General features: G+C 60.2%; 52 protein-coding genes and 4 pseudogenes (2 of these 56 cut by a window edge). 22 read left to right on the top strand and 34 right to left on the bottom strand.

Annotated features, from left to right (window positions below):
- Positions 1 to 731, bottom strand: partial view of a shikimate 5-dehydrogenase gene (locus tag AC30D9_RS18125; RefSeq protein WP_490144516.1) — the 5' portion only. It extends 91 nt beyond the left edge of the window; 731 of the gene's 822 nt are visible here — the first part of the coding sequence; the start codon lies at positions 729 to 731; its stop codon lies off the left edge, out of view.
- A gap of 260 nt (positions 732 to 991) precedes the next feature.
- On the opposite strand from AC30D9_RS18125, the gene AC30D9_RS18120 reads away from it, so the two are divergent.
- Positions 992 to 1342, top strand: a complete 351-nt coding sequence (locus tag AC30D9_RS18120) for a hypothetical protein (protein WP_109751626.1) — start codon at positions 992 to 994, stop codon at positions 1340 to 1342.
- A 179-nt stretch (positions 1343 to 1521) separates the two neighbouring features.
- Here AC30D9_RS18120 and AC30D9_RS18115 read toward each other — a convergent pair whose 3' ends face one another.
- The 6 genes and pseudogenes from AC30D9_RS18115 to AC30D9_RS18090 all read right to left on the bottom strand — a co-directional run bounded on the left by AC30D9_RS18115 (position 1522) and on the right by AC30D9_RS18090 (position 10194).
- Entirely contained in the window at positions 1522 to 3042 is a 1521-nt protein-coding gene (locus tag AC30D9_RS18115) for a nucleobase:cation symporter-2 family protein (RefSeq protein WP_490144515.1), read from the bottom strand.
- 123 nt (positions 3043 to 3165) lie between these two features.
- Positions 3166 to 3990 (bottom strand): arylamine N-acetyltransferase family protein, encoded by an 825-nt coding sequence (locus tag AC30D9_RS18110; protein WP_307571307.1) that lies wholly within the window; start codon positions 3988 to 3990, stop codon positions 3166 to 3168.
- A gap of 113 nt (positions 3991 to 4103) precedes the next feature.
- Positions 4104 to 4898, bottom strand: a complete 795-nt coding sequence (gene xth, locus AC30D9_RS18105; RefSeq protein WP_134923591.1) for an exodeoxyribonuclease III — start codon at positions 4896 to 4898, stop codon at positions 4104 to 4106.
- A gap of 69 nt (positions 4899 to 4967) precedes the next feature.
- Positions 4968 to 7545 (bottom strand): annotated as a pseudogene (locus AC30D9_RS18100) (bifunctional diguanylate cyclase/phosphodiesterase).
- Positions 7546 to 7752: 207 nt separating this feature from the next.
- The gene (locus AC30D9_RS18095; protein ID WP_490144514.1) at positions 7753 to 9324 is read right to left on the bottom strand and encodes a sensor domain-containing diguanylate cyclase; all 1572 of its coding nucleotides are present in this window, start codon (positions 9322 to 9324) and stop codon (positions 7753 to 7755) included.
- A gap of 210 nt (positions 9325 to 9534) precedes the next feature.
- Complete coding sequence (locus tag AC30D9_RS18090) at positions 9535 to 10194, bottom strand: ribonuclease T2 family protein (RefSeq protein WP_307571310.1); 660 nt, start codon at positions 10192 to 10194, stop codon at positions 9535 to 9537.
- Positions 10195 to 10372: 178 nt separating this feature from the next.
- On the opposite strand from AC30D9_RS18090, the gene chrA reads away from it, so the two are divergent.
- On the top strand, positions 10373 to 11731 hold the full coding sequence (gene chrA / locus AC30D9_RS18085) for a chromate efflux transporter (RefSeq protein WP_490144513.1): 1359 nt from the start codon (positions 10373 to 10375) through the stop codon (positions 11729 to 11731).
- Here the strand turns inward: chrA and arsN2 are convergent.
- Positions 11728 to 12159, bottom strand: coding sequence for an arsenic resistance N-acetyltransferase ArsN2 (gene arsN2 / locus AC30D9_RS18080; protein ID WP_490144512.1), 432 nt, complete (start codon positions 12157 to 12159; stop codon positions 11728 to 11730). The genes chrA and arsN2 overlap by 4 nt on opposite strands.
- Positions 12160 to 12292: 133 nt before the next feature.
- On the opposite strand from arsN2, the gene AC30D9_RS18075 reads away from it, so the two are divergent.
- The gene (locus tag AC30D9_RS18075; protein WP_490144511.1) at positions 12293 to 12778 is read left to right on the top strand and encodes a hypothetical protein; all 486 of its coding nucleotides are present in this window, start codon (positions 12293 to 12295) and stop codon (positions 12776 to 12778) included.
- 142 nt (positions 12779 to 12920) lie between these two features.
- Positions 12921 to 13037 (top strand): annotated as a pseudogene (locus tag AC30D9_RS18070) (AraC family transcriptional regulator); the annotation flags it as partial.
- Here the strand turns inward: AC30D9_RS18070 and AC30D9_RS18065 are convergent.
- From AC30D9_RS18065 to AC30D9_RS18040, 6 genes and pseudogenes are all read right to left on the bottom strand, one after another.
- Positions 12997 to 13386 (bottom strand): annotated as a pseudogene (locus AC30D9_RS18065) (aspartate/glutamate racemase family protein); the annotation flags it as partial. The pseudogenes AC30D9_RS18070 and AC30D9_RS18065 sit on opposite strands and share 41 nt — an antisense overlap.
- A gap of 15 nt (positions 13387 to 13401) precedes the next feature.
- Entirely contained in the window at positions 13402 to 14238 is an 837-nt protein-coding gene (locus AC30D9_RS18060; RefSeq protein WP_307571314.1) for a nickel/cobalt efflux protein RcnA, read from the bottom strand.
- A gap of 7 nt (positions 14239 to 14245) precedes the next feature.
- Positions 14246 to 14533, bottom strand: a complete 288-nt coding sequence (locus tag AC30D9_RS18055; protein WP_307571315.1) for a metal-sensing transcriptional repressor — start codon at positions 14531 to 14533, stop codon at positions 14246 to 14248.
- 383 nt (positions 14534 to 14916) lie between these two features.
- Positions 14917 to 15192, bottom strand: a complete 276-nt coding sequence (locus AC30D9_RS18050; protein WP_103308880.1) for a hypothetical protein — start codon at positions 15190 to 15192, stop codon at positions 14917 to 14919.
- A 520-nt stretch (positions 15193 to 15712) separates the two neighbouring features.
- Positions 15713 to 16558: a TIGR03915 family putative DNA repair protein gene (locus AC30D9_RS18045; protein ID WP_490144510.1), complete on the bottom strand. Its 846-nt coding sequence runs from the start codon at positions 16556 to 16558 to the stop codon at positions 15713 to 15715.
- Positions 16558 to 17796 carry a putative DNA modification/repair radical SAM protein gene (locus tag AC30D9_RS18040; protein WP_490144509.1) on the bottom strand — a complete coding sequence of 413 codons (1239 nt, stop codon included), beginning with the start codon at positions 17794 to 17796 and terminating at the stop codon, positions 16558 to 16560. The genes AC30D9_RS18045 and AC30D9_RS18040 overlap by 1 nt, the downstream gene beginning before the upstream one ends.
- Positions 17797 to 17961: 165 nt before the next feature.
- Here AC30D9_RS18040 and AC30D9_RS18035 point away from each other — a divergent pair, with 165 nt between their 5' ends.
- The 4 genes and pseudogenes from AC30D9_RS18035 to AC30D9_RS18020 form a co-directional block, all read left to right on the top strand.
- Entirely contained in the window at positions 17962 to 18132 is a 171-nt protein-coding gene (locus tag AC30D9_RS18035) for a YhfG family protein (protein ID WP_307571319.1), read from the top strand.
- Positions 18132 to 18731, top strand: coding sequence for a putative adenosine monophosphate-protein transferase Fic (locus tag AC30D9_RS18030; protein WP_490144508.1), 600 nt, complete (start codon positions 18132 to 18134; stop codon positions 18729 to 18731). Before AC30D9_RS18035 ends, AC30D9_RS18030 begins: the two co-directional genes overlap by 1 nt.
- 86 nt (positions 18732 to 18817) lie before the next feature.
- Positions 18818 to 19540, top strand: a complete 723-nt coding sequence (locus AC30D9_RS18025) for a metallophosphoesterase (RefSeq protein ID WP_490144507.1) — start codon at positions 18818 to 18820, stop codon at positions 19538 to 19540.
- A gap of 158 nt (positions 19541 to 19698) precedes the next feature.
- A pseudogene (locus tag AC30D9_RS18020) lies at positions 19699 to 20058 on the top strand (tRNA-dihydrouridine synthase); the annotation flags it as partial.
- Between the two features lie 199 nt (positions 20059 to 20257).
- On the opposite strand, the gene AC30D9_RS18015 reads toward AC30D9_RS18020, so the two are convergent.
- Together AC30D9_RS18015 and AC30D9_RS18010 are read right to left on the bottom strand one after the other, a co-directional pair.
- Positions 20258 to 20566 (bottom strand): BrnA antitoxin family protein, encoded by a 309-nt coding sequence (locus tag AC30D9_RS18015; RefSeq protein ID WP_490144506.1) that lies wholly within the window; start codon positions 20564 to 20566, stop codon positions 20258 to 20260.
- The gene (locus AC30D9_RS18010; protein WP_490144505.1) at positions 20544 to 20819 is read right to left on the bottom strand and encodes a BrnT family toxin; all 276 of its coding nucleotides are present in this window, start codon (positions 20817 to 20819) and stop codon (positions 20544 to 20546) included. The genes AC30D9_RS18015 and AC30D9_RS18010 overlap by 23 nt, the downstream gene beginning before the upstream one ends.
- Before the next feature lie 177 nt (positions 20820 to 20996).
- Here AC30D9_RS18010 and dusA point away from each other — a divergent pair, with 177 nt between their 5' ends.
- Positions 20997 to 21983, top strand: a complete 987-nt coding sequence (gene dusA / locus AC30D9_RS18005; RefSeq protein WP_490144504.1) for a tRNA dihydrouridine(20/20a) synthase DusA — start codon at positions 20997 to 20999, stop codon at positions 21981 to 21983.
- 177 nt (positions 21984 to 22160) lie between these two features.
- Positions 22161 to 23087 carry a transaldolase gene (gene tal, locus AC30D9_RS18000; RefSeq protein WP_109751601.1) on the top strand — a complete coding sequence of 309 codons (927 nt, stop codon included), beginning with the start codon at positions 22161 to 22163 and terminating at the stop codon, positions 23085 to 23087.
- Positions 23088 to 23324: 237 nt separating this feature from the next.
- Here the strand turns inward: tal and rssC are convergent, their stop codons facing one another.
- The 3 genes from rssC to AC30D9_RS17985 all read right to left on the bottom strand — a co-directional run bounded on the left by rssC (position 23325) and on the right by AC30D9_RS17985 (position 26017).
- Positions 23325 to 23807 carry an anti-sigma factor antagonist RssC gene (gene rssC, locus AC30D9_RS17995; RefSeq protein WP_134923527.1) on the bottom strand — a complete coding sequence of 161 codons (483 nt, stop codon included), beginning with the start codon at positions 23805 to 23807 and terminating at the stop codon, positions 23325 to 23327.
- Complete coding sequence (gene rssB / locus AC30D9_RS17990) at positions 23807 to 24988, bottom strand: two-component system response regulator RssB (protein ID WP_014339338.1); 1182 nt, start codon at positions 24986 to 24988, stop codon at positions 23807 to 23809. The genes rssC and rssB overlap by 1 nt, the downstream gene beginning before the upstream one ends.
- A gap of 339 nt (positions 24989 to 25327) precedes the next feature.
- Positions 25328 to 26017, bottom strand: coding sequence for an MlaA family lipoprotein (locus AC30D9_RS17985; RefSeq protein ID WP_134923526.1), 690 nt, complete (start codon positions 26015 to 26017; stop codon positions 25328 to 25330).
- 200 nt (positions 26018 to 26217) lie between these two features.
- On the opposite strand from AC30D9_RS17985, the gene pcrP reads away from it, so the two are divergent.
- Together pcrP and AC30D9_RS17975 are read left to right on the top strand one after the other, a co-directional pair.
- Positions 26218 to 26838 (top strand): HAD superfamily inactivated hydrolase PcrP, encoded by a 621-nt coding sequence (gene pcrP / locus AC30D9_RS17980; protein WP_134923525.1) that lies wholly within the window; start codon positions 26218 to 26220, stop codon positions 26836 to 26838.
- 109 nt (positions 26839 to 26947) lie between these two features.
- Positions 26948 to 27211 (top strand): DUF4404 family protein, encoded by a 264-nt coding sequence (locus AC30D9_RS17975; protein ID WP_134923524.1) that lies wholly within the window; start codon positions 26948 to 26950, stop codon positions 27209 to 27211.
- 170 nt (positions 27212 to 27381) lie between these two features.
- Here AC30D9_RS17975 and queF read toward each other — a convergent pair whose 3' ends face one another.
- Positions 27382 to 28212, bottom strand: coding sequence for an NADPH-dependent 7-cyano-7-deazaguanine reductase QueF (queF, locus tag AC30D9_RS17970; RefSeq protein ID WP_134923523.1), 831 nt, complete (start codon positions 28210 to 28212; stop codon positions 27382 to 27384).
- Between the two features lie 61 nt (positions 28213 to 28273).
- The gene (gene copI / locus AC30D9_RS17965) at positions 28274 to 28795 is read right to left on the bottom strand and encodes a copper-resistant cuproprotein CopI (protein WP_134923522.1); all 522 of its coding nucleotides are present in this window, start codon (positions 28793 to 28795) and stop codon (positions 28274 to 28276) included.
- Between the two features lie 152 nt (positions 28796 to 28947).
- Between copI and AC30D9_RS17960 the strand changes: the two genes are divergently transcribed.
- Both AC30D9_RS17960 and AC30D9_RS17955 read left to right on the top strand, forming a co-directional pair.
- Positions 28948 to 29628: a heavy metal response regulator transcription factor gene (locus tag AC30D9_RS17960; protein WP_134923521.1), complete on the top strand. Its 681-nt coding sequence runs from the start codon at positions 28948 to 28950 to the stop codon at positions 29626 to 29628.
- Positions 29625 to 30977, top strand: coding sequence for a heavy metal sensor histidine kinase (locus tag AC30D9_RS17955; RefSeq protein ID WP_490144503.1), 1353 nt, complete (start codon positions 29625 to 29627; stop codon positions 30975 to 30977). Before AC30D9_RS17960 ends, AC30D9_RS17955 begins: the two co-directional genes overlap by 4 nt.
- 173 nt (positions 30978 to 31150) lie before the next feature.
- Here the strand turns inward: AC30D9_RS17955 and AC30D9_RS17950 are convergent, their stop codons facing one another.
- From AC30D9_RS17950 to AC30D9_RS17940, 3 genes are all read right to left on the bottom strand, one after another.
- The gene (locus tag AC30D9_RS17950; protein WP_490144502.1) at positions 31151 to 32395 is read right to left on the bottom strand and encodes a lipoprotein-releasing ABC transporter permease subunit; all 1245 of its coding nucleotides are present in this window, start codon (positions 32393 to 32395) and stop codon (positions 31151 to 31153) included.
- Between the two features lie 63 nt (positions 32396 to 32458).
- Positions 32459 to 33142 (bottom strand): lipoprotein-releasing ABC transporter ATP-binding protein LolD, encoded by a 684-nt coding sequence (lolD, locus tag AC30D9_RS17945; RefSeq protein WP_162843734.1) that lies wholly within the window; start codon positions 33140 to 33142, stop codon positions 32459 to 32461.
- 7 nt (positions 33143 to 33149) lie between these two features.
- Positions 33150 to 34400 carry a lipoprotein-releasing ABC transporter permease subunit gene (locus AC30D9_RS17940; protein ID WP_134923518.1) on the bottom strand — a complete coding sequence of 417 codons (1251 nt, stop codon included), beginning with the start codon at positions 34398 to 34400 and terminating at the stop codon, positions 33150 to 33152.
- Between the two features lie 94 nt (positions 34401 to 34494).
- Between AC30D9_RS17940 and AC30D9_RS17935 the strand changes: the two genes are divergently transcribed.
- Both AC30D9_RS17935 and AC30D9_RS17930 read left to right on the top strand, forming a co-directional pair.
- A complete protein-coding gene (locus AC30D9_RS17935; protein ID WP_134923517.1) occupies positions 34495 to 35091 on the top strand; it encodes a PilZ domain-containing protein in 597 nt (198 codons plus the stop codon).
- Positions 35088 to 35810, top strand: coding sequence for a glycerophosphodiester phosphodiesterase (locus AC30D9_RS17930; RefSeq protein WP_134923516.1), 723 nt, complete (start codon positions 35088 to 35090; stop codon positions 35808 to 35810). Before AC30D9_RS17935 ends, AC30D9_RS17930 begins: the two co-directional genes overlap by 4 nt.
- 42 nt (positions 35811 to 35852) lie before the next feature.
- On the opposite strand, the gene sthA is transcribed toward AC30D9_RS17930, so the two are convergent.
- Together sthA and AC30D9_RS17920 are read right to left on the bottom strand one after the other, a co-directional pair.
- Positions 35853 to 37247 (bottom strand): Si-specific NAD(P)(+) transhydrogenase, encoded by a 1395-nt coding sequence (gene sthA / locus AC30D9_RS17925; protein WP_003183399.1) that lies wholly within the window; start codon positions 37245 to 37247, stop codon positions 35853 to 35855.
- A gap of 211 nt (positions 37248 to 37458) precedes the next feature.
- Positions 37459 to 38448 carry an FAD:protein FMN transferase gene (locus AC30D9_RS17920; RefSeq protein WP_490144501.1) on the bottom strand — a complete coding sequence of 330 codons (990 nt, stop codon included), beginning with the start codon at positions 38446 to 38448 and terminating at the stop codon, positions 37459 to 37461.
- Positions 38449 to 38713: 265 nt separating this feature from the next.
- On the opposite strand from AC30D9_RS17920, the gene AC30D9_RS17915 reads away from it, so the two are divergent.
- On the top strand, positions 38714 to 40012 hold the full coding sequence (locus tag AC30D9_RS17915) for an MFS transporter (protein WP_490144500.1): 1299 nt from the start codon (positions 38714 to 38716) through the stop codon (positions 40010 to 40012).
- A 155-nt stretch (positions 40013 to 40167) separates the two neighbouring features.
- On the opposite strand, the gene AC30D9_RS17910 is transcribed toward AC30D9_RS17915, so the two are convergent.
- Positions 40168 to 41631: a glyceraldehyde-3-phosphate dehydrogenase gene (locus tag AC30D9_RS17910; protein WP_109751586.1), complete on the bottom strand. Its 1464-nt coding sequence runs from the start codon at positions 41629 to 41631 to the stop codon at positions 40168 to 40170.
- Between the two features lie 168 nt (positions 41632 to 41799).
- On the opposite strand from AC30D9_RS17910, the gene mfd reads away from it, so the two are divergent.
- Genes mfd through AC30D9_RS17895 form a run of 3 tightly spaced genes read left to right on the top strand, consistent with a single transcriptional unit; the run spans position 41800 to position 48531 of the window.
- Complete coding sequence (gene mfd, locus AC30D9_RS17905; protein WP_490144499.1) at positions 41800 to 45249, top strand: transcription-repair coupling factor; 3450 nt, start codon at positions 41800 to 41802, stop codon at positions 45247 to 45249.
- A 10-nt stretch (positions 45250 to 45259) separates the two neighbouring features.
- A complete protein-coding gene (locus AC30D9_RS17900) occupies positions 45260 to 45826 on the top strand; it encodes a CsiV family protein (RefSeq protein WP_307571361.1) in 567 nt (188 codons plus the stop codon).
- An 11-nt stretch (positions 45827 to 45837) separates the two neighbouring features.
- On the top strand, positions 45838 to 48531 hold the full coding sequence (locus AC30D9_RS17895) for an SNF2-related protein (protein WP_490144498.1): 2694 nt from the start codon (positions 45838 to 45840) through the stop codon (positions 48529 to 48531).
- Positions 48532 to 48558: 27 nt separating this feature from the next.
- Here the strand turns inward: AC30D9_RS17895 and nagZ are convergent, their stop codons facing one another.
- Both nagZ and AC30D9_RS17885 read right to left on the bottom strand, forming a co-directional pair.
- Complete coding sequence (gene nagZ, locus AC30D9_RS17890) at positions 48559 to 49557, bottom strand: beta-N-acetylhexosaminidase (protein ID WP_205419932.1); 999 nt, start codon at positions 49555 to 49557, stop codon at positions 48559 to 48561.
- Between the two features lie 174 nt (positions 49558 to 49731).
- A complete protein-coding gene (locus AC30D9_RS17885) occupies positions 49732 to 50445 on the bottom strand; it encodes a TetR/AcrR family transcriptional regulator (protein WP_109751581.1) in 714 nt (237 codons plus the stop codon).
- 241 nt (positions 50446 to 50686) lie between these two features.
- Here AC30D9_RS17885 and lexA point away from each other — a divergent pair, with 241 nt between their 5' ends.
- A complete protein-coding gene (gene lexA, locus AC30D9_RS17880; RefSeq protein ID WP_003199651.1) occupies positions 50687 to 51295 on the top strand; it encodes a transcriptional repressor LexA in 609 nt (202 codons plus the stop codon).
- A 10-nt stretch (positions 51296 to 51305) separates the two neighbouring features.
- Positions 51306 to 51779 carry an SOS-induced cell division inhibitor SulA gene (gene sulA, locus AC30D9_RS17875; RefSeq protein ID WP_134923511.1) on the top strand — a complete coding sequence of 158 codons (474 nt, stop codon included), beginning with the start codon at positions 51306 to 51308 and terminating at the stop codon, positions 51777 to 51779.
- A 70-nt stretch (positions 51780 to 51849) separates the two neighbouring features.
- Here the strand turns inward: sulA and AC30D9_RS17870 are convergent, their stop codons facing one another.
- The 5 genes from AC30D9_RS17870 to fadA all read right to left on the bottom strand — a co-directional run.
- On the bottom strand, positions 51850 to 52083 hold the full coding sequence (locus AC30D9_RS17870) for a hypothetical protein (protein ID WP_003183419.1): 234 nt from the start codon (positions 52081 to 52083) through the stop codon (positions 51850 to 51852).
- Positions 52084 to 52189: 106 nt separating this feature from the next.
- On the bottom strand, positions 52190 to 52714 hold the full coding sequence (locus AC30D9_RS17865; protein WP_307571362.1) for a DUF6586 family protein: 525 nt from the start codon (positions 52712 to 52714) through the stop codon (positions 52190 to 52192).
- Between the two features lie 140 nt (positions 52715 to 52854).
- The gene (gene topA, locus AC30D9_RS17860) at positions 52855 to 55467 is read right to left on the bottom strand and encodes a type I DNA topoisomerase (protein ID WP_134923509.1); all 2613 of its coding nucleotides are present in this window, start codon (positions 55465 to 55467) and stop codon (positions 52855 to 52857) included.
- A 115-nt stretch (positions 55468 to 55582) separates the two neighbouring features.
- A complete protein-coding gene (locus tag AC30D9_RS17855) occupies positions 55583 to 55819 on the bottom strand; it encodes a DUF1653 domain-containing protein (protein ID WP_025212748.1) in 237 nt (78 codons plus the stop codon).
- 109 nt (positions 55820 to 55928) lie between these two features.
- Positions 55929 to 56037, bottom strand: the end of a protein-coding gene (gene fadA / locus AC30D9_RS17850) for an acetyl-CoA C-acyltransferase FadA (protein ID WP_024618393.1). It continues 1067 nt past the right edge of the window; only the last 109 of its 1176 coding nucleotides appear in the window; its start codon lies off the right edge, out of view; its stop codon occupies positions 55929 to 55931.

Raw genomic sequence — 56037 nt, 5'->3', positions numbered from 1 at the left:
ATCGCAATGACTTCCAGCCCGGTGATGACCCGTTTGCCTTCGGCCCGGGCGCGCACGATCAGTGGCGTTTCCGACGGGATCGCCACGACATCGAACACGGTCTCGGCCGCGGCGATGGTCTCGGGCTCGAACGCCAATTGGTCGGCCTCCGGGCCACCGGTCATGCCGATCGGCGTGACGTTGATCAGCATCTGCGGCCGTCGGCTACCCAGTTCAGCTTGCCATTCATACCCCAGGGACTCGGCCAAGGCTCGCCCGGCGGTTTCATTGCGGGCAACGATCAGCCCGTTCTTGTAGCCCCCATCACGCAAGGCACTGGCCACAGCCTTGGCCATGCCGCCGCTGCCGCGCAGGGCAAAGGTCGAGTCCTTGGGCACGGCGTGGCTTTGCAGCAACTGGGCGATGGCGATGTAATCCGTGTTGTAGGCCTTCAGATGGCCGTTGGTATTGACGATGGTGTTGATGGATTGGATCGCGGCGGCGGAAGGATCCAGCTCGTCCACCAGGGCGATGCAGGCTTCCTTGAACGGCATCGACACGCCGCAGCCGCGAATGCCCAGGGCGCGGATACCGCCCACCGCTCCAGGCAGGTCCTGGCTGCTGAACGCCTTGTAATAGAAGTTCAGGCCCAATTGTTCATACAAATGATTATGAAAGCGCAGGCCGAAGTTTCCGGGACGCCCCGAGAGCGACATGCACAGTTGGGTGTCTTTGTCGGGATTGATCTGCATGCGTGTCTCCTTGCGTTCACTTTCGGACAGACGGAAATACCGTCGCGAAAGGTTTATTCGATGATGATACCGTCCGGCACGGCCCGATCTCAGGCCGCTGGATGGCGCGGCGCGGTAAAGAAAAGCGCTACAGACCTTACACAATATTTACCCAACGGCGTCGCAAATCTTGAGAAAATCGCTGTCATAGCAAGTAACCCCGCGACCCTCATCGGGTCTGTTGCAGACCACAGGCGCCGGGGCCGAAACGAGGAACAGCCATGAATCGTAAACTTCCCATCATCGCCCTGCTCATGGGGGCACTCGCGGTCACCGGCCAGGCATCCGCCCACGGTCGTGGTGGTTGGGAGGGGCCCGCAGTGTTTGGCGCAATCGTCGGTTCGGCCATCGTCGGCTCGGCCATCATCAACCGTGATCGGCCGGTGTATGTGCAGCAACCGGTCTACGTCCAGCCGCAGCCGGTCTACTACCAGCCGCCACCACCGGTCTATTACCAGCCACAACCGGTGTATGTAGAGCAACCGATCTACTATCGCCCGGCACCGGTGTATTACGGGCCACCACGGGGCTACTACTACGGCCCACCACGGGGCCATTACGGCCGCTGGTAATCAGCTCTTTCGAGCGGCACAAAAAAGCCTGTGATCCTTGATCACAGGCTTTTTCATGTCCGCTGGGGCGCGAAGCGGCCCTGAATGCCGACAACCCAGTGTGTCAGGCGGTTAAGTTGACTGCTTAGGGGCTGCTGCGCAGCCCAGCGGGGATAAATCCCCTCGCCACAGTGTAATGGTCAGACGTGCTCGCTGCTTTTCAGGCGGATCGGCCCATGCCCCGCCGGCTCGTGAACAGACTCCGCCACCACGGGAATCTCGTTACCGTCGCAATCATGCAGCTTGCCGTCGCTGAAGTAATCGCCTTCGCGCAGCGCCGCCAGGTCCTGGTAACGCAACACCCGCTCGGTGCCGGCAGCGAAAACCGACTGTTGGTCGGAGTTACCCGCAGTGAGGTGGTTGAACGCCAGGTTCAGCACGATCGCCATGATTGCCGAAGAACTGATGCCCGAATGAAAGATGGTCGCGAACCAGCTTGGGAAATGATCGTAGAAGTTCGGTGCGGCAATAGGGATCATGCCAAAACCGATGGAGGTGGCGACGATGATCAGGTTGACGTTGTTGCGGTAATCGACTTTCGACAGCGTGCGGATGCCACTGGCAGCCACTGTGCCGAACAGCACGATACCGGCACCGCCCAGCACCGAGGTCGGCACCGCCGCGATCACCCGCCCCATGAACGGCAGCAGGCCGAGCACCACCAGAAACACCCCGCCGGTCGCCACCACGAAACGGCTCTTGATCCCGGTCACCGCCACCAGCCCGACGTTCTGGGCAAAGGCGCTCTGGGTGAAAGAACCGAAGATCGGCGCGATCATGCTCGACAGCATATCGGCCCGCAAGCCGTTGCCCAGGCGTCTCGAGTCGACTTTGGTGTCGATGATCTCACCCACGGCCAGAATGTCGGCGGAAGTTTCCACCAGGGTCACCATGATCACAATGCACATCGACAGGATCGCGGCGATGTGGAAGGTCGGCATGCCGAAATGGAACGGTGTCGGGAAGCCGAACATCGGGCCTTGGCTGACCGATGAAAAATCGGCCATGCCGAGGAACACCGCGATGACAGTGCCAAGGACCATCGCCAACAGAATCGATAACCGGGAGATGGTGGCGCTGCCCATTTTGCTCAGTAACAGCACCAGTACCAGCGTCACCGCGGCCAGGCCGATGTTGGCCATGCTGCCGAAATCAGCGGCGTGACTGTTGCCGCCCATCGCCCAACGCGCCGCCACCGGCATCAGGGTCAGGCCGATAGTGGTGATCACGATGCCAGTGACCAAGGGCGGAAAGAATCGGGTGATGCGCGAAAACACCGGGGTAATCAGCAAACCAATCAGCGACGCTGCGATCACCGCACCAAGGATGGCTTGAAAGCCGCCCTCCCCGCCGCTGCCGACAATCGCCACCATGGTTGCGACGCCCGAGAACGATACGCCTTGCACCAAGGGCAACTGGCAGCCGAAAAACGGCAAGCCAAGGGTTTGCAGCAACGTCGCCAAGCCCCCTGCGAACAATGACGCGGCAATCAACAGACCGATATCAGCCGGCGAAAGCCCGGCTGCCTGGCCGATGATCAACGGCACGGCGACGATGCCGCCGTACATGGTCAACACATGTTGCAGGCCGTAAGCCATATTCGCGCCGACGCCAAGGTTTTCGTCCTCGGGCCGTGGGAGTGAAACATGGGGCGTTTTCATGGTTCGGGAATTCCCTGTTTTTTGTTATGGGCACACTGTATTCAAAACTCAGGACAAATGTCCATAGAGTTGTATACAACTTGTTACCCTACCCAGGAACAGGATTTCTGCCCACCAGCCTTTTTATGGCTGGAGCAAGCCCACGACTGCTGGTCGCAGCAGCTCGCGAGGCGGTACGCGCAGGTCGAACTCCTGTTCCAGCACGTCGATCAATTCGTCGGCATCGGTGAGCGATCGTCGTTCACTCTCCTGCCCTATCCGGTGCACGGCATAGCTGTTGCCGTTCAGGGTCTTGCGCAGCCCATCACCGGTGCGCGCGACCATCAACCGGCCCATGAACGGCGACTCAGGATGGCTGCAGACATACCAATTGCCCAGGGTGTAGTCGATGTCTTCCTGGCGTTGCAGATCGAACAGGTACATCGGTCGCCATTCATCGGCCACGTTGGCGCGCAACAGGTAACCGTCCGCATGGGTCTCGATACGGTACGGCTCATGGGGCGTGACTTGTGCATCACGGCTGTCCAGCAGCAGCGGCGCAGTTGGCACCATGCCACCGAAGCCGACGTCGGTGATGTAGCGCACACCGTCGAGCGTCACCAGGCTCAGCCTATGGGTGCGGGCAGCCCAAGTGCCTTCAGGCGCATTCATCACCACGCGGCCGGTGATGCCCCGGGCCTCGAAACCCAGCGCCTGCAACAACGCCAGGAACAATTGGTTGAGTTCATAGCAATAGCCTCCGCGCCCTTGTTCAAACACTTTTCGTTCGACCGATTCAAGGTCGATGGGCACGGGTTGGCGCAGCAACGTCGAGAGGGTTTCAAAGGGGAATTCGGCGGTATGGCGCCATTGCAGTTGACGCAACGTGTCGAGGGTTGGCGCCGGGGGTGCATCGAAGCCCAGGCGCCGTAGATAGCGGGCCGTGTCGCTCAGTTGGGGATGACTCATGAGGGTGTCCTTTTCCGGGGTCGCGCAGCGCACACGACATACGCACTGCCATTGGGCGCCAGGTATAAGACATTCCCCTCACAGAGACAACAAGCGACCGGGGCGCTGCCTGCTCACCGCCGCTTGCGTGAAGCCAGCCGGATCCAGGTGGGCGCGTGGTCGCTGGGGTGAGGTTGATTGCGGACCCAGGCGTCGACGCCGGCATCGCTCAGGTAGGCGCTGGCCGCCGGGTTGAGCAGTAGGTGATCGATGCGCAGTCCGGAGTTTTTCTGCCAGTGCTGGCGAAAATAATCCCAGAAGGTGTAGATCCGCTCGTCCGGATACAGGTGGCGCAACGAATCGGTCCAGCCCTGGTCCAGCAGCCGCTGATAGCACGCGCGGCTTTCAGGCTGCAACAGCGCATCCTTGAGCCAGGAACGCGGGTTGTAGATGTCCATGTCGGTGGGCACTACATTATAGTCACCGGCCAGCACCACCGGATGATCACTGGCCTGCAACCCTTGGGCATAGTCGATCAGCCGTTCGAACCACGCCAGCTTGTAGTCGAACTTCGGACCCGGTTGCGGGTTGCCGTTGGGCAGGTAAAGGCAGCCCACCAGCACACCATGGACCGCCGCCTCCAGATAGCGACTATGGCTGTCGTCGTCTGCGCCGGGCAGGCCTCGCCGGCTCTCCAGCGGCTGCGCGTCACGGGCCAGGATCGCAACACCGTTCCAGGACGCCTGCCCGTGCCAGATCGCCCCATACCCCACCGACTCCAACTCCGCCGCCGGGAAGTCCTTGTCCACGGCCTTGAGCTCCTGCAAACAGACGATGTCGGGGCTCTCCCGCTCTAGCCATTCCAGCAGGTTGGGCAGCCGGGCGCGGATGCCATTAATGTTGAAGGTCGCGATCCGAAGGTTTTTCAAAGGTCCAGAACCCGAAATGCCAAGTCACAGTTGTGACCGACAACCGGACGCAGTGGTTGCAACAGATCTTCAGGAGCCCGTTTTCGACAAGGGCTGACCATTCGCCAACAACTGTGCAAAGGCTTGCCTGTCGATCGGCCGGCTGAGGAAATAACCCTGTACTTCGTGGCATTGGTCCGTACCCAATGACCCGAGCTGGGCCAGGGTTTCCACCCCCTCGGCAGTGACCGTCAAGCCCATGGCCTTGCCCAGGTTGATGATTGCCTGCACCACGGCGCGATCGTTGCTGCTGTTGCTCATGGAAGCAATAAAACGCTTGTCGATCTTGATGCCATCAAATGGATAGGTGCGCAGGTAGCCGAGAGACGAGTAACCGGTACCGAAATCGTCCATGTTCAAGCGCACGCCCAGTTCCTTCAGGGCGTTCATGACCTGCAGGGCGCCATCAACATCGTTGAGCATCACGTTTTCAGTGATCTCGAGTTCCAGGCGACTCGCCGGAAAACGGGTTTCGATCAATATCTGCCGTACATCCTCCACCACATCGCTACGCTCGAACTGCGCCGGTGACAGGTTGACCGAGACCATCAAATTCCCCAGGCCAGGTCAGCGCGGTTTCGCAGGCCTCACGCAATACCCAGCGCGAAAGCGGGACAATCAGGTCGGTTTGCTCGGCCAAGGGAATGAAGGCATCGGGGCTCAACAAGCCTTGGGTCGGATGCTGCCAGCGAACCAACGCCTCGACCGCTACGATCTCCCGCCCATCGACGGTGTAGCGCGGCTGGAAATGCAGGACGAATTCGTTTTTCTTCACGGCCTGGCGCAAGTCGCTTTCCAGTTGGCGACGATGCTGGATCTGATCGTTCATCTGCGAAGCGAAATAGCACCAGGTTTTCTTGCCCTCGGACTTGGCCTGGTACAAGGCGATGTCGGCACAGCGGATCAGTTCACCCGGTACGTAACCCTGGCGGCGGCTGACGGCAATGCCAATGCTGGCGCCGATGTGCAACGAATGGGTTTCATAGAGAATCGGTTGCTGCAGGCTGTCGATCAGTCGCGCACAGAATCGGTCGATCTCAGTGGTGTTCTCCATCCCGGTGAGCACCACCACGAACTCATCGCCCCCCAGGCGTGCCACCAGGTCCTGCTCGCGGGTGCAATCGCGCAGTCGCTGGGCCACTTCCAGCAATACCGCATCACCGGCCGGGTGGCCGAGGGAGTCGTTGATCGGCTTGAAGTTATCCAGGTCGACCATCAGCAACGTCAGGGGGACGGAATGCTCCTTGGCCACCAGCGCATCATCCAGGTGCCGCGCCAGCTTGTTGCGGTTCGGCAGGCCGGTCAGCGCATCGTGCATCGACAGATGCTGGACCTGGGCATGGGCCGCCACTTCATCGGTGATGTCGCTGGCGGTGCCGCGATAACCCACCACCTCGGCCTTGTCGTAGATCGGGCGGGCCGACACTCGGCAGAAGCGCAGTTGCCCGGAATAATCGCGATAGGAACAGCGCAAGTTGTTGGCGTTATGCTCCTGTGTCAATTTGCCCAACCAGAGGGCAATCGGCGTGGTGTCGCAATACAGCAGTTGCTCGATATCCTGCCCCAGCCATTGCTGATCGGAAAACCCGGTGACCGTATTGAAACGCCCCGATAAATAGGTGATGCGTTGTTGCCCGTCGATTTCCCAAATCCAGTCGGAAGCCGCCTCGGCCACGGCCCGGAAGCGCTCCTCGCTGGCCTCCAGGGCATGGGCCGACTGTTCCAGGCTGTCGTAACTGGCGTCCACATGCCGAGCCGTGCGTAACGCATAGCGAAAAAAGTAAGCGGTCAGCAGGGCCAGGATCAGCAACGCGCCACCCAGCGGCGGCACCAGGGACCAGAGCAATTGCTGGCCCGGTCGCTCCAGCCGGGACACCAGGCTGTAGCCGGTACTGTCCAGCGGTACGGCTGGCTGGCCGGGCTCAAGTTCGGTGTCTTTCTTGAGATTCAAGTCGGTGAGGCCATAACTCTTGCCCAGCTTGCGCAGCTTGACGGGCGTCAGTTGGTCGACGAACAGCAGGACCGAAGTGCCTTTGGACTCGACTTGGGGTCGTTCGTCGTTGGGCAGAATCACCGAAGCGGTGACGATGGCCGGCCACCCCTCGAACAATGTGTAGCGGATCGTAGACATCGTCAGATCGGGCTGCGCCTGGAGCTGGTCCACCAGATCCGTCAGCGGCATACTCACATGAGCTGCGGCGTCCTCCTGAACATTACGCCCACGCACCACGGCATATTTCGTGCGTTGCCGATCAACGACAAACACACCCTCGTATTCGTCATTGGTGAACAAGGTCTTGCCCATGTTCTGTTCGGCGTAGGCCCATTGCACGTCGACTTCGCCGTTGAGGTGATCGTAGGCAGTGGTCCAATAGGCATAACTGGCGATGTAGTTTTTCGAGGCGGTGATGCGATTCTCGAGGGCGCGCTCGGTATAGAAATGCGTCTTGCGCTCATCCTCCGCATCCAGCTTTTGCGCAATATTGAACAGCGCGGCAATCGCCACCAGGACGCCCAGGACAAACAGCGCCCCGACCGCCACGACCAGGCGACGGGTAATCGGGGTATGACGCGCGGTGTTTGAAGAGGTATCGGCAGCGGAATCCATTGACCTGCTCCTGTCCTGTCAACGCTGGCTTGAATGTCGAGGACGGCGAAGATCCGAGGCCAGTCGTGTTCCCAACCTTAGCACCCACTGCCTGATCGGTTGGCGAGCCCACGGTTCTTTGCGAAAGGGCCTACACACTTCTTGTACGTCGCCAGCGTAGCGTCTGAACAATGGACCGTGACACGTCGCCGATGATTCCAACCGATCTCAACGATCCGAGCGCGCCAGCGTATCGAACCCACCTTCCGTCGATAACACCGCCACACGGTTGCGGCCGCTGTGCTTGGCCTGGTACAGCGCCGCATCGGCCCGCTGGATGAAGATTTCGATGCTGTCCAGGCTGCTGGGGACGAAGGCATAGCAGCCCAGGCTTACCGTGAGGTAGCCGGTCGGGGAGCCGGAATGGGTGATGTGCTTGTCGATGACGCTGCGGCGGATCTGCTCGGCCAGCGCCATGGCCCCCGAGAGATTGGTGTCGGGCAACAGCACCGCAAACTCTTCGCCACCATAACGTACCGCCAGATCGGCCTTGCGATGGCAACTGCTCTTGAGCACCTTGGCTACTTCCGCCAGGCAATGATCCCCGGCCACGTGTCCATAGGCGTCGTTGTAGCGTTTGAAAAAATCGATATCGAGCATGATCAGGCTCAAGGGGCTGCGCTGACGGGCGCCCCGGCCGAACTCGATGTCCAGGGCCCGCTCGAACAGGCGACGGTTCGCCAGCCCGGTGAGGCTGTCGTGCGTGGCAATCAGCTCCAACGCTTCCTGGGCCTTGCGCAAGTCCGCTTCGATCCGTTCGCTATTACGGACCTGGCGCACAAATACCCAGCCGAACAAGCAAATGCCCAGCACCACCAGACCGACAATGAGACTGGATTGGAAAGCCCTGTCGTACCAGCCCGCCAGGATCGCCTCCTCGGACATCGCCGCGGTGACCACCAGCGGATAGGCCTGTAGATGTTGATGCCCATACAGCCTGACGACACCATCGATGGCGGAACGGATGAGTGCATCGCCAGCCATGCCGCTGGCCAGGGCATGGTTGTAGATATGCTCCTCGGACAGCGGATGACCGATCCGCCCCTCATCGAAGGGGCGACGGGCCAGGAGTGTCCCGTCCGACAAAGCCAGGGCCATCTCGCCTTGATCATCCAGGCTGAAGCTTTTGAAGAACCGATCGAAATACGACATTTTGACGCCGGCCATCAACACGCCCAGGAAGTTGCCATCCTGATCATTCAGGCGCCGGGAAACCGGGATGATCCAGTCGCCGTTTTGCCGACTGCGGACTGCCGGGCCGATATGGGCGATCAGGGAGGCGTTCTGTTGGTGGAAAGCGAAGTACTCCCGATCCGCCACCCCTGGCCCCCTGTGCAAGTTGTCAAAGGAGGTCACTATCCAGTGACCGTGCTTGTCGAACAGGAACAGGCCATGCAATTGCTCAAGCGACTGCACGCGTCGGGCAAAGGTCTGCTGCAAGCGTGGCTGTACCGCGGGACCATAGCCGTCGACCTGGATCCAATCCGCCAGGCTGGCCAATACCAGATCGGCCTGGAGAAAGGTGTCCTGGGCCTGCTGTGCCATGGCTCGGGTAAGGGTGGTCGAGGCGATGCGGGCCGATTCCAAGTCATGGCTGCGGGACTGCTCCAGTTGCAGGTAAAGCAAACCGCACAGGCACAGGCACACCGCCGCGATAAACGTAACCGCTGCCTTGAGCAACGGCAGGCGTTTCAAGGCACTGGCAGGGACATGGAAAGGATCGAAAATAGGGATAGGCAAGCGAATTCCTGAAGAGGACAAAACATGAGCGAATTCGCTCAAAGCCCCCAATATTCGTGAGCTTAGCCTACCGCTTGTGAGGCGGCAATTTGCCTCTGCAGCGGAGCCGATGGGTGGCTTGAGTGGATCCAAAAACCAGCCCGCCAGCGATAAAAATGCCCTCTCCAGGACCAAGAATTTCCCGCGCCACAGGTCAGTGGTTCGGGGTGCTCACCGCACAGGCGGCACTCGGATTTCCCCGGCCCGGCATTGTGTCCTGACACCTTTGCCGCACGCGGCGAACGCCAGGTCCTTGTCCATGCACACCCGAACTTCCGACAGCTGCGGTCCACTGCAAATCACCGTAATGCCATCAGGCGCGATGCCTGGATTGCTTTGGCGGAACAGCCGGATGATCTCCTTGGCTTCAAAATAGTACGAGGAATTGAACGGTTGCAGCTGCGGTGGGATTTTCACTGCCCCCAAGGCTCTATCGGCAACCTCCAGGTAGCCCATGGCGCCGAGGCCGCTGCAGGTACCGTGCTTGGACCACTCATGCGCCATCAACTTGCGGGTAGGGAACAAGGTCAGGCCCTTCTTCTGCTCCTGCGTCGTCAATGGAGCCTGAGGCGCACAGAATTGCGGCCAACCGCCTTTGGTGTATTGCGGCCAGAGGCCATGGAGTACAAAGCCGTAGCCTTTACCGGAGCACTGCGCGTCATTCTGGTGAGTCAGGCAGAACGTCGGTGACCAGGACAGCGCCAGCAAGTAGTAATCGAACACTCCGGCCACGGGTTGCGCCCGTGCATTGCCAGATTCGCGGGCATTGCCCACTCCCATGTAGCCCAGTGTCAATACGATCAGCACGGCCATGGCAAAACGTTGTTTCATTGACCCACTCCTTGGGGCGATTGTGCGAAAGCGGGATGATCCGGCGATGACTGTTTCAATTTGGTGTTTCAACTCTCTGAAGGGTTGTTTTTTTACAAGCAAACCTCGCCGGGGGCTATCTAAATTGCGTAACGCCCCATAACGTAGATCGCCTTTGACTTTTAAGTGCCCGTCGCCCATGAGCAAACCGATCCGCCCCCATGACGAACAGCCCCTGAGCAGACCCGACACCGTCAGCCTGCGCGAGGCCTTCTGGTTCTGGCTCAAGCTGGGCTTCATCAGTTTCGGCGGCCCGGCGGGGCAGATCTCGATCATGCACCAGGAGTTGGTGGAGCGCCGGCGCTGGATTTCCGAACGACGATTCCTGCATGCCCTTAATTACTGCATGCTGCTGCCCGGACCAGAGGCCCAGCAACTGGCGACCTACCTGGGCTGGTTGATGCACCGAAGCTGGGGCGGGGTGATTGCCGGGGCGCTGTTCGTGCTGCCTTCACTGTTCATCCTCATCGCGTTGTCCTGGCTGTACGTCGCCTTTGGCGAGGTGCCGATAGTGGCGGGCATTTTCTATGGCATCAAGCCGGCCGTGACAGCAATCGTGGCGCATGCAGCCCACCGGATCGGCTCCCGCGCACTGAAGAACAATTGGTTGTGGGCAATCGCCGCGGCATCGTTCACCGCGATATTCGCCTTTAATCTCCCCTTCCCTCTGATCGTGCTGGGTGCCGCTGTCATCGGTTATTTCGGTGGCCGCTGGGCACCGGGGAAATTCAGCCTGGGCGGTCACGATTCCCGGCACAAATCCTTCGGCCCCGCATTGATCGACGACGATACGCCGCCCCCGGAGCACACTCGCTTCAGCGCCGCCAGGCTGACCCGACTGGCCGTCATCGGTGCCCTGCTGTGGCTATTGCCGATGGGCCTGCTGACCGCCGTGTTTGGCTGGGGCGGCACGTTTACGCAAATGGCCTGGTTCTTCACCAAGGCCGCATTGCTGACCTTCGGCGGTGCCTATGCGGTTTTGCCCTACGTGTACCAGGGCGCCGTCGGACACTTCGGCTGGCTGACGCCGACACAAATGATCGATGGCCTGGCCCTGGGCGAAACCACCCCCGGACCGCTGATCATGGTCGTGGCTTTTGTCGGTTTCGTCGGCGGCTATGTGATGCAGGTATTCGGTCCCGAACAGGCCTTTCTCGCCGGGGCCGTCGCGGCCACGCTGGTGACCTGGTTCACTTTCCTGCCTTCGTTCCTGTTCATCCTGGCCGGCGGCCCGCTGGTGGAGTCGACGCACAACACGCTGAAATTTACCGCGCCGCTGACCGCGATTACCGCAGCGGTGGTCGGGGTGATCCTCAACCTGGCGTGCTTCTTCGGTTACCACGTGCTCTGGCCCAACGGCTTTGCAGGTGCCCTGGACTGGCCGTCGGCAATCATCGCCCTCTTGGCGGCCATTGCGCTGTTTCGCTACAAGCGCGGGGTGATCCAGGTGTTACTGGCGTGCGGCCTGGCCGGGCTGGCGGTGCATTTGCTGCGCTAGACCAGACGTTTGCTCAGGTACGTCGCCGAAGCCGGGCACAAGGTCTTGAACTGGGCCGTCGCCCTGATCGGAGCAGGCGCCGACGAGCGATCCTGCGCCTGATAGCCCTGGCCGGTAAAAAACGCGGCGGCACTGTCGGTCAACAGGTGCAGCCGCTCTACTCCCTCACGTTTCGCAAACGCTTCGATAGCGACCAGCACCGCCGCGCCAGTGCCTTTTCTCCGTTGCCCATCAAGGACAACCAGCGAACGCAGCAACCGGTCAGCCCCCTCCCCCTCGATGCCACCAAACGCCACATCAACACCTTGTTGGCTGAAGCTGAAGAACTGTCGACCGGGATACGTCAGGTCGTCCACGGGGAGACCGGCCATGGTGAGCGCATCGCGCAATGGTCCCAGGTCGTTATAGCTCAGCGTTCTCATGTGCATGACTTGCTCCTCGTAATGCCTTGGTGATCGTCATCGCATCGAAACTCAACAACACACCACCCCATGACCCAGCGCAAATGAACACCACACCCCATCAGCTAAGCTCAACCTATCATCACGACAGGGAATCGACATGAGCAAGGCAGACGAGCTAGCGGCCAAACTGCGGAAAACCCAGCAAACCCGCGCCGATACCGATAACTGCGCCGACCTGGCTATCGGGCATTGGCCCGCCCAGGTCTACGAACTGTACCGCCAGATCGAAATCTGGCTGGCGCCCGTGTGCGAGGCTGGCCTGGACATTCGACGCAATCCTACCCACGTGTTTGAAAGCCACTCCAGCGGTTCGACGTACAACTACGCGATCGATCAACTGGTGATCGAAGGCAATCATCGCCGCATTTCATTCGATCCGATTGCGCGTTTCTCGTCCAGGGGAGAAGGATGCATCGAGGTCCATATGAAGGGACAGGAGCACTGCATCGTGCGCACACTCGGCGAGCATGGGGAATCGCTATGGCATCTCCAGGCGCTCCGGTTGACCGGGCAACAACCTGACCCCGTGACACTGGACGAGGACACCCTGCTCTCCCTGATAGAGGAAGGTCTTGGGCTATAACGCCAATGGGCGACCTTAAGGTCGCCCATTGTTGGTGGGTTTATGCCCGCGTGGATTCGCCTTCACGGGCACGCTTTCCCGTATTCATCCCACCACGCCGTCAGCGCCTCCATCGTCGGTCCGAGCCGCGGTCTCGTATTCGCGCCTGATGCTCAATGAGCATGTGGACGTGGCGAGTGCGGCCTACAAAGTGGGCTATGAAAGCCCTTCCCAGTTCAGTCGGTACATCCCAAGACCCCCCCCCCTGCCCCCAACTCGCACAGGTGCTCGGCGGCCAGCAATAGTTGCTCCTTACAGAGCCCTTGCGTGAAGCCGGCCTTGATCCCCCGTGGGCCATAGATGGCGTCCATGACCATCGCTTGATAATCGACCCCAGGCGTGAGGATCTGCAGCCCGGCGCGGCGTGCCGCCTGGTGATAGACCTGGCTCTGCACGGTACCGGAAGTCGCCAGCAGGCCAATCGCCTTGCCCGAACCGTACTTGTGCACAACCCACTCCACCGTCTCGGTCAACATGTTGACGATGGGCACCCTCAAGTGCGGCTGGATGCGCTCGACGAAGGCATGGGCGGTGTCGCAAGGAATCGCGATGGCGTTGGCCCCTGTGCTTCTCGAGACGGAAGGCTATGCGTACAAACCGATCCAGCCGTGGATACCCACGTAGAGACCGACGCCGATGATCAACACGCTGGACAAGTAAGGTGCCCGGCGCGCAACAGTGCCCAGCCAAGGCCAGCGATTGGAAGCCTGCCTTGCCCCCATGGCCGCCGCAGCCCCTACGGTTACCAGAGTTATCGCCAGGCCAATGCTGAAGCACAGGACAAGCAGGCCGCCCAGCGCGACCTCTTTGACCTGCAGACACAACAGCAGGACGGTAATGGCCGCCGGACAAGGAATCAGTCCGCCCGTCAGGCCGAACAGGATGATCTGGCCCGTGGTGACCTCCCGGTTGGTGAAGCGCTTGCGGATGTCGTTGGCATGCGCCTGTTCGTGGGCATCCTGATAGCCCTCCAGGGACAGCGACAGGCCTTTGGGTTCGGTATGGTCGTGGTCGTGTTTGTGGTGATGATCGTGATCGTGATGATGGTGGTGGTCATGTCCCTGTTGGAACATCCGCTCGCCATGCCAGGTACGCCACAGCATCCACAACGCGATGGCAACGATCAGCGCGGAAGATGCCAGCTGAAAATATGGCTCGGTGGTTTCGGCGTCCATCCCCTGGCCCAGGTACATGCCGCCAACGGCGACCAGCCACACCACAGCGGTGTGGGAAAGTGTCGCCGCCAACCCCAGCAACACCGCTTGTTTGACCGAGCCCCGAATCGCCACGATAAACGCCGCCATCATGGTTTTTGAATGGCCAGGTTCAAGGCCATGCAAGGCGCCCAGCAAAATAGCGCTGGGGAAATACAGCCAGGCGTGAGCGCCTCCCTGTTGCAGTAATTCAGCAAAATTGGGCATGTCTGGCCTAGAGGTACTTAGTGATTTGTTTAAAGGCTTCCAGCGGCGCGCGCTCCCCCTTCTCCAGCGCCGAAACGGTGTCTTCCAGGCAGTGATCGATATGATCCTGGATCAACGTGCGCTTGGCCTGGCACACCGCTTTCTCCACCGCATGCAACTGCTGGGCGATATCCACACACTCACGCCCTTCTTCGATCATCGTGATAATGCTGCGCAAATGGCCATCCGCGCGCTTGAGGCGCTTGATGATCGCTGCATGGCTTTGGTGGGGATGTTCGTGGTCGTGCGCACTCATGACTTGAGCCCTGGTTTTCGGTGAATCAACGCCGCCATCCTATCCCCCCTGGGAGGATATAAGCAAACCCATCGAAACGCTGATTATCCTGAGGGAGCGAGCCTGCTCGCGATGACGGCAGCACATCCAGCATCTCCATCAACCGGCCCACCACTATCGCGAGCAGGCTCGCTCCCACAAGGGATTTGAGGTGAACGCAATATCTATGAACAGCTCGGAAAAAACTGTGGGAGCGAACTTGCTCGCGATGACGGCAGCACATCCAGCATCTCCATCGACTGACCCACCGCTATCGCGAGCAGGCTCGCTCCCACAGAGTTTCAGGCTGCACAGGATGATGAGCAAGGCAATGCAGGCGACCTTGGGGAAGTCGCCCACTTTCATTACAACGCCAGAACCTGCGCCTGCAATCGCCGGCCAATCACATCCAGCAAATCACACCCGTCGCGCAGGGGGATCGCGAGTACTTGGGCAAAATCATGGAGTACCACCGCGTCCGTACTGATGTCGGAACGCATGGCGAGGTTTTCCAGCAACTGAGTGACAGCGGCGATGCGGTAAGCGGCGGTGTCGTGCAGCACGTCCAGCGGCGCTTCCGTGTCGATCAGGAGCGCGTGGAAATTGTTTTCGATACCGGTGATGGGCATGTAGCGGGACATGAGGGGTTACTCCTGCGGGGATGGGAGGTCAGTGGCGGATTGGGATGCCGCTGGCAAAGGGAGCGAATCCGGAATCGAGATTCGGATATTTGGCAGGAGATATTCTTGGGTGACACTAGACGAAGCCACCTTGGATTGGCAGTGGTTTTCGGAGGGTTGGGGGTGAGCTTTTTCATTGGCTTGTACCTAGGTTATGTAAAGGAACTGCCTTCACCACTTCCACCTGGTGGGTGGCAGCTGTACGCGGGTGTGGAAGACCGAGAACCTAGGACCCGGCGCACCCGAAGGCGCCCCGCGTACAGCCGCCGTAATTTAACAGCAGACCTAGGAAAAGCGTCTGCTTTTTAATTTAGCGGTGCAACGCGCTAGGTTTTCGTGAGGGCTTCCACACCCTCTCGCTGAATTTGCAGCGACGTAGAAAACTTAGCGCACGGGGTGATGGGGTGGATAGTCAGCGGGGAACGACACAGCTTGAGGGAAACGTCCGATGGGAATGTCCGGCGATGGACTCAGAACTTGTTTAATCCTCAACAACAGCACCAACAACTATCCGCTTACCCATTTGCGCCCCCACCTCCAACGCCTGCCCATCCCGCTGCTTGCCCCGCCGTGCCAACCCCACCAGTCGAGGAATCAACTCGCCCTCCGGCAAGTGCTGCCAGAATCGCCCCGGCATGTGCTGACGCAGCGCCTGGGGATTGAGTCGCGCCGGGTTGAAGATGTGCCTGTAATAGGTCCGCCAAAGCTCAGCACCGGGATCGTCGGCGTGACGCGCCCAGTGCTGCCACTGCTCGGGGCAACGTCGCTGGTAATCCAGCGACTGTCCATCGAAACGGATGCCATCGCGTGGCGTTGCGATCAGCCAGCGTTGCTGCCCCAACCGCTCGGCAAAATGACCGCTGGCGCTTTCGAGGATGTCATGGGCCGGCTGGTGAAAGGCGACCAGGTCCAATTGCAGTTGCTCGGCCAATGCCGGCGGCAGGGGGATAAAGCGCACGAAAGCATGCAGGTGATGAGCCTCGCGTTGGACCTGCTTGATCCGCCGCTGCAGTTCACTGCCCAGTCGGTCGCCCGCGAGCATGGCTGTGCGGTCACCATGGGCAACCCGCCAAAGCACTTCGTACAGCAGGTTCCAACGCTGTTCGCCCTGGTAACGGCCAGCCTGTTCGAGCTGGGTCAGCAAGGCCGCGGGGACCCGCGTACGGAACGGGCCCGGCCCTTGAGGCAGCGGCGTCGGCTTGGCCAACAGATCGGCCACCGGGCCCTGCGCCCACGTGACATCGCTCGGGTCGATGCCGTGGCCGAGCAACGTTCGAGCCTGATCGCGCCAGGTGGAGAAATCATCCTCACAATCCAGGGCAATCATCACCAAAGCCCCATTTGCACCGGACGTTGGGGATCGCGCAACCGCGCCCGCAGCAGGCCACTGCGCACCTGATCGTCGGCCGGCCGGTAATCGCTGGTGACAATAAACGGTCGCGCCTTCTCCAGCACACACCGCAACTGCACCAGGTCGTCATAACGCACCCGCCGCTCTCGGCGCAGTGCAACCAGACGCTGCACGCTACGCAGGCCAATCCCCGGAATACGCGCCAACAATGCCGGCTCGGCGCGATTGATATCCAGCGGGAACACCTCACGATTGGCCAGCGCCCACGCCAGCTTGGGGTCGATGTCCAAATCCAGGTTGTGGGTTTCGCTCAACAGCTCGCCGGCCTTGTAGCCGTAACCGCGCATGAGGAAATCAGCCTGATAAAGCCGGTGCTCGCGCAGCAACGGAGGGGCCGCCAAGGGCACGCTGGCAGGGCTGTCGGGAATCGGGCTGAATGCTGAATAGTAAACCCGTCGCAGACCGTACCCCTGATAGAGCGACTCGGCGTTGCTCAGGATGGCGTGATCATCAGTTGCATCAGCCCCTACAATCACCTGCGTGCTCTGCCCAGCCGGGGCGAAGCGAGGTGCCCGCGGCTCACCGGCCACCGCCTGTTGCCCCTGGTGGATGGTGTCCATGGCCTGGCGAATGGTGTCCATGGCCTGGCGAATGGTCGTCAACTGCTTTTCCGGTGCCAGGCGCTTGAGGCTGATGTCGGAGGACAACTCGATATTCACGCTCAAGCGATCGGCCAACCGCCCCGCCTCCTCGATCAACAGCGGATCGGCATCGGGAATGGTCTTGAGGTGGATATAGCCACGAAACTGGTGCACCTCGCGCAACAACCGCGCCACGCGTATCAACTGCTCCATGGTGTAATCGGCCGAGCGAATGATGCCGGAACTCAAGAACAGCCCACTGATGCAGTTGCGTCGATAGAAATCCAAGGTCAGCCGTACCACCTCCTCCGGCGTAAAACGCGCCCTCGGCACATTGCTGGAACGACGGTTGACGCAATACTGGCAGTCGTACAGGCAAAAATTGGTCAGCAACACCTTCAGCAACGAAACGCAGCGCCCATCCGGCGTATAGCTGTGGCAAATGCCCATGCCATCAGTGGCCCCCAGCCCTTCACGGCCCCGGGAGCTACGCTTGGGGGCACCGCTGCTGGCGCAGGAGGCGTCATACTTGGCAGCGTCGGCAAGAATGCCGAGCTTGGCGATAAGCTGCATGAAGGGATCTCGAATACTGGATATAAACACAGTATTTTGAGATGCACTGCGATGCAAGCGCCATTGGTCAATTCAATGCCTGATAAGGGGGGGCCAGGCCGCGACGTAGGCCATGCCAACGGGATGGGCTATAATCGGCCAACCAACGCGATTGAGGTTCAGCCCATGAGCAACGTCAGCCTTGAAACCAAAAAGGCCTATGCCGCCAGAACGCGCAGATCCAACTACGCGGCCAGCCTTCGCCTGGAAGGCTTCAAAGTGACCTTCGCAGACGGCGAACGCAAAATGCCAACCCGTGAAGAAGTCTTGAAGGCCTTCACCCAGACCAGAACCTGATGCCTGACAAATATGGAGTCGGCGAGGACGCTTATTGCTATCCTGGCTCCACGGTCCTTCGCAACAAACTCGATATTCGAGACGAACCGACCCTAAGCGAAGCCGAACAACAACTCTCGGCCATCGCAGCGGACAACGTCGAATTCAGCCCTCCCCCCTACAGCCTGGCTTACCTTCAAAACATTCATCGAATTCTCTTTTCTGACCTGTTCGAATGGGCCGGAGAGTTGCGCACTGTCGGCATGTCCAAACAAGCCACCCGCTTTTGCCAACCCGAATACATGAAGAAAGAAGCCAGCAAAATCTTCATGACCATGGCCGCGGCAAACTGGTTCGAGGGCATGGAGCGGGCTGAACTGATAGCCGCTGTGGCAGAGGCCTATTCCGACATCAACGTCGTACACCCCTTCCGCGAAGGGAATGGCCGTGCCCAGCGCATTCTGTTTGAACACCTCATCATGAATGTCGGGTTTGAAATCAGTTGGTGGGGTATTGAGAAGGACGAGTGGATCTACGCCAATATCGCGGCTTATAACGGCGTCATGGAGCCTATGGAGCAGGTTTTTGAGAAGTGTATTGGACAGGCGATTCAAGCTTGACCTCATGCCCCAAGCTCACCGTCTTACGGTTTATTTAGGCAAGTGATACAGTCAATGTCAATTGACGTCTGCTGAAGCGCTGAAAAATGTACAGCACGAGATCTTTCCCACCCAACAAAAAAGGTCGCGACTTTGCGGTGGGCGACATTCACGGGCATTTCAAACTTCTAACAGCCGCCTTAAACAAGCTGGATTTCAATACCGAGCTGGATCGTATTTTTTCCGTGGGAGACCTCATCGATAGAGGCCCCGACTCCATAGATATATTGAATTGGCTTGAGAAGCCGTGGTTCCATGCGGTGCGCGGTAATCATGAACAGATGCTTATTGACTGCCTCTCCGGCCATGGGAATATACCTCGACATATCCGTAACGGTGGTGCCTGGCTCTACGAGTTGCAACCACCCGTCCAGCATGAGCTTTTGAAAGCCTTGCAAGCACTCCCATTGATCATTGAAATCAATTTATCAAGCGATCAAACAATTGGAATAGTCCATGCCGAAGCCCCTGTCCTCAGAAGTACCGATGGCTGGCAGGAAGCCAAAGACGCTATCACTGGAAGTTTTGGAGAACAACATCAGCGGCAAGCCTTGAAAACTGCGCTGTATGCAAGAGAGAAAATCGAGCAGCAAGACCACACTCACATTAAAGGAGTAGACCGGCTCTATGTAGGGCATTCTGCAGTATCCGGTGTTATACGCTTGGGCAATGTTGTCTATATCGACACTGGCTGCTCATTTTCTGATGGTGCATTGAGCCTGGTAGACATCCAGACCGAAACCATGATCAGCATAAGCATGAGCCCGTGAGATAAGGGGCAATAAGAGTCGAGCGTTTTGTAATCATTGTACAGGCCTGGCCCACTCGACCCGCACCAAATGGTGAAGTCGGCGCACTATTGCTCTCCCAACACCTCCTGCCCTTCCCTGATAAACGGTGCCATCCGCCTCGCTGATCCATATTCCCTATGCCCCTACAAACTGCCCCACTGTCCCGCCGCTTCTCCGTTGCTCCGATGATGGATTGGACCAACGCCCACTGTCGCTTTTTCCTACGCATCCTTTCCAAGTACGCCCTGCTTTACACCGAAATGGTCACCACCGGCGCCCTACTCAACGGCAACCACGAACGCTTCCTGCGCCACCACGAGTCCGAGCACCCGCTAGCCCTGCAACTGGGCGGCAGCGTCCCAGCCGACCTGGCCGCCTGCGCCCGTATGGCCCAGGAGCACGGTTACGACGAGGTGAACCTCAACGTCGGGTGCCCCAGCGACCGGGTGCAGAACAACATGATCGGCGCCTGCCTGATGGGCCATCCGGGGTTGGTGACTGCGTGAGGTATCGATTCCGGTGACGGTCAAGAGAACAGAGAACAGAGAACAGAGAACAGAGAACAGAGAACAGAGAACAGAGAACAGAGAACAGAGAACGAATTTATTTATAACCCTTACCGAAACAAATCCAATCAGCAAACAACAAAAAGCCGCCTTATCGGCGGCTAATTATTTTTGGAATGATATTTAGCAACTAGGCCTTCAGTTCTTCTGGTGTATGCGTCTTGAGCCAATCGGCCAAGGCGGCGTTCATCCGTGTTTGCCAGCCCGGGCCAGAAGCTCTGAATCTCTCCAGCACGTCAGCATCGAAACGAACATTAACGTGCTCTTTAGTGGCTACCGACTTGGGTCGACCACGCTTTGGCTTGAGCATTTCCTTTGCCTGAGCTTTACCAAACAACCCAACAAGCACCTCGCTGGCTGGTTTGGCCTTGGCAAAGTCGTCGGTCGACCATTCGGGGTTTGCCGTATCGACCCTCTCAGGACTGGGTTTCTTGGTCATAATTTTTGACCTCCCGTTTGTTGGCTTTACGAAAGCTGATGACGTGGACCGCGTCACCCCGTGGGGTAAACACTACGACATGCAGCCGATCCCCTATGTACCCCATCGCCCGATAACGACACTCGCCGTAGTCGAATCGATCATCTTCCAGGATCAATGCTGTAGACCATTCAAAATCCTGCACGAGGGCAAACGGAAGTCCACGTTCTTCGACGTTGCGAGCGTCTTTGGCTGGGTCATAAGTAATCTGCATGCAATTATCGTAGCCACATTAAATCGTCAACACAAGGTGCGCGTTGGAACACTGACCGAGCATGCGCTCTGCCTGGTTGTCATCAATGATTGAGTGGCTAGCCTTGAGAGCCCGCCAAGTACCCGACAAGCATCCCTGATAAACTGCGTCCATTCGCCCCGATGAATCAGATCCCCAATGCCCCTACAACCTGCCCCACTCTCCCGCCGCTTCTCCGTTGCCCCGATGATGGACTGGACCGACGCCCACTGTCGCTTCTTCCTACGCATCCTCTCCAAACACGCCCTGCTCTACACCGAAATGGTCACCACCGGCGCGCTACTCAACGGTGACCACGAGCGCTTCCTGCGTCACCACGAAGCCGAACACCCCCTGGCCCTCCAACTGGGCGGCAGCGTCCCGGCCGATCTGGCCGCCTGCGCACGCATGGCCCAGGAGCACGGTTACGACGAGGTCAACCTCAACGTCGGCTGCCCCAGCGACCGGGTGCAGAACAACATGATCGGCGCCTGCCTGATGGGCCATCCTGGGCTGGTGGCCGATTGCGTGAAGGCCATGCGCGATGCGGTGTCGATTCCGGTGACGGTCAAGCATCGCATCGGGATCAATGGGCGGGACAGTTACGAGCAGTTGTGTGAGTTTGTCGGGACGGTGCGTGAGGCAGGTTGTACGAGTTTTACCGTGCATGCGCGGATTGCGATTCTGGAGGGGTTGTCGCCGAAGGAGAATCGGGATATCCCGCCGCTGCGTTATGACGTGGCCGCGCGGCTGAAGGCGGATTTTCCGGAGTTGGAGATTGTGCTCAACGGCGGAATCAAGACACTGGAGGCGTGCCACGAGCATTTGCAGACGTTCGACGGTGTGATGCTGGGGCGCGAGGCCTATCACAACCCGTATCTGCTTGCCGAGGTGGATCAGCAACTGTTCGGCAGCACCGCGCCGATCATCAGCCGGGCCGAGGCGCTGGCGCAGTTACGGCCGTATATTGCCGATCACCTGGCCGCTGGCGGGGCGATGCATCACATTACCCGTCACGTGTTGGGGCTGGGCACCGGGTTCCCGGGGGCGCGGCGGTTTCGGCAGTTGTTGTCGGTGGATATTCACAAAACCAAGGATCCATTGGCGTTGCTGGATCAGGCGGGACAATTGTTGGAAGGGCGCTGACCGTCACTTGCTTTGAACCTGCGAGCTGTTTTGGCATCGTATCTACCGATACCGCCCCGACCTTTCAAACAACCGTTTTCAGGTTGTTGCCACCGGGGCCGTCGATACCTCTTCACGCCCTTGAGTGGCTGCCGGCCCTCGGGTAATGTCAACAGACCCATAGGACAGAGCACGCTCATGACTTCCAAGCTGGAACAACTCAAACAATTCACTACCGTCGTGGCCGATACCGGCGACTTCGAGGCCATCGCCCGCGTCAAACCCGTGGACGCTACCACCAACCCTTCCCTGCTGCTCAAGGCCTCGGCCATTCAAGGTTATGCCGAGCAACTGAACGCCTGCGTGGCGGACTGCAAGGGCGATGTGGGCCTGGCCAGCGACCGCTTTGCCGTGGCGGTCGGGCAAGAAATTCTGAAAGTAATCCCAGGGCGTATTTCCACTGAGGTGGATGCGCGCCTGTCGTTCGACACCGAGGCCATGTTGAAGCGTGCGCATCGTCTGATCGATCTGTACGAAAAAGCCGGCGTTGGCCGGGATCGCGTGTTGATCAAGATCGCCTCCACCTGGGAGGGCATTCGTGCCGCCGAGCAGCTGGAGCGTGAAGGCATCCAGTGCAACCTGACCCTGCTGTTCTCTTTCGCCCAGGCGGCCGCCTGCGCCGATGCCGGGGTGTTCCTGATTTCGCCGTTCGTGGGCCGTATCTACGACTGGTACAAGAAAGCCAATGGCAACGACTACACCGGCGCCGATGATCCGGGCGTGCAGTCGGTGACGCGCATCTACAACTACTACAAGGCCAACGACTACAAGACCGTGGTCATGGGTGCGAGCTTCCGTAACCTCAACCAGATCGAACAACTGGCCGGCTGCGACCGCTTGACCGTCAGCCCGGACCTACTGGAAAAACTGGCCGCCGATGAAGGCAAGCTGGAGCGCAAGCTGGCGCCAGGGCAAGCCGGGGAAGCGCGCTTGATTCTCAACGAAGCGCAGTTCCGCTGGTTGTCCAACGAGGACGCCATGGCGACCGAGAAACTGGCCGAAGGTATTCGTCAGTTTGCCCGGGACCAGGAGAAGCTGGAGGCGTTGCTGCAAGCCAAGCTTTGAGCTGATTCAGGAATGTGAAAAGGGCGAACCTTGGTGGGTTCGCCCTTTTTTATTCTGCTGTAGCTACAGGACTGAGACAGCTTCGCGCTGAGGGATCAGGTAGCTGTACTGACGCTTTCGCGAGCAAGCCCGCTCCCACAGGGGATTGGTTGGATTCGTTTTTTGTGGCCTACGCGAGACCTTGTGGAAGCGGGCTTGCTCGCGAAGGCGCCCGTCAAGCCGATGCGCAGCCCAAGATCAAGGCCGCTCCAGCGCATTCACCAAGTCATGAAACGCTTCACGATTGGAGTCGTTGAGCCCCATGAGGATCTTGTGGGCTTCGAGCACCTTGATCCGCACTTCTTCTTCAGACTGGTCCTGGTCAGGCAGGTCGTCCAGGCATTCAGGGCATGGCACGGGGTCGCCAACGATGTTGAACACCTGGTCAAAGCCCATGGACTGCAATAGACGGGTGATGTCGTTGTGGGTGGTGACAACGGTCGGCAGCAAGCCGACCTTCTGCCGCGACAGGATCGACAGCTTGGCCAGCAGGCCCAGGGTGGTGCTGTCGATGCTGCGGGTTTCGGTCAGGTCAATCACGATGGCGTTGAAATTCAGCGCCGTGAAGATCCGCTCAATAGTCGCATCCAGCGCCGAACACAGGGTCAGGCGCACTTCACCGACAAACTTCAGGACAAAGGTGCCGTCCTGCTCGGCGAACTGGATTCTACCGGTACTCATCAAAGGTTCCTGCTCAACACTAACAGGGCGATATCATCCGGCATCTCCCCTAGCGTGGCTAATCCAAACACTTGACGCAAGCCTTCCAGGCTGCCGCCCGCTGCACTTACCCGTTCAGGCAAGGCCGCTTCTTTCTCTTTGAGTGTAGGTTCTGTCAAAAGGTCCAAAATGCCATCAGACATCAGCGTCAGGCTGAATGTCGGCGGCAATTCCAGTACGTGGTCTTCGTAGGTGGCCTCGTTGAACAGGCCCACCGGCAAACCTCGCCCTTCCAGGTAACGAACGCTGTCTGGCGTGTACAACACAGGCAAAGGCAGGTGACCGCCGATGCTATAGGTCAACAAACCTGTCTCCTCGTCGATGACTCCACCGACCATTGTGACGTGTTTGCCCAGCTTACAACTGATCAGGCCTCGGTTGATATGCCCAAGGACTTCTGACGGCTTGAATTCTGGCAATGTGCCATTGCGCTTGGATTCGAACAACAGCCGCGTGGTCATGAACTTCAACAGCACCGTCACGAACGCCGAGGAAGCACCATGGCCGGAAACATCGGCCAGGTAGAAGGCCACTCGTCGTTCGTCGACCCGGAAATAGTCCACGAAATCGCCCGACAGGTACAACGACGGGATGATCTGGTGGGCAAAGCGGAAATCGTCGACGGTCCAGGGGCTGACCGGCAGCATGTTCATCTGCACCTGGCGCCCGGCGTTCTGGTCTTCCTGCAACAGGTTCAGGCTGGCTTCCAGTTCGCGGTTGGCGGTTTCCAGCTTTTCGCGATAGCGCTGGTTTTCCAGCAACAGCCGCGAACGGTCCAAGGCCCGGCGCACCGAGTGTTCGAGCACCGCGAGGTCTTCAAGGGGCTTGATCAGGTAATCCGCCGCGCCCAGGCGCAATGCCTCGACCGCGTCGTTCATTACGCCCGCGCCCGAAACCACGATCACCGGGGTCTGCGAGGAAATCTCGGTGACCTGGCGAATGAGTTCGAGTCCGCCCATCTGCGGCATGCGCAGGTCGCAGATGACCAGGTCGGGCTTGTCTTGCTCGAATACCTGAAGACCCTGTTGGCCATTGCTGGCCTGCAGGACGCTGAAACCACTGTCTTCCAAGTAGGCTGCGAGGCTGGCTCGCACCACTTCGTCATCATCGATTATCAGCAGCGTGGCACTGGTTTTTGGCATGTGGGCAAACGGCGCCAGAATTAGGTTGGCGTAGCGGGCTGGGCTGTCTGGCCTGGCACGCACTACTGGATTCGCTTTCTAGCCTCTCTGTCGTACCGGTCTCAGGCCTTTTGCCCTACACGCAAATACATCAGAGGTGCCCTTCTAAGGCGCAGACGGTACTCCCATCCGAGGGGCGTTTCAAGCTCATGCAGATAGCCGCTTGCCGTCTTTATTTGTCAAAGTACAGAGAGTTATAAGAACCGAGCGAAGCGTAACTCAATGGAAGGATCAAACCGCCTCTAAAGCACAGAAGGCGGCCTTCCGAGCCGCCTTCCCTTCCAGATTTACGAGACGAAATCAGAAATCGTCTTCGACCTGGCCATCCTTTACCTTGAATTCGCGGTTTTGCAGGTAAGCGTTGCGGATGAAGACGTACTTGTCACCGCTCACCATCTTCTCGGCCGACAACAGGCTGGCACGGGTGTCGACGACGTTCAGGCCTCGAATGGAGTTACGCACCGAGACGTTATCGATATAACGATACGGAGCCGTGTAGTCATCGACCAGCTTGGCCGGCGCGTCACGCAGGGTGCTCGGCCCCAGCAGCGGCAACATCACATACGGACCACTGCCCAGCCCCCAGTAGCCCAGGGTCTGGCCGAAATCTTCGTCGCTGCGCTGCAGGCCCATCTGGGTGCCGACGTCAAAGAAGCCCAGCAGGCCGAAGGTGGTGTTGAAGATCAATCGGGCGGTGTCGACCCCGGCGGCGGCCGGCTTGGCCTGCAGCACATTGTTGGCCAGGTTGCCTACGTCGCCGATGTTGCGAAACATGTTATGGATGCCGTCTTCGAGGAATTGCGGCGTCACGTATTGATACCCCTGGGCCAATGGCTTGAGCGCATAGGTATCAATGGTATCGTTGAAGGTAAAGATTGGACGGTTGATGCTTTCCCAAGGATCTTCTTCCGTGGCGGCCTGGGCAGCGAACGGAACCAGCAAGACGCTGGCAGATAAACACAGCAGAGCTAGACGATGGCTCCAGCGCATAGGGGAAAACTCCTTGGATTATTCAGGCAAGGGCGCCGAGCCCAGGCGGTAAGGTGGCTAGTATAAGACGGAACGCGTGGATAGGCAGTACCGAAAGCACGCAGATCGTAGGACTTTTCCGCGACCGGCCCCCTTCACTTCACTGTCACCGGACTGTCATCGAGGCCCATTAGGCTGCTGGTTATTTCAAGGACGTTCCCATGCCCCGCGCCGAAGCCCTCCCCCTCCCCGCCTCCAGCCTGACCGCCGTACTGTTTGGCCTGAGCGGATGCCTGGTGGATTTCGGCGCGCGCATCCGTCAGTCAGGGGCAGCGCCAGTCGAGCATGCGCAGCCCACACCAGGCGCCCTTGAGAGCTTGCAACACTTGCAGCGCCAGGAAATCCCCTGCGCCTGGCTCGACGAGTTGCCACCTGCCGTCAGTCACGCCCTCGCGGCTTCATTGCCGACATGGATCAAACCACCGCAACTTCCTGCAACAAATAATCCTTGGCCGGCACCGCATGCCTGCTGGCAAGCCTTGATGGCGCTGAACGTTCAACAACTGGACGGCTGCGTATTGGTCAGCGGCGAACCCAGGCTGTTGCAGTCAGGACTCAACGCCGGTTTGTGGACCATCGGGCTGGCGTCCTGTGGTTCGCTGTGTGGCCTGACGCCGAGCGAATGGCAGGCGTTGAGCCAACAGGAACGGGAAACCAAGCGCGCCAAGGCCACTGTGCAATTGTTCGGTTTGGGAGTGCACTCGGTGATCGACCACCTGGGTGAACTCGACACTTGCCTGGCGGATATCAGCCTGCGTCGACTCAAAGGCGAGAAGCCATGACCGGGATCATGCAGGGTGCGTGAGGGTGGATTACTCTTAAGGCAAGCCATGGACTTTTGACCAGCCGTCGCGGTCCATGGCTGTGCCTATCAATAAAGGGAGTACGCCAATGCCTGCCCGCGAATTGCAAAACCAGCTCAATAACCTGCGCGAGCAATTGGAACAGAATCCACCACTTTCCGAAGCCGAGCGCGAAGACCTGCACGCGCTGATGCAACAGATCGAACTCGAGCTTGAGCTGGAAAGTAAAACCCCGGACAACAACCTTGCCGACAATGTGAACCTGGCTGTCGAGCGTTTCGAGGTGGAACATCCCACCCTTGCCGGGACGTTACGCAATATCGTGCAAGCCTTGGGCAGTATGGGGATCTGAACCCTTTAAATGCAAAAAGCCCTGCTATCGCCAGCAGGGCTTTTTTATGTCGGCAATGTGAAATGCAATCCATTGTGGGAGCGGGCTTGCTCGCGAAAGCAGTGTGTCAACCAAATGGATGTCGACTGACACACCGCCTTCGCGAGCAAGCCCGCTGCCACATTAGATACTCATTGGCGGACCAAACGATGGTTCGGCAATTGCACCGCTTCAGTACTGCGATACGGGTTGATGTCCAGCCCACCACGACGCACATACCGCGCATACACCGTCAACTTCTCTGGCTTGAGCAAGCGCTGCAGGTCAAGAAAGATCCGCTCCACGCATTGCTCATGAAAATCCGAATGCTGGCGGAAGCTGACGATGTAGGCCAGCAAACTGGCGTGGTCCAGGGCCGCACCGCGATATTCCACCGCCACGCTGCCCCAGTCCGGCTGGCTGGTCACCGGGCAGTTGGACTTGAGCAGGTGGCTGTGCAGGCTTTCCTCGACAATACGCGACGCATCGCAACGCAACAGCTCCGGGCGCGGGTGCGCGTAGGAGTCGACGCTGATGTCCAAATCGTCGATGCACGTACCGGGCAACGCCACGATGCCTTCGCTTTCCACATCCTTGAGGCTGCGGATCCGCACGCTCACCGCTTTGCCGGCAGCCGCCGACAGGTCCTGGCGCAGGGTCGCTTCCAGGCTCGCGGTATCGGCGAACGGCGTCTGGTTCAGGGAATTGAGGTACAGCTTGAAGGATTTGGACTCGATGATGTTCGGCGAATCCGCCGGGATCGCGAATTCACCGATGGCCACCACCGGCTTGCCGGACGGCAGCAGCCAGGACAGTTCGAAACAGTTCCAGAAATCCACGCCCTTGTACGGCAGGGTCTCGGCCGTCAAGCCCAGCTCCGCCCATTTCGCGGTGCGCGGGATCGGAAACAGCAGTGACGGCGTGTACGTGGCGATGTATTCGCTGGACTTGCCCAGCGGCGAGTGTTCGGCTGCGGGATGCATGACAGAAACCTGACTGAAGAATCAGCGGATTCTAACAGCCTTTGCCGCAGCCTTTGAGTGCTTACTGACTGACTGTCAGGTCGCCCTTCATCCCGGCCTGGTAATGCCCGGGAACATTACAGGCAAACTCCAGGCGCGTGGCCTTGCTGAAGGTCCAGGTCAGCTCGGCGGTTTTGCCCGGTTCCACCAATACGCTGTTGGGGTCATCGTGACGCATGCTCGCCTGGTCGTGCCCCATGGCGCCATGGTCCATCCCGGGCTTCATCGCGGTCGGCATCAACTGGCCGCTCTGCTGCATCTTGAGCATTTCCTGTTGATGGTCGGCGTGCATGGCGGCGCTGCCCAGGTTGAATTCGTGGAGCAACTGGCCTTTATTGATCAGCACGAATCGAACCGTCTCGCCGGCCTTGATATCAAGGGCGCCGGGCTCGAACGTCATGTCGCCCATCACTACCTCGATGCTGCGACTGGCCTTGGCTGCCGGCGCAGGCTGGCCAAAATCGAAATGGCCCGGCGAGGCCCACGACGATGCACTGAGGGCCAGTGCGCAAGCGGCCAGGATCAAGCGGTTTCCCATCAACATGTCCATACTCCAATCAGTTTCAGCTTGTGGGAAACTCTAGCGTTACAGGCCTGCCAGTCGGCTGACAGTTCGATTACAACTTTGTCAGGTTGCACCACGAGCCCGCCTGCCACGGTATAACGCCCTCGTTCCAACCCTGCATTGAGCCGCCCATGAAACTGCTGATCGTCGAAGACCAAACCAAAACCGGCCAGTACCTGCGCCAAGGCCTGGGCGAAGCCGGGTTCAACGCCGACCTGGTAGCCGACGGGATCACCGGCCAGCAACTGGCCTTGAGCGGTGAATACGCCTTGCTGATCCTCGACGTGATGTTGCCCGGCCGCGACGGTTGGCAGATCCTGCAAGCCGTTCGTGGAGCCGGGCTGGATACCCCGGTGTTGTTCCTCACCGCGCGGGACGCGGTGCAGGATCGGGTCCACGGCCTGGAGCTGGGCGCCGATGATTACCTGGTCAAGCCCTTTGCCTTTTCCGAGTTGCTGGCACGGGTGCGCAGCCTGTTGCGTCGAGGCAGTTCGACGCAACAGGAAACCAGCCTGCAACTGGCCGACTTGCGCCTGGATCTGATCCGCCGTCGCGTCGAGCGCAGCGGTCGGCGCATCGACCTTACCGCCAAGGAATTCGCCCTGCTGGAAATGCTCCTGCGTCGCCAGGGCGAAGTACTGCCCAAGTCGCTGATCGCGTCCCAGGTCTGGGACATGAATTTCGACAGCGACACCAACGTCATCGAAGTCGCGATACGACGCCTGCGAATCAAGATTGACGATGAGTTCCCCAGCAAACTCATCCACACCGTGCGAGGCATGGGTTATGTGCTTGAAGAGCGCAGCCTGTGAGGGGCCGGTGGTCACTGAGTAGCCGGCTGGCGCTGCTGTTCGCTGCCTGCACCGCCGTAGTGTCGCTGTTTGCCGGGGTGTTGTTCAGCCGTGGCAGCGAGGCGCATTTCATCGAGCTGGACCAACAACTGCTGGAAGGCAAACTGATCGGACTGCGCCGCGCCCTGCAGGACCTCAATGCCGAGCAGGCCCAGAGTCGCCTGGCAGATGAACTGAGCCGTCAGGCCGACCTGGCGCTGCGCATCAAGGACAGCGATGGGGTGCGCTGGTACGACAGCTCGATCCGGATTCCGGCTCAATTGCCGGAGCAGCCCGGCCTTTCGACTCTCAGTGATGCCGACAACGACTACCGGGTGTTGAACGCGCCGCTGTATCCCGATCGAGCCAATTCACCACAACTGACCCTGTTGCTGGACATCACTCATCACCAGCATTTCCTGCAACGCATGCAGCGCCTGATCTGGCTGACCGTCGGCCTCTCGGCCCTGGCCACCGCCCTGCTCGGTGCCTGGGCCGCCCGGCGGGCCTTGCGGCCATTGCGGCGCATGGGCGCCATCGCCGGCAGCGTCTCGGCCCGCTCTCTCAACGCCCGACTGCCCGAAGAGCAAATGCCCGCGGAACTGGCGGAATTGGCCCACAGCATCAACGCCATGCTCGGACGCCTCGACGACGCGTTTCAACGACTCTCGGCGTTCTCGGCCGACATCGCCCATGAATTGCGCACGCCACTATCCAATTTGCTGACCCACACCCAAGTCACCCTCACCCGCGAGCGCTCCCTGGAGGATTACCGCGAGGCACTGCACAGCAATCTCGAGGAGCTGCAATGGATGGCGCAACTGGTCAATGACATGCTGTACCTGGCCAAGGCCGACCACGGCCTGCTGGCGCCCCATCGTGAACCGCTGCAATTGGCCGAGGAAGTGGACGTGCTGCTGGACTTCTTCGCGCCCCTGGCCGAAGACGCCAACGTGCGCCTGAGCCGCGAGGGCGAGAGCCGCATCGAGGGTGACCGCAACATGTTGCGCAGGGCCCTTTCCAACCTGCTGGACAACGCCCTGCGCTTTACCCCCGTTGACGGCGAAGTGCGGATACGAATTGTCGATGAGGTTCAAGGGGTGAGCGTAAGCGTGGAAAACAGTGGCGAGGGGATTCCAGCAGACTTGCTGCCGCGCCTGTTCGACCGTTTCTACCGCGCCGACCCGGCTCGCCAGGAAGGCAGCAGTGAACATGCCGGGCTCGGGCTGGCGATTACCCGCTCGATCATCCGCGCCCATGGCGGGCAGATCCACTGCGAGTCAGCCGATGGCTGGACGCGGTTTTTGATCGAGCTACCGAAGGGTAATTGAAGGCGCACCAGACCTGTGGCGAGGGGATTTATCCCCGCTGGGGCGCGAAGCGGCCCCAAAACAGTCAACTCAATCTGTCTGGAGCACCGAGTTGCTGGGGTTTAGGGCTGCTTCGCAGCCCAGCGGGGATAAATCCCCTCGCCACAAGGGTCTCGCCGTCGTCCCCTGGATTATCAGGAGTAGCGCAACGCCTGCGCCGGCTCGATCTTCGCCGCACGCCACGCCGGGTACACGGTGGCGAGGAAACTCAGGATGAACCCGGCCGAGCAGATCAGCACCACGTCGCCACGCTGCAGCTCTGACGGCAGGTTGCTGACGAAGTACACATCGGAACTGAAGATGTGCTGGCCGCTGACCCGCTCCAACCAGCCCACCAGCGAACTGACGTTCAACGCCGCAATCACCCCCAACACGCCGCCGATCAGCGTGCCGACGACGCCAATCACCGTGCCCTGAACCATGAAAATCGCCATGATCTGCCGCGGTGTGGCACCGATGGTGCGCAAGATCGCGATGTCGGCGCCTTTGTCGTTCACCACCATGATCAGCGTGGCGATGATGTTGAACGCCGCCACGGCGACGATCATCAGCAACAGCAAGCCGATCATGGTCTTTTCCATCTTCATGGCACTGAACAGGCTGCCCTGGGTGTGGGTCCAGTCGTCGGCCTTGTAGTTCGCGCCCAGGCCGGTGGCGATGTCCCCGGAGACCTTCGGCGCCGCGTACAAATCTTTCACCGCCAGGCGCACGCTTTGCACCTGGTTCGGCTGCCAATGCTGCATCTGCGCGGCGTCGGCCACGTGGATCAGGGCCATGGAGCCGTCCAGTTCGGCGCCGACCTTGAACACACCCACCACGTTCAGCCGCTGCATGCGCGGGGTGATACCACCTGGCGCGGTGCTGACTTCCGGCACGATCAGGGTGATTTTGTCGCCGACGTTCAGACGAAAACGGCGGGCGGTGATTTCACCGATCACCACGCCAAATTCGCCCGGCTTCAAGGCATCGAGACGGCCCTGGACGATGTGCTGGGTAACGATGGACACCTTGCCTTCCTGGGCCGGATCGATGCCGCTGATCTGGATAGGCTGCATCGAACCTTTATGGCTGAGCATCCCTTCCATCTCAGTGAACGGCACGGCGGCGGTGACTTCGGGATTTTTCAGCGCCGCGGCGGCCACCGGCTGCCAGTCGTCGATCGGATTGACACCGACGATGGTGGCGTGGGGCACCATGCCGAGGATGCGCGAGCTCATTTCGCGCTGGAAGCCGTTCATCACCGACAGCACCACGATCATCGCCAGCACACCCAGGGCGAGGCCGATCATCGAGGTCATGGAAATGAACGAAACAAAGCGATTGCGGCGCTTGGCGCGGGTATAGCGCGTGCCGATAAAGATCGATAACGGTCTGAACATTCGCGGGGCACCGTATGAAAATAAAAGACCCGGCACTTGCAGCAAGTACCGGGTTTCGGTCGGTCAGATGGGCGTCAGGCAACCTTCCTGCAAGTGCAGGACGCGGTCCATCTGCCGGGCCAGGTTCATGTCGTGGGTCACCACCAGGAACGCCGTGCGCATCGAGGTGCTGAGCTCCAGCATCAAATCCTGGATGCCTTGGGCGGTGTGGGAGTCGAGGTTGCCGGTCGGCTCGTCGAGCATCACCAGGCCAGGCTTGTTGACCAGGGCGCGGGCAATCGCCACACGTTGGCGCTCGCCACCGGACAGTTCGGCCGGTTTGTGCTCCAGGCGATGGCCCAGCCCTACCCGCTCCAGCAAGGCCGTGGCGCGCTGACGGGCTTCAGGAATCGCCGTGCGACCGATCAACAGCGGCATGCAGACGTTTTCCAGCGCCGTGAACTCAGGCAGCAAGTGGTGGAACTGGTAGACGAAACCCAGGGAACGGTTGCGCAGCAGGCCACGGGCCTTCTCGTTCAGTGCGGAAAGTTCTTCGCCCGCCAGCCAGACACTGCCGGCGGTCGGCGTATCCAGGCCACCCAGCAGGTTGAGCAAGGTACTCTTGCCCGACCCCGAGGTGCCGACAATCGCCACGCGCTCGCCAGGGTGCAACTCCAGTTGCAGGCCCGACAACACCACCACCGACTCCGGACCTTCCTCGTAGGACTTGCCCAGGTTGCGGCAACTCAAGATAGCTTTTTCACTCATGCCCGACTCACTCATAACGTAACGCCTCCGCAGGCTGGGTGCGCGCGGCACGCCAGGCAGGATACAGGGTGGCGAGGAAACTCAGGACCAACGCGGCGCCGCAGACCATCAACACGTCATCGGCCTGCAATTGCGACGGCAGGTAGTCGATGAAGTACACGTCGGCGTTGAGAAACTTGTGCCCGATCAGGCCTTCGAGGGCGGCAATCGCGGCGCTGACGTTCAGCGCGGCGAACATGCCGACCAAGGCACCGACGAACGTACCGATCACGCCGATGACCGTGCCCTGGACCATGAAGATCCGCATGATCTGCCCCGGCGTGGCGCCGAGGGTGCGCAGGATGGCGATGTCGCCCTTCTTGTCGTTCACCACCATCACCAGTGTGGAGATGATGTTGAACGCCGCCACGGCGACGATCAGCAACAGCAGCAGGCCAATCATGGCTTTTTCCATGCGGATCGCCTGGTACAGGTTGCCGTGGGTGCGGGTCCAGTCCCGGGCGTAATAACGGTCTTCACCGAGCTGCTGGGCGATGGTCCAGGCCACACGCGGGGCCTGGAACAGGTCGTCGAACTTCAATCGCAGGCCCTGGACCTGATCCGGTTTCCAGCGATGCAGGCGCGCCAGGTCCTGGAGATTGGTGACGCCCAGGTAACCGTCCAGCTCGCCGGCGCCGACATGAAAAATGCCGACCACGGTAAAGCGTTTCATGCGCGGAAACATGCCGCCCGGGGTCACGGTGACTTCCGGCGCAACGAAGGTCAGCTTGTCGCCGATCGCCACGCCAAGCTTGGCCGCGGCCTTGTCGCCAATGACGATGCCGAAACCGCCTGGCGCCAGGTCGTCGAGTTTGCCCTGCTGCATGAAGTTATCGATGATCGATACCTGCCGCTCGAGCCCCGGGTCGATGCCATTGAGCAAAACCTTGGACACCTTGCCGTCATTGGTCAGCAGACCCTGCATCTGGGTGAAAGGCGCAACGGCCAGCACCTGCGGGTTCTGCTTGACCTTGGCGGCCAGGCTCGGCCAATCACTGATGGCCTCGCCGGTTTCGAGGGTCGCGTGGGGCACCATGCCCAGCACGCGGGTGCGCATCTCATGGTCGAAGCCGTTCATCACCGACAGCACGACGATCATCACGACCACGCCAAGGGCAAGCCCGATGATGGACGTCAGGGAAATGAACGATACGAAATGATTGCGACGCTTTGCACGGGTATAACGCGTGCCGATAAATACGAAGAGAGGTCTGAACATGTCGGGGCTTGTTCGGAGGGAAAAGGAACGTCCTTGTGGCGGGGGTCTCAAACCAGCTTTACACTCAGACCACCGCCGCTACCATGGGTTCGCCATGTCGACATTAGATGAAGAAGATCGCCGCGAATACTACCGTATCGAGGACACGATCGCACTGGAAATTCGGCCCCTGTCCATTCCTGAAGCTGCTGGCCAGGAAGTGTTGCAGGATGCTTCTCCACTGTTCAACCTGCTCAGTGAACTGCACCTGAGCGAATTCGAGTCACAGCACCTGCTGCGTCAGATCAGCGAGCGCGAACGCAGCATCGCGGCGTACCTCAAGGCCATGAACAAACGCATCGACCTGCTCAGCCAGGTCATTGCCCTGACGGTGCTCGGCGAAATCGGCGAACCGCAGCCGGTGATCATTTCCGAAGGCGGCATCGACTTCCAGCACCCCACACCGATCGCGGTTGGCGCCCATCTGTCGATCAAACTGGTGCTGATGCCGCAAGCCCTCGGGTTGTTGCTGCGGGCACGGGTCACCCATTGCGACCCCAAGGGCGATGGTTACGACGTGGGCACCGAGTTCGAACGCCCTACCGACGCCCAGCGCCAGTTGCTGGCCCGCTACATCCTGCAAAAACAGGCGCAAGAACGGCGCCTGGCTCGGGAACTGAACGAATCAGGTATCAATAAGGAAGAACCGTGACCCTCATTTATGGCCACCGCGGCGCCAAGGGCGAAGCGCCGGAAAACACCCTGACCGGTTTTCAGGAGTGCCTCAAGCACGGCGTGCGCCGTTGCGAGCTGGACCTGCATCTTTCGATGGACGGCGAGTTGATGGTGATCCACGACCCGACCCTCAAGCGCACCACGGATCGCCGGGGCAAGGTGGTCGAGCACACCGCCGCCGAACTGGTGACTTACGATGCACGCAAGGGCGGCCCGGGCTGGATCAAGCCGTGCCCGATCCCACGCCTGGAAGAGCTGTTCGAGAAGTGTGACTTCGAGCATTGGCAACTGGAGGTCAAGAGCGCTTCACGCACCCGCGCCGCCGCCACCGTGCTGGGCATCCGCGAAATGGCCCAGCGTTTCGGGCTGCTGGACAAGATCACCATCACCTCCAGCTCCCGGGAAGTGCTCAAGGCGGCCCTGGACCTGACACCAGACATTTCGCGCGGCCTGGTGGCCGAATACGCCTGGCTCGACCCGCTGAAGGTCGCCCAGAGTTACGGCTGCGAGATTCTGGCGCTGAACTGGACCCTGTGCACGCCGGAACGCCTGATCAAGGCCCAGCGTCAGGGGCTGCACGTGTCGGTGTGGACCGTCAACGAACCCGCGCTGATGCGCAGGCTCGCCGACTTTGGCGTTGACAGCCTGATTACAGACTTTCCCGGTTTGGCCACTGCCACGCTCGAGAATTGCTGAAATCGGTCTCCCCGGCCGGCTCAGGCCACCGGCCGGAGCCGCTCAAAAAAGCCGGTTGAGCCCGTCATAGGCCGCTACCCGATAGGCTTCGGCCATGGTCGGGTAGTTGAACGTGGTGTTGACGAAGTACTTCAGCGTGTTCAATTCGCCCGGCTGGTTCATGATCGCCTGGCCGATGTGCACGATCTCCGAGGCCTGGTAGCCGAAGCAGTGCACGCCCAGCACTTCCAGGGTCTCGCGGTGGAACAGGATCTTCAGCATGCCTTGCGGCTCGCCGGCGATCTGCGCGCGGGCCATGCTTTTGAAGAACGCCTTGCCCACTTCGTATGGCACCTTGGCCTGGGTCAGCTCCTGCTCGTTCTTGCCGATCGAGCTGATCTCCGGAATGGTGTAGATGCCGGTCGGCACGTCGTTGACGAAGCGCCAGCTGCCATTGTCGACAATGCTGCCGGCGGCCGAACGACCCTGGTCGTGGGCGGCACTGGCCAGGCTCGGCCAGCCGATCACGTCACCGGCACCGTAGATGTTCGGCACGCAGGTGCGGTAGTTCTCGTCGACTTCGATCTGGCCACGGCTGTTGACCTTCACGCCGATGTTTTCCAGGCCCAGGGTGTCGGTGTTGCCGGTACGACCGTTACACCAGAGCAAGGCGTCGGCCTTGATCTTCTTGCCGGACTTGAGGTGCAGGATCACGCCGTTGTCGACGCCTTCGACACGGTCGTAGTCTTCGTTGTGGCGAACCGTGATGTTGTTGTTGCTGAAGTGATAGCTCAGGGCCTGGGAGATTTCCGAGTCCAGGAAGCTCAGCAACTGGCCACGGTTGTCCACCAGTTCCACCAGCACACCCAGGCCGCTGAAGATCGAGGCGTATTCGCAACCGATCACCCCGGCGCCGTAGACGATGAGCTTACGCGGGGTGTGACCCAGGCTCAGGATGGTGTCGCTATCGTAGATACGCGCGTGGTTGAAATCGATGTCGGCCGGGCGATACGGGCGCGAGCCGGTAGCGATGATGATGTGCTTGGCCACCAGTTTCTCGACCACACCGTTGCCGCAGACCACCTCGACTGTCTGCTCATCGGCAAAGCTGCCGGTGCCGAAGAACACGTCGACGCGGTTGCGGGCGTAGTAGCCGGTGCGCGAGGCCACCTGCTTGGAGATCACCTTCTCGGCGCTCTTGAGCACGTCCGGGAAGGAGAACCAACGCGGCTCGCCGATGGCCCGGAACATCGGGTTGGTGTTGAACTGCATGATCTGCCGGACCGAGTGACGCAAGGCCTTGGACGGGATGGTGCCCAAGTGGGTGCAGTTGCCGCCGACCTGCCGACGGCTGTCGACCATCGCCACCTTGCGCCCTGCCTTGGCGGCGTTCATTGCCGCGCCTTCACCCGCCGGGCCGGAGCCCAGTACCACCACGTCGTAGTTGTAGACAGCCATGCGTACTCCTCAGAACAGGCCGTGGCACCTCACTTGGCACCGACGGCTAAATCATGCCGGCCTGCGGCATGAAGGAACAATTTGGGGCCGGTTCACGAGCCCGGCCACAGTCTATAGAAGCGTCAACGCCGCGCACATTACCCCTTGGTCGCGTCGTAGGCTAGTTTTGCCTGCGCTATTTCGCCACAGGTAGCCTTTCAGGGCCCTGTCATCATTGGTTTTTTCCGTTGGTCATCCGTTCAAATGCCTCATTGGTGCGAACGACGAAACGGTCATTGTCCCGCAATACGAAAAATACCCCGATGCCATGCTGCTGGGCATAGTCCCAACCCCGTTCAGGACCGAGAATCAGCAACAGCGTCGATAGTCCATCGGCCATCAACGCCGAAGGATGAATCACCGTGACTGACGCCAGGTTATGTAGGACCGGCGCACCCGTACGTGCGTCAAAGGTGTGGGAGTAACGCTTGCCGCCCTGTTCGAAATATTTACGGTAGTCACCCGAGGTGGAAACCCCGTAACCATTGACCTCGATGACACGCTCTGCCACTTGCCGATCATCCCGTGGTTCTTCCAGGGCGATCCGCCAGGCCGAACCATCGGGTTTGCGCCCGACGGCCTTGAGTTCGCCAGTGGCTTCGGCCAGATAGCTGTCGATACCCAGGGCCTGGAGCCTGGCGGCGATGCGGTCGACGGCGTAGCCCGCGGCGATACTGTTGAAGTCGACTTCCACCACCGCGTCCTTGCACAGCCGGTCGCCGTCGATGCGCAAATGACCATGGCCGACACGCTGGCGCACCAGGGTCAACGCCTCGGCGCTCGGCACTTGTTCTTCCCGGGATTGGGGACCGAAGCCCCACAGGTTCAGCAGCGGTTCTACGGTCAGATCGAAGGAACCGTCGCTTTGAACGGACAACTGCTCGCCCACTTGGACCAAATCCAGGATCGGGCCAGGCATGATCTGACAGCTATTGGCCGGCAACGCATTGAAACGTTCGACGTCCGAGTCGCTGCGATAGGTCGAGAATTGCCGATCCACTTCGGCAAGGATGCTTTCCACCTCGGCCTGCACCGCTTTCGGTCCAGGCATGGCGGAATGCCTGACGTATTGAATCGAATAGTGGCTACCCATGGTCGGGCCGTCGAAGCGCTCCAGCGTGTCGCCGTTGCCGCAACCGGACAACACGCCGACCAGAACCACAAGCCCAATCCATCGTCCAGTTAACAAATCTTCATCTCCCCTCAAAACCGCGCCGGCCATTATGGGCCTCAGCGCACGCAAAAAAACCTGTGGAAGCCGATGGAACCTTGTGGGAGCAAAGCTTGCTCGCGATGAACGATGACACGGTCTCGCAGTTAAACCGTGTCGCCTGCATCGCGAGCAAGCTTTGCTCCCACAGGTTCCCACAAGGCTTCCACTGGGGTACGGCGCTTTCATACAAGATTGTCAGAGTGAGTACCTACACATGCCTTCCAACACGAGCAACGGCAAGGCGATTTTTCGCGTTGTCAGCGGCAACTTCCTGGAGATGTTCGACTTCATGGTCTATGGCTTCTACGCCACGGCCATCGCCAAGACGTTCTTTCCCACCGACAGTGCTTTCGCCTCGCTGATGCTGTCCCTGGCCACGTTCGGCGCCGGGTTCCTGATGCGCCCCCTGGGGGCGATTTTCCTCGGCGCCTACATCGACCGTCACGGACGTCGCAAAGGCTTGATCATCACCCTCGCGCTGATGGCGCTGGGCACCATACTGATCGCCTGCGTGCCGGGCTACGCAGTCCTCGGCGTGGCGGCCCCCTTGCTGGTGCTGCTGGGCCGATTGCTGCAAGGCTTCTCCGCTGGCGTGGAACTCGGAGGCGTATCGGTTTACCTGGCGGAAATTTCCACGCCGGGGCGCAAGGGTTTCTTTGTCAGTTGGCAATCGGCCAGCCAACAGGCTGCCGTGGTGTTTGCCGGCCTGTTGGGGGTTGGCCTCAATCACTGGCTTAGCCCCCAGGAGATGGGCGACTGGGGCTGGCGCGTACCGTTCCTGGTGGGTTGCATGATTGTGCCGGCAATATTCATGATCCGTCGCTCACTGGAGGAAACACCTGAGTTCCAGGCGAGAAAACATCGTCCTAGCCTGTCGGAAATTATCCGCTCCATCGGTCAGAACTTCGGCATCGTCTTGGCTGGCATGGCGCTGGTGGTGATGACCACCGTATCGTTCTACCTGATCACCGCTTACACACCTACCTTCGGCAAGGCCGAGCTGAACCTGTCGGACCTCGATGCACTGCTGGTCACGGTGTGCATCGGCTTGTCGAATTTCTTCTGGCTGCCGGTAATGGGGGCGTTTTCCGACAAGATCGGACGCAAACCCCTGTTGCTCGGTGCGACGATCCTGGCGATCCTGACCGCCTATCCGGCACTGTCCTGGCTGGTGGCGAACCCCAGCTTCAGCCATTTGCTGATCGTCGAGCTGTGGTTGTCGTTCCTGTATGGATCCTACAACGGCGCCATGGTCGTGGCCTTGACGGAAATCATGCCGGTCGAGGTGCGCACCACCGGTTTCTCCCTGGCATACAGCCTGGCGACAGCGACGTTTGGTGGGTTTACCCCGGCGGCCTGCACTTACCTGATTCATGTATTGGATAACAAGGCAGCGCCAGGGATCTGGCTCAGTGGCGCGGCCATATTGGGGCTGATTGCTACCTTGGTGTTGTTCAAGGGTAATCGTCATGAGCTGCGGACTGCGCAAGCGTCGATGGTGAGCGGCGCCTGATAGATTGCCTTCGCGAGCAAGCCCGCTCCCACAGGATGTACGCGTACAAACTGTGGGAGCGGGCTTGCTCGCGAAGAGGCCGGCCCAGCCAACACAAAACCTCCAGATACAAAAACGCCCCGACAAGTCGGGGCGTTTTCATTGGCGGCTAAGGCTTAGCGCGGGAACGCTGGCGGGTTTACCCCGGCCATGTCTTCCATCACGCGAACCACCTGGCAGCTGTAACCGAATTCGTTGTCGTACCAGACGTACAGGACAACGCGGTTGTCTTGGCTGATGGTGGCTTCAGCATCCACGACACCGGCGTGGCGCGAGCCCACGAAGTCGGTGGACACCACTTCCTGGGAATTGACGAAGTCGATCTGCTTATGCAGCTCGGAGTGCAGCGCCATGTAGCGCAGGTACTCGTTCATCTCTTCACGGGTAGCGGCTTTCTCAAGGTTCAGGTTGAGAATGGCCATCGACACGTTCGGCGTCGGCACACGGATCGCATTGCCGGTCAGCTTGCCGGCCAGCTCAGGCAGCGCCTTGGCGGCGGCGGTGGCGGCACCGGTCTCGGTGATGACCATGTTCAGCGCTGCGCTGCGGCCACGACGGTCGCCCTTGTGGAAGTTGTCGATCAGGTTCTGGTCGTTGGTGTAGGAGTGAACCGTTTCAACGTGACCGTTGACGATGCCGAACTTGTCGTTCACCGCCTTGAGCACCGGCACGATGGCGTTGGTGGTGCAGGAAGCGGCGGAGACGATCTTGTCGTCAGCGGTGATGTCGCCGTGGTTGATACCGTGGACGATGTTCTTCAGCTTGCCCTTGCCAGGCGCGGTCAGGACAACGCGGTCGATACCCGGACAGGCCAGGTGCTGGCCCAGGCCGTCGGCGTCACGCCATACACCGGTGTTGTCCACCAGCAATGCGTCCTTGATCCCGTACTGGGTGTAGTCCACCTCGGTCGGGTTCTTCGCGTAGATCACCTGGATCAGGTTGCCGTTGGCGGTGATGGTGTTGTTTTCTTCGTCGATGGTGATGGTGCCGTTGAACGAACCATGGACCGAATCGCGACGCAGCAGGCTGGCACGCTTGGTCAGGTCGTTCTCGGCGCCCTTGCGCACCACGATGGCCCGCAGGCGCAGACCGTCGCCGCCACCGGTTTTTTCGATCAGGATGCGCGCCAGCAGACGACCGATACGACCGAAGCCGTACAGGACCACGTCAGTGCCTTTGCGAGCCGAAACGTTCTGCTGGCCAACCACATCAGCCAACTCTTCACGAACGAACTGCTCGGCGCTACGGCCGTTGCCTTCGTTGCGGAACTTGAACGCCAACTTGCCCAGGTCCACCGAAGCCGCGCCGAGCTTGAGCTCGCTCATGGCCTTGAGCAGAGGGAATGTTTCGTGGACGGAGAGTTCGCTGTCGTCGGAAGAACGGTGGCGAGCAAAGCGATGGGCTTTGAGGATCGCGATGACAGACTGGTTGATCAGGCTGCGGCCATAGATCGAGCTCACCACGTTGTTATTGCGGTAGAGCTGACCGATGAGAGGGATCATCGCTTCTGCGAGAGCTTCACGATCAATCCATTCACCAAGACACTGGTCGGGCTTCTGAGTCACGGTAACCTTCCACATGTAGGGGCTGAAAAAAGGGGCTACATTATGCCGCCGAGTCCTCGGCGGAGCAATGCGCGCCTGTCGCACCGTGGTTTTCCTGTCTGCCTGGGTAGTCTGCGACTGACAGCGGCCCCCTTCCCCCGCTACAATTGCCGACTTTGTCGCAACGCTGGAGCTCAACCTTCCGTGCCCGTTCTGCGTCTTCCGCTTCTCCCTGCCGCGGCAGGTAAACAGCACTGGGGCAACCTGCCCGGTGCCGCCCTGAGCCTGGCCATCGCCGAGGCTGCCAGCGCTGCAAAGCGTTTCACCCTGCTGCTGACTGCCGACAGCCAGAGCGCCGAGCGGCTGGAACAGGAGCTGAGTTTCTTCGCTCCGGATTTGCCGGTCTTGCATTTCCCGGACTGGGAAACCCTGCCCTACGATCTGTTTTCGCCACACCAGGACATCATTTCCCAGCGAATCGCCAGCCTTTATCGGCTGCCGGAGCTCAGTCATGGCGTTTTGGTAGTGCCGATCACCACGGCCCTACATCGCCTGGCACCGACCCAATTCCTGCTCGGTAGCAGCCTGGTGCTGGACATCGGCCAGAAGCTCGATGTCGAGCAAATGCGTACCCGCCTCGAGGCCGCTGGCTATCGCTGCGTCGACACGGTGTACGAGCACGGCGAGTTCGCGGTACGCGGCGCCCTGATCGACCTGTTCCCGATGGGCAGCAAGCTGCCATATCGCATCGATCTGTTCGACGATGAAATCGAGACCCTGCGCACCTTCGATCCGGAAAACCAGCGCTCCATCGACAAAGTGCAGTCGATCCGCCTGTTGCCGGCCAAGGAATTCCCGCTACAGAAGGAAGCCGTGACCCGCTTCAAGGCACGCTTTCGCGAGCGCTTCGATGTGGATTTCCGCCGCTGCCCGATTTTCCAGGACCTGAGCAGCGGGATTACTCCCGCCGGCATCGAGTATTACCTGCCGCTGTTTTTCGAAGAAACCTCCACCCTGTTCGATTACCTGCCCCAGGACACCCAGGTATTCTCCCTGCCGGGCATTGAGCAAGCAGCGGAAAACTTCTGGAACGACGTGCGCAACCGCTACGAAGAGCGTCGCGTCGATCCTTCCCGGCCGCTATTGCCCCCAGCCGAGCTATTCCTGCCGGTGGAAGACTGTTTTGCCCGCCTCAAGAGCTGGCCGCGAGTGGTGGCGAGCCAGCAGGACGTGGAAACTGGCGTCGGTCGTGAACGCTTCCCGGCCAAAGCGTTGCCGGACCTGGCCATCGAGGCCAAGGCCACGCAGCCATTGGCGGCGCTGGCGGGTTTTCTCGACACATTCCCCGGTCGCGTATTGTTCACCGCCGAAACCGCGGGTCGTCGCGAAGTGCTGTTGGAGCTGCTTGAACGCCTGAAGCTGCGACCGAAGACGGTGGACAGCTGGCCGGACTTCGTCGCCGGCAAGGATCGCCTGGCGATTACCATCGCCCCGCTGGACGAAGGGCTGGTGCTCGATGACCCCGCCATCGCACTGGTTGCCGAAAGCCCGTTGTTCGGCCAGCGCGTCATGCAACGCCGCCGTCGCGAGAAACGCGCAGACGCCGCCAACGACGCCGTCATCAAGAACCTCACCGAACTGCGCGAAGGTGCGCCCGTGGTGCACATCGACCACGGCGTGGGCCGCTACCTGGGCCTGGCGACCCTGGAAATCGATAATCAGGCCGCCGAATTCCTCACACTGGAATACGCCGAGGGCGCCAAGCTCTATGTGCCGGTGGCGAACCTGCACCTGATCGCCCGCTACACCGGCAGCGACGACGCCCTGGCCCCGCTGCATCGCCTGGGCTCGGAAACCTGGCAGAAAGCCAAGCGCAAGGCGGCCGAACAGGTGCGCGACGTGGCCGCCGAACTGCTGGACATCTATGCCCGGCGCGCGGCCCGCGAGGGCTACGCCTTCGCCGACCCGAAAGCCGACTACGAAACCTTCAGCGCCGGTTTCCCGTTCGAAGAAACCGTCGACCAGCAGACCACCATCGAAGCCGTGCGCGCCGACATGCTCGCGCCCAAGCCGATGGACCGCCTGGTGTGTGGCGACGTCGGCTTCGGCAAGACTGAAGTGGCGATGCGCGCCGCGTTCATTGCCGTGCACGGTGGCAAGCAGGTGGCGATCCTGGTGCCGACCACCCTGCTCGCCCAGCAGCACTACAACAGTTTCCGCGACCGCTTCGCCGACTGGCCGGTGACCGTGGAAGTCATGAGCCGTTTCAAATCCACCAAGGAAGTGAACGCCGCCGTGGCCGACCTGGCCGAGGGCAAGATCGACATCGTCATCGGCACGCACAAGCTGCTGCAGGACGACGTGAAGATCAAAAACCTGGGGCTGGTGATCATCGACGAAGAACACCGCTTTGGTGTGCGCCAGAAAGAACAGCTCAAGGCCCTGCGCAGCGAAGTCGACATCCTGACCCTGACCGCCACGCCGATCCCCCGCACGCTGAACATGGCCGTGTCGGGCATGCGCGACCTGTCGATCATCGCCACGCCGCCGGCCCGTCGCCTGTCGGTGCGCACCTTTGTCATGGAGCAGAACAAAAGCACGGTCAAGGAAGCCTTGCTGCGTGAGTTGCTGCGTGGCGGCCAGGTCTATTACCTGCACAACGACGTGAAGACCATCGAGAAATGCGCCGCCGACCTGGCCGAGCTGGTGCCGGAAGCGCGTATCGGCATCGGCCACGGGCAAATGCGCGAACGCGAACTCGAGCAAGTGATGAGCGACTTCTACCACAAGCGCTTCAATGTGCTGATCGCCTCGACCATCATCGAGACCGGCATCGACGTGCCGAGCGCCAACACCATCATCATCGAGCGCGCCGACAAATTCGGCCTGGCCCAGCTACACCAGTTGCGCGGCCGGGTCGGGCGCAGTCACCACCAGGCCTACGCCTATCTGCTGACGCCACCACGCCAGCAGATCACCCCGGATGCGGAAAAGCGCCTGGAAGCCATCGCCAATACCCAGGACCTCGGCGCCGGTTTCGTGCTGGCCACCAACGACCTGGAAATCCGCGGCGCCGGCGAATTGCTCGGCGACGGCCAGAGCGGCCAGATCCAGGCCGTCGGTTTCACCCTGTACATGGAAATGCTCGAACGCGCGGTCAAGTCGATTCGCAAGGGCGAACAGCCAAACCTCGACCAGCCACTGGGCGGCGGGCCGGAAATCAACCTGCGGGTGCCGGCGCTGATCCCGGAAGACTACCTGCCGGACGTTCACGCGCGGCTGATCCTCTACAAACGCATCGCCTCGGCCAGCGACGAGGAAGGTCTCAAGGACCTGCAAGTGGAGATGATCGACCGCTTCGGCCTGCTGCCGGAACCGACCAAGAACCTGGTGCGCACGACGCTGCTCAAGCTCAAGGCCGAACAGTTGGGTATCAAGAAAGTCGACGGCGGCCCCAACGGCGGTCGGATCGAGTTCGAGGCCCAGACCCCGGTCGACCCACTGGTGCTGATCAAGCTGATCCAGGGCCAACCCAAACGCTACAAGTTCGAAGGCGCCACGATGTTCAAGTTCATGGTGCCCATGGAACGCCCGGAAGAGCGTTTCAATACCGTAGAGGCGCTGTTCGAGCGCCTCACTCCGACCACTGCTTGAAGGACGCCACATGCGCCTGTTTCGCTCACTGACCTTGTTGTTGACCCTGGTCGCTCCCCTGGCGTTTGCCGACGACCTGTACCAGGTTGAAATGATTCTGGTGCGCCAGAACGCCGAGCCGGCGATCATCAGCCGCGCCGCACCGGAAGACTGGGACGCCGGCGCGCAACGCCTGGGGGCCGATAGCCAGCGTACGCCAGCCTTGGGCAACATCGTGGAGAAACTCAACGCCAGCGGCCAATACACGGTATTGATGCACAAGGCCTGGCAGCAGACGCTCGGCGAACAGGGCCGCAAAGTCGCCATCAGCGACGGTGCCGAACAGTTCGGGCAATTCCCTATCGAGGGTACCCTGGAGCTGAAACTAGGCCGTTTCACCGACGTGGATGCCGATTTCTGGATCAACCAGATCAACGCCAATGGCCTGGTCACCGCCAGCGAGCGCCTCAAGCAACAGAGCCACACCAAGAATGGCCAACTGAATTTCCTCGACAACGGTCATCTCGGCCTGTTGATCAAGATCACCTCGCTGACCGCGCCCGCGCCACGGCAGGCACCTGAAGTCATTCCGGACTGATTGGCGCGCCTATGCCCTCGCCCCTGAGCAAACCCCTGGCACCTTCCTGGGTCAATCGATTCAAGGAACAGAGCCTGGAGCGTGGGCGCCGTTATGCGCTGGAAAACCGCGTCAGGATCGTCGAGGCCGGCGACAGCACCATCACCGCCAGTTGCGAAGGCTCTGGCGGTAACGTCTACCGTCAGACCATTCGCCTCAAAGAGTCAGCCAAGGGCACGCTGATTCTGCTTGAGGCCGCGTGCTCCTGCCCCGTACGCATTAACTGCAAGCATTGCGCGGCGGTATTACTGCAAGTCCAGGAAACCCTGGCCTACCCGGCCGCCGAGAAAGACGCGCAGCTGCTGGAGAAACTCCAGGCAGTGCTGGACAACCGCATCCCCAAGGCCCCGCCGCAAGTGCTGGTGGATAACGTGCAGCCGGTACCGCGTCTGTGGCTCGCCAGTGTCGAGTTCAGCGCCTTCGAGCCACGCAACGGCAAAATGCAACGCTACATCCAACACCGCGCAGCCCTGTCCTTCAGTTACCTGGACGAATACGTCAGCGGCCAGCGCAACACCGACGTACTGATTCGCCAGGAAACCCAGACACTGCGGATAAAACGCCACACCGATGTGGAACAGTCCTACCGCGAGCAACTGCGAATCCTCGGTTTCAAGGTCGCGACCCGACAAAGCAAGGCCCTGCCGGAAAGCGCTGGCGAACTGTACGAGATGGTCAACGACAGTGCCTGGCTGACGTTCACCCTCAACGACCTGCCTAAACTGCGCACCCAGGGCTGGGAATTGCAGATCGACGAGGACTTCGGCTTCGACCTGACGGCCGTGGACGAGTGGTACGCCACCGTCGAGGAAACGCCGGAGCGGGACTGGTTCGACCTGGAACTGGGGATCATCGTCAACGGTGAGCGCCTGAGCCTGTTGCCGATCCTGCTGAACCTGATGCGTTCGCACATCGAACTGTTCAACCCGGAACGCCTGGCCCGGCGCCGCGACGACGAACTGATCCTGGTCAACCTGACCAACCGTCCGAACTCGGAGTTCGGCCCGCAACAAGTGGCACTGCCCTATGGCCGGCTGAAACCGGTGCTGGCGACCCTGGGCGAGTTTTACCTGCAAGAGCCCGGCACCACCAAACTGCGCCTCAACAGTGCGGACGCCTTGCGCCTGAACCCGCTGCAGGACATGCCGCTGACCTGGGAAGGTGGCGAACACATTCGCGGCCTGGCCCAACGCCTGCGGGACATCAAGGATTACACCGCCACCGCGCCAGAAGGCCTGAACGCGACACTGCGGCCTTATCAGCTCGAAGGCTTGAGCTGGATGCAATCGCTGCGTCAGCTGGAAGTCGGCGGCATTCTCGCGGACGACATGGGCCTGGGCAAAACCCTACAGACCCTGGCGCACATTCTCAGCGAAAAAAACGCCGGACGTCTCGACCGACCGTGCATGGTGGTCATGCCTACCAGCCTGATTCCCAACTGGCTCGACGAGGCAGCCCACTTCACGCCACAGCTCAAGGTGCTGGCCCTGTATGGCGCCGGGCGCAAGAAACATTTCGAACGGCTGGGCGAATACGACCTGGTGCTTACCACCTACGCGCTGCTGCCCAAAGATGTCGAGCGCCTCGCGGCGCAGCCGTTGCATGTGCTGATTCTCGACGAAGCCCAGTACATCAAGAACCCTACCAGCAAAGCCGCCCAGGCCGCCCGCGAGCTCAACGCCCGCCAGCGGTTGTGCCTCTCCGGTACGCCACTGGAGAATCACTTGGGCGAATTGTGGTCGCTGTTCCACTTCCTGCTGCCGGGATGGCTTGGGGACGTCAAGAGTTTCAACCGCGATTACCGCGTGCCTATCGAAAAACGTGGCAGCGACGTCAGACTCCAGCACCTCAACGGTCGGATAAAACCTTTCCTGCTACGCCGGACCAAGGAACAAGTGGCGACGGAACTGCCACCCAAGACCGAGATCATTCATTGGGTCGAACTCAGCGACGCCCAGCGGGACGTCTACGAAACCATGCGCCTGGCGATGGACAAGAAGGTCCGCGACGAGATCACCCGCAAAGGCGTGGCCCGCAGCCAGATCATCATTCTTGAAGCGCTGCTCAAGCTGCGCCAGGTGTGTTGCGATCTACGCCTGATCAACGACGCCGCCCTGCCAGCCCGCGGCAGCACCTCGGGCAAGCTCGACAGCCTGATGGAAATGCTCGAAGAGTTGTTTGAAGAAGGCCGTCGGGTACTGCTGTTTTCTCAGTTCACGTCCATGTTGGCGCTGATCGAAGATGAGCTGAAAAAGCGCGGGGTCGATTACGCGATCCTGACGGGTCAGACCCGGGACCGACGCACGCCAGTCAAGGAATTCCAGAGCGGCAAGCGTCAGATCTTTCTGATCAGCCTGAAGGCCGGGGGTGTAGGCCTGAACCTGACCGAGGCCGACACGGTGATTCACTACGACCCGTGGTGGAACCCGGCCACCGAAAACCAGGCAACCGACCGTGCCTACCGTATCGGCCAGGAAAAACCAGTGTTCGTCTACAAGCTGATTGCCCGAGGCACGGTGGAAGAGAAAATCCAGCTGCTGCAAAAGGAAAAATCCGACCTCGCGGCCGGCGTGCTGGACGGACGCGTGGCCGGGGATTGGAAATTGCAGAGCGACGATATCGAAGCATTGTTCGCACCGCTGCCGGACAAACTGGAAAAGCGCTGATTCACAGCGCTCCCCCATTGCTCAGCGCTAGTCGATCAGCTGGGCAGCTCTCAACGCGCCCAGTGCCGCCAGCCAACGCGGGTCCTGGCGGTATTCCGTGGAAGCGTAGGCCTGGCCGCGCATGCGGGCAATCCGCGCCGAAGGCTTGACCTTCAGGCGTTGGGCGGCGCTCAAGGCCAGCTCCGCGGCAGCGCGGTCATTGCATACCAGGCCCATGTCGCACCCCGCTGTCAACGCCGCCTCGATACGACTGGCAGCATCGCCGACCACATGAGCTCCGGCCATCGACAGGTCATCACTGAAGATCACACCCTCGAATTGCAACTCCCCGCGCAGGATGTCCTGCAACCAGCGACGGGAAAATCCGGCTGGATTGGCGTCAACCTGAGGATAAATGACATGGGCAGGCATGACCGCCGCGAGCTGCTTGCTCAGTTTGGCGAACGGCACCAGGTCGTTGGCGCGAATCTGCTCGAGACTGCGCTCATCATTGGGAATAGCCACGTGGGAATCAGCCTCGGCCCAGCCATGCCCTGGAAAATGCTTGCCGGTTGCGGCCATCCCGGCGGCGCTCATGCCACGGATGAAGGCACCGGCCAGCAACGCCGCGCGCTCGGGATCGCCTTCAAAAGAACGACTGCCGACAACGGCGCTGCGCTGGTAATCGAGGTCCAGCACCGGGGCAAAACTCAAGTCGAGACCGACCGCCAGCACTTCGGTGGCCATGATCCAGCCACACTGCTCGGCCAGATATTCGGCATTCGGGTTATCGGCTATCGCCCGCATCGCCGGTAGCCGCACAAACCCCTGGCGCAGGCGCTGCACGCGACCACCCTCCTGATCGACCGCCAGCAAAAGATCGGGACGGATGGCACGGATCGAGGCGCTCAATTCGCGCACCTGCCGTGGATGTTCAATGTTGCGCGCGAAAATAATCAGGCCACCCACTTCGGGCTGGCGCAACAGGTGGCGATCTTCGGCCGTCAGCCAGGTACCGGCGACGTCCACCATCAACGAGCCTTGCAGGCCAGCAGTCATAGCATTTCCTTAATAACGATGAACCCCACAGGCGCGACCATGCCGCCAGGCTGCGGGGCCGGCAGGCAACGATCGTGGAATAAAATACAAAGCAGGTTAGAAACGAGAGTCGGCATGGGCGGCTAGCTTAGCGGATGTAGGCAGCCGCGCCCACCCGTACACTCAAGCCTTGGCCAACACCGGGGCCGGGGCCGATTTGCTGCGAGGGCGTAATTGCGCGGCAGCCATGGCTTCATCGGTGACGCCACTTTCGGCACGCATGCCGGCCGCCAGGAACGGCACCATCAGGCGCATCACCTGCTCGATCGACGTGTTCACGCCAAAATCGGTTTCAGCGATGGCCCGCAATGCCTTGATACCGGACATGCTGAACGCCGCAGCACCGAGCATGAAGTGCACCCGCCAGAACAACTCGATCGGCGGAATGCGTGGCGCGGCCTCATTGACCAACAGCATGTAGCGGCGGAACACCTTGCCGTACATGTCTTCCAGGTAGCGCCGCAAGTGGCCCTGGCTCTGGCTGAATGCCAAGCCTAGCAAACGCATGAAAATGGAAAGATCGTTACCGCTGCGTGGCTGCACGGCAAGCGCTTGCTCAACCAGCATTTCCAGCAGTTCTTCCAGGGTCGGCTTGACGTCAGGCTTGGCCTGGCGCCGCTCCAGCTCACGATCGAGGCTGAGGCAGAAAGGCCCGAGGAAACGCGAGAAAACCGCTTGGATCAGGGCTTTTTTCGAACCGAAGTGATAGTTCACCGCCGCCAGGTTCACCCCGGCCTTGCTGGTGATCAGACGCAACGAGGTTTCAGCGAAACCTTTTTCCGCGAACAACTGCTCGGCAGCATCGAGAATGCGTTCAACGGTTTCCGACTGGGCCATGGTTACTCCGCCTGACAAACACTTGTTTGAAACATACGTTTCAGCCCATGGGTTGTCAAGCCTGCCGGGGCGTTTTGCGAACGCCCGGTCACGTATTTAACCACACCTTTTCACGGGTGGTAGCCATGTCGCGTCCAACAGCCCGACCGACCGTCCAGCGGCCTGTGAAAAAAGGAGGATTGCCAAGCGGCGTTCACTGTATATAATCCCAGTCACTGTATAAAAAGACAGAGCGATCAATATGCTAAAGCTGACGCCACGCCAAGCAGAGATTCTGGCCTTCATCAAACGCTGCCTCGAAGACAACGGCTACCCGCCGACGCGTGCGGAAATCGCCCAGGAACTGGGTTTCAAGTCGCCCAACGCGGCTGAAGAACACCTCAAGGCGCTGGCGCGCAAGGGTGCGATCGAAATGACCCCGGGCGCATCCCGTGGCATTCGCATCCCGGGCTTCGAAGCCAAGGCCGACGAAACCACCCTGCCGATCATTGGCCGGGTGGCGGCAGGCGCACCGATCCTTGCCCAGCAGCATGTCGAGGAATCCTGCAACATTAACCCTTCGTTCTTCCATCCTCGGGCCGATTACCTGCTTCGTGTACACGGCATGAGCATGAAGGACATCGGCATCTTCGACGGCGACCTCCTGGCCGTCCACACCACCCGCGAAGCCCGCAATGGCCAGATCGTGGTGGCGCGAATCGGCGACGAAGTGACCGTCAAGCGCTTCAAGCGCGACGGCAGCAAGGTCTGGCTCATCGCCGAGAACCCTGAGTTCGCGCCCATCGAAGTGAACCTGAAAGACCAGGATCTGGTCATCGAAGGCTTGAGTGTCGGCGTCATTCGCCGCTAAAGGAGGCTCTATGCAGTTCCCTCACACACCACAACACACACAACTTCCGCTGTTCGAGGCATTCATGGCTCAACCGCTGGTTCCAGTCCTGAAAGAGGTCATCGAGTCGCCGTGGAGCGTCGAGCCCGAGGCTTTCAGCGAACTGTCGTTACGTGGTGCGGCCGGAAACTGCCTGAACCTGTTGGCGCCGATTCTGCGGGAACTCAGCCAGGACCAGGACGCTCGCTGGTTGACGCTGATCGCGCCGCCGGCCAGCGTTACCCAAGCCTGGCTGCGGGATGCCGGCCTGAATCGCGAACGCATCCTGCTGTTGCAGCCGCGAGGCACCCAAAGCGCCCAACAGTTGACCTGCGAAGCATTGCGCCTGGGTCGTAGCCACACCGTGGTCAGTTGGCTCAATCCACTGACCACGACCGCACGGCAACAGTTGATCAGCGCCGCCCGTACCGGGGACGCACAAAGTCTGAATATTCGATTGGGCTAAGGCAAACGCGGGGCTTCTCCAAGACAGAGAAGCCGGCCAGTCACACTATTCAAAAAGCCGACAGACGGGATCAATGAAGAACCCGCGGCCCCTCTTCCTTGTTGAATTCGCCTTCGACCAGGCGACCTGCCATCTGGACGCCCACGCTCAACATCGCCTTGGCGACTTCGACGTGTTGGCCCTGGAGGAATACCTTGGCATCTTCGGAGAAGTTCAGGGTAACCAGAGACCCCTCGTCCTCAGCCCTGCGCAGCTCGATGCGGCCATCAGGAAGTTCGACAATTTCTAGAAAGGACGTTGGCATAAAAGTCTGTTCTCCACGAAAGGCGAGGATTATATAGTCATCGGCCAGGCTCCGCTCGGGATCTTGACCAAGCGTCATCAACGAACGTAACGGGCCGAGGGAAAACTCAGCACTCGTTCAACCCTTCACGAAAGCGTATCGCCAGGCTCTTGAGGTTCTGGCGCCAGCTCTCCAGCTCCTCCCGGCTCAACTCCTGCTCAGGTTCTTGCTCATCCAGATTGACCGCCACGATCAACGGCTGGGTCACGTCCCCCTTGGGCTTGCGCGGGGCCCGGGGCGGCTCGAACAACGCCGCATGGGCCGCCAACAGCTTCGCCAGCCATGTTTCCGGGTTGTGCGCCAGCTCGACCATTTCAGCCAATTCCGGAATAGCGATGGTTTCCAGCACCTCGCGGGTCAACAACAGCTCAGCCCGGGGAGCATTCGCTTGCGGCAGGCGATAGAAACCGGCGATTTCATGGCACAAACCCAACAGCGCACCGTACAGGTGAAACAGCGCGGATTCGCGTCCTGCCTGGAGCAACGCCGGGGAATTCATCGCACGCCCATCCTCGGCCCTGGCGAGCGCTTCGAGCGACAGACCGGCGAAATAGATTTTCTGATTGGTGCGGGTATAGAGTTCGTGGGCCATGGCGGCATCTCCCCAACGAAATGAAAGCTTCACGCAAGTGGGACAGTGTCGTGGATCAACCGAGGCCACTGCAAGCCAAAAACAAAAGGCCGCATGAAAACCTACGGGTTGTCATGCGGCCTTTTGCTCAGTTCACGCGATCAGCGCTTGTCTTCAACCGTCCATTTACCGCCGTCGTAGTAGGCTTTCCAGCCGGTCGGCTTGCCGTCGACTTCGGTCTGCACATATTGCTCCTTGGTCTTGCGGCTGTAGCGAATGACCGCTGGACGCCCTTCCGGATCCTTCTGCGGCGCATCACAAAGGAAATGGTACTTCGGATCGATCTCGTCCTTGTGCGGCACGATCTCCATCACCAACGGCGCACGGGTCTCACGGTTTTTCGGGAACTGGCTGGCCGCCAGGAACAGGCCGGAGGCACCGTCGCGCAGGATATAGGTGTCATTGACCTTCTCGCACTTGAGTTCAGGCATCTTCACCGGGTCCATCTTCGGCGGTGCCGCGTCACCGCTCTTGAGCAGCTTGCGGGTGTTCTTGCAGGTCGGATTGGTGCACCCGAAGAACTTGCCGAAGCGACCGGTCTTGAGCTGCATCTCACTGCCACACTTGTCGCATTCCAGGCTCGGACCTTCGTAGCCCTTGATGCGATAGGTGCCCTCTTCAATCTCGTAGCCGGCACAGTCCGGATTATTACCGCAGATGTGCAGCTTGCGCTTTTCATCCAGCAGGTAGGCATCCATCGCCGTGCTGCAGATCGGGCAGCGATGCTTGCCGCGCAGCACCAGGGATTCCGACTCGCCCTCATCGTCCGCGGCGATTTCGTCGCCCGGTACCAGGTTGACTGTCGCCTTGCAGCGCTCCTTGGGTGGCAGGCTGTAGCCCGAGCAACCGAGGAAGACACCAGTCGATGCCGTGCGGATCTGCATCGGGCGACCGCAGGTCAGGCACGGAATGTCGGTCATGACCGGCTGATTGGCCCGCATGCCATGGTCGGCGCTTTCAGCCACTTCGAGTTTTTTCTTGAAGTCGCCGTAGAATTCGTCGAGGACATTTTTCCAGTCCCGTTCGCCCTGGGCCACATCGTCAAGATTCTCTTCCATGCCGGCGGTGAAGCCGTAGTCCATCAGGTTCGAGAAGCTCTCGGACAAACGTTCGGTAACAATGTCGCCCATCTTTTCCGAATAGAAACGACGGTTGTGCAACGCCACGTAGCCACGATCCTGGATGGTGGAAATGATCGCCGCGTAGGTCGAAGGACGACCGATGCCGCGTTTTTCCATTTCCTTGACCAGGCTGGCTTCCGAATAACGGGCCGGTGGCTTGGTGAAGTGCTGGGTCGGATCAAGCTTGATCAGCTTCATCACGTCACCCTGGGCCATGTCCGGCAGGACGTCGTCGTCTCCAGGCTTGGTGATTTGCGGCATGACACGGGTGTAGCCATCGAACTTCAGGATACGGCCCTTGGCGCGCAGCTCGAAGTCGCCAGCACCGACGCTGACGGTAGTCGACAGGTATTGCGCCGGCAGCATCTGGCAAGCCAGGAATTGGCGCCAGATCAGCTCGTAGAGGCGCTCGGCGTCGCGCTCCATGCCCGACAGCTTGCTTGGCTCGGTATTGGCGTCGGACGGACGAATCGCTTCGTGAGCCTCCTGTGCGCCTTCCTTGCTGCTGTAGACGTTCGGCGTGTCCGGCAGGTATTTCTTGCCGAACTCGCTTTCTATATAAGTGCGCGCCATCGCCACGGCATCGGCCGAGAGGTTGGTCGAGTCGGTACGCATATAGGTGATGTAGCCGGCTTCGTACAGACGTTGGGCCATCATCATGGTTTTCTTCACGCCAAAGCCCAGGCGATTGCTCGCGGCCTGCTGCAGCGTGGAGGTGATGAACGGTGCCGACGGCTTGCTGCTGGTCGGCTTGTCTTCGCGCTTGACGATGCTGTAGCTGGAAGCCTTGAGCTTCTCCAGTGCAGCCATGGCCTGGGCTTCGTTGAGCGGCTTGAAGGCCTCACCCTTCTCGCGGGCCACCTCGAAACGCACGGTAGCCCCCTTGGCAGTGCCGAGGTCGGCGTGGACTTCCCAGTACTCTTCAGGGATGAACGCGCGGATCTCCCGCTCGCGCTCCACCACCAGCTTCACCGCGACCGATTGCACACGGCCGGCCGACAGCCCGCGGGCGATCTTGGCCCACAACAATGGCGAGACCATGTAGCCCACCACGCGATCGAGGAAGCGACGCGCCTGCTGGGCGTTAACTCGATCGATGTCCAGCTCGCCTGGCTGGGAGAAGGCTTCCTGGATGGCTTTCTTGGTGATTTCGTTGAACACCACGCGCTTGTAGCGGCTGTCATCCCCACCAATGGCTTCGCGCAGGTGCCAGGCAATGGCTTCCCCTTCGCGGTCCAAGTCCGTCGCGAGATAGATGGTGTCGGCATCTTTGGCGAGCCGGCGCAGCTCTTCGATGACCTTTTCCTTGCCTGGGAGGATCTCGTACTTGGCTTTCCAGCCGTGCTCCGGATCAACCCCCATGCGTGAGACCAGCTGCTTGCGCGCCTTGTCCTTGGGCGACAGCGCCGGCGCTTCACCGGCAGCAGCCTTGCCGCGTTTGGCGGCTGGCTCCTTGCTGGCGCTAGCCGAACCGCTGGTGGGCAGGTCTCGGATATGGCCGATACTCGACTTCACCACGTATTGGTTGCCCAGATACTTGTTGATGGTCTTGGCCTTAGCCGGGGATTCCACAATGACCAGCGATTTGCCCATGGATCAGAAAATTCCTGAATTCTAAAAAGTGAAAGGCGGTTGGCGCCTGACGCGGCACCGCTATATATAGTGGCTGCAAGGTGAGGTCAAGCGCAGGGTTGCCCGCATACCGGCCTCAAGGCTTGGAAAAAATGCTCTCCTCGGCCTGCACCAAAGCAAAGCGTGGCACCTGTTCGCCGTCAACCTCGACGGACTCCTGGAACATGCTCAAGGGACGTACCCAAAAGCCGTAATCGCCATACAGGGCTTGATAGAAGACCACTTCTTCCTCGGTCTCGGAATGCCGCGCGATGCTGAATACGCGGTACTGCGGACCTTTGTAATGTTGGTAGAGCCCAGGTTGTATCGGCATGCTTGGCACTCACTCAAATTTTTTCAAAATAAAAACAAAATCTTTTTCTTACCAAACCCGAAAAAACAAAAACCGGGGCACTTGGCCCCGGCTTCCATCGACGCAACGCTTAGACGCGTTCGAAGACAGTGGCGATGCCCTGGCCGAGGCCAATGCACATGGTGGACACCCCAAAGGTGCCACCGTTCTGCTTCATGACGTTGAGCAGCGTGCCGGAG

The organism is Pseudomonas sp. DF11 (assembly GCF_058148565.1).
This window is presented reverse-complemented; position numbering and strand designations above follow the sequence as displayed.

Bases quoted from the DNA above. Each gene is read 5' to 3' on its own strand.
- AC30D9_RS18120 (WP_109751626.1), top strand. From the start codon at position 992: ATGAATCGTAAACTTCCCATCATCGCCCTGCTCATGGGGGCACTCGCG.
- AC30D9_RS18115 (WP_490144515.1), bottom strand. From the start codon at position 3,042: ATGAAAACGCCCCATGTTTCACTCCCACGGCCCGAGGACGAAAACCTT.
- AC30D9_RS18110 (WP_307571307.1), bottom strand. From the start codon at position 3,990: ATGAGTCATCCCCAACTGAGCGACACGGCCCGCTATCTACGGCGCCTG.
- AC30D9_RS18090 (WP_307571310.1), bottom strand. From the start codon at position 10,194: ATGAAACAACGTTTTGCCATGGCCGTGCTGATCGTATTGACACTGGGC.
- chrA (WP_490144513.1), top strand. From the start codon at position 10,373: ATGAGCAAACCGATCCGCCCCCATGACGAACAGCCCCTGAGCAGACCC.
- arsN2 (WP_490144512.1), bottom strand. From the start codon at position 12,159: ATGCACATGAGAACGCTGAGCTATAACGACCTGGGACCATTGCGCGAT.
- AC30D9_RS18075 (WP_490144511.1), top strand. From the start codon at position 12,293: ATGAGCAAGGCAGACGAGCTAGCGGCCAAACTGCGGAAAACCCAGCAA.
- AC30D9_RS18060 (WP_307571314.1), bottom strand. From the start codon at position 14,238: ATGCCCAATTTTGCTGAATTACTGCAACAGGGAGGCGCTCACGCCTGG.
- AC30D9_RS18055 (WP_307571315.1), bottom strand. From the start codon at position 14,533: ATGAGTGCGCACGACCACGAACATCCCCACCAAAGCCATGCAGCGATC.
- AC30D9_RS18050 (WP_103308880.1), bottom strand. From the start codon at position 15,192: ATGTCCCGCTACATGCCCATCACCGGTATCGAAAACAATTTCCACGCG.
- AC30D9_RS18045 (WP_490144510.1), bottom strand. From the start codon at position 16,558: ATGATTGCCCTGGATTGTGAGGATGATTTCTCCACCTGGCGCGATCAG.
- AC30D9_RS18040 (WP_490144509.1), bottom strand. From the start codon at position 17,796: ATGCAGCTTATCGCCAAGCTCGGCATTCTTGCCGACGCTGCCAAGTAT.
- AC30D9_RS18035 (WP_307571319.1), top strand. From the start codon at position 17,962: ATGAGCAACGTCAGCCTTGAAACCAAAAAGGCCTATGCCGCCAGAACG.
- AC30D9_RS18030 (WP_490144508.1), top strand. From the start codon at position 18,132: ATGCCTGACAAATATGGAGTCGGCGAGGACGCTTATTGCTATCCTGGC.
- AC30D9_RS18025 (WP_490144507.1), top strand. From the start codon at position 18,818: ATGTACAGCACGAGATCTTTCCCACCCAACAAAAAAGGTCGCGACTTT.
- AC30D9_RS18015 (WP_490144506.1), bottom strand. From the start codon at position 20,566: ATGACCAAGAAACCCAGTCCTGAGAGGGTCGATACGGCAAACCCCGAA.
- AC30D9_RS18010 (WP_490144505.1), bottom strand. From the start codon at position 20,819: ATGCAGATTACTTATGACCCAGCCAAAGACGCTCGCAACGTCGAAGAA.
- dusA (WP_490144504.1), top strand. From the start codon at position 20,997: ATGCCCCTACAACCTGCCCCACTCTCCCGCCGCTTCTCCGTTGCCCCG.
- tal (WP_109751601.1), top strand. From the start codon at position 22,161: ATGACTTCCAAGCTGGAACAACTCAAACAATTCACTACCGTCGTGGCC.
- rssC (WP_134923527.1), bottom strand. From the start codon at position 23,807: ATGAGTACCGGTAGAATCCAGTTCGCCGAGCAGGACGGCACCTTTGTC.
- rssB (WP_014339338.1), bottom strand. From the start codon at position 24,988: ATGCCAAAAACCAGTGCCACGCTGCTGATAATCGATGATGACGAAGTG.
- AC30D9_RS17985 (WP_134923526.1), bottom strand. From the start codon at position 26,017: ATGCGCTGGAGCCATCGTCTAGCTCTGCTGTGTTTATCTGCCAGCGTC.
- pcrP (WP_134923525.1), top strand. From the start codon at position 26,218: ATGCCCCGCGCCGAAGCCCTCCCCCTCCCCGCCTCCAGCCTGACCGCC.
- AC30D9_RS17975 (WP_134923524.1), top strand. From the start codon at position 26,948: ATGCCTGCCCGCGAATTGCAAAACCAGCTCAATAACCTGCGCGAGCAA.
- queF (WP_134923523.1), bottom strand. From the start codon at position 28,212: ATGCATCCCGCAGCCGAACACTCGCCGCTGGGCAAGTCCAGCGAATAC.
- copI (WP_134923522.1), bottom strand. From the start codon at position 28,795: ATGTTGATGGGAAACCGCTTGATCCTGGCCGCTTGCGCACTGGCCCTC.
- AC30D9_RS17960 (WP_134923521.1), top strand. From the start codon at position 28,948: ATGAAACTGCTGATCGTCGAAGACCAAACCAAAACCGGCCAGTACCTG.
- AC30D9_RS17950 (WP_490144502.1), bottom strand. From the start codon at position 32,395: ATGTTCAGACCGTTATCGATCTTTATCGGCACGCGCTATACCCGCGCC.
- lolD (WP_162843734.1), bottom strand. From the start codon at position 33,142: ATGAGTGAAAAAGCTATCTTGAGTTGCCGCAACCTGGGCAAGTCCTAC.
- AC30D9_RS17940 (WP_134923518.1), bottom strand. From the start codon at position 34,400: ATGTTCAGACCTCTCTTCGTATTTATCGGCACGCGTTATACCCGTGCA.
- AC30D9_RS17935 (WP_134923517.1), top strand. From the start codon at position 34,495: ATGTCGACATTAGATGAAGAAGATCGCCGCGAATACTACCGTATCGAG.
- sthA (WP_003183399.1), bottom strand. From the start codon at position 37,247: ATGGCTGTCTACAACTACGACGTGGTGGTACTGGGCTCCGGCCCGGCG.
- AC30D9_RS17915 (WP_490144500.1), top strand. From the start codon at position 38,714: ATGCCTTCCAACACGAGCAACGGCAAGGCGATTTTTCGCGTTGTCAGC.
- AC30D9_RS17910 (WP_109751586.1), bottom strand. From the start codon at position 41,631: ATGTGGAAGGTTACCGTGACTCAGAAGCCCGACCAGTGTCTTGGTGAA.
- AC30D9_RS17900 (WP_307571361.1), top strand. From the start codon at position 45,260: ATGCGCCTGTTTCGCTCACTGACCTTGTTGTTGACCCTGGTCGCTCCC.
- AC30D9_RS17895 (WP_490144498.1), top strand. From the start codon at position 45,838: ATGCCCTCGCCCCTGAGCAAACCCCTGGCACCTTCCTGGGTCAATCGA.
- AC30D9_RS17885 (WP_109751581.1), bottom strand. From the start codon at position 50,445: ATGGCCCAGTCGGAAACCGTTGAACGCATTCTCGATGCTGCCGAGCAG.
- lexA (WP_003199651.1), top strand. From the start codon at position 50,687: ATGCTAAAGCTGACGCCACGCCAAGCAGAGATTCTGGCCTTCATCAAA.
- sulA (WP_134923511.1), top strand. From the start codon at position 51,306: ATGCAGTTCCCTCACACACCACAACACACACAACTTCCGCTGTTCGAG.
- AC30D9_RS17870 (WP_003183419.1), bottom strand. From the start codon at position 52,083: ATGCCAACGTCCTTTCTAGAAATTGTCGAACTTCCTGATGGCCGCATC.
- AC30D9_RS17865 (WP_307571362.1), bottom strand. From the start codon at position 52,714: ATGGCCCACGAACTCTATACCCGCACCAATCAGAAAATCTATTTCGCC.
- topA (WP_134923509.1), bottom strand. From the start codon at position 55,467: ATGGGCAAATCGCTGGTCATTGTGGAATCCCCGGCTAAGGCCAAGACC.
- AC30D9_RS17855 (WP_025212748.1), bottom strand. From the start codon at position 55,819: ATGCCGATACAACCTGGGCTCTACCAACATTACAAAGGTCCGCAGTAC.